The 41,678-nt window shown below is 30.5% G+C and carries 41 protein-coding genes, 1 pseudogene and 1 riboswitch; of the genes and pseudogenes, 18 read left to right on the forward strand and 24 right to left on the reverse strand.

Going from position 1 to position 41,678, the window contains the following annotated elements; translation table 11 throughout:
- Window positions 1–226: 226 nt before the first annotated feature.
- Window positions 227–289 (forward strand): annotated as a pseudogene (locus tag ACJDT4_RS22265) (helix-turn-helix domain-containing protein); the annotation flags it as partial.
- Between the two features lie 90 nt (window positions 290–379).
- A complete protein-coding gene (locus tag ACJDT4_RS22270) occupies window positions 380–808 on the forward strand; it encodes a hypothetical protein (protein ID WP_406789813.1) in 429 nt (142 codons plus the stop codon).
- Between the two features lie 262 nt (window positions 809–1,070).
- Here ACJDT4_RS22270 and pepV read toward each other — a convergent pair whose 3' ends face one another.
- The 4 genes from pepV to ACJDT4_RS22290 all read right to left on the reverse strand — a co-directional run bounded on the left by pepV (window position 1,071) and on the right by ACJDT4_RS22290 (window position 5,093).
- Window positions 1,071–2,462: a dipeptidase PepV gene (pepV, locus tag ACJDT4_RS22275; protein ID WP_406789814.1), complete on the reverse strand. Its 1,392-nt coding sequence runs from the start codon at window positions 2,460–2,462 to the stop codon at window positions 1,071–1,073.
- A 316-nt stretch (window positions 2,463–2,778) separates the two neighbouring features.
- The gene (locus ACJDT4_RS22280) at window positions 2,779–3,255 is read right to left on the reverse strand and encodes a hypothetical protein (protein WP_406789815.1); all 477 of its coding nucleotides are present in this window, start codon (window positions 3,253–3,255) and stop codon (window positions 2,779–2,781) included.
- An 11-nt stretch (window positions 3,256–3,266) separates the two neighbouring features.
- The gene (locus ACJDT4_RS22285) at window positions 3,267–4,262 is read right to left on the reverse strand and encodes an alpha/beta hydrolase (RefSeq protein WP_406789816.1); all 996 of its coding nucleotides are present in this window, start codon (window positions 4,260–4,262) and stop codon (window positions 3,267–3,269) included.
- A 63-nt stretch (window positions 4,263–4,325) separates the two neighbouring features.
- A complete protein-coding gene (locus tag ACJDT4_RS22290) occupies window positions 4,326–5,093 on the reverse strand; it encodes a histidinol phosphate phosphatase (protein WP_406789817.1) in 768 nt (255 codons plus the stop codon).
- Between the two features lie 145 nt (window positions 5,094–5,238).
- Between ACJDT4_RS22290 and ACJDT4_RS22295 the strand changes: the two genes are divergently transcribed.
- Complete coding sequence (locus tag ACJDT4_RS22295) at window positions 5,239–5,661, forward strand: hypothetical protein (RefSeq protein WP_406789818.1); 423 nt, start codon at window positions 5,239–5,241, stop codon at window positions 5,659–5,661.
- Between the two features lie 382 nt (window positions 5,662–6,043).
- Here the strand turns inward: ACJDT4_RS22295 and ACJDT4_RS22300 are convergent, their stop codons facing one another.
- A complete protein-coding gene (locus tag ACJDT4_RS22300) occupies window positions 6,044–6,577 on the reverse strand; it encodes an ECF transporter S component (protein WP_406789819.1) in 534 nt (177 codons plus the stop codon).
- Between the two features lie 213 nt (window positions 6,578–6,790).
- Here ACJDT4_RS22300 and ACJDT4_RS22305 point away from each other — a divergent pair, with 213 nt between their 5' ends.
- Window positions 6,791–7,936: an SH3 domain-containing protein gene (locus tag ACJDT4_RS22305; RefSeq protein WP_406789820.1), complete on the forward strand. Its 1,146-nt coding sequence runs from the start codon at window positions 6,791–6,793 to the stop codon at window positions 7,934–7,936.
- A gap of 271 nt (window positions 7,937–8,207) precedes the next feature.
- On the opposite strand, the gene ACJDT4_RS22310 is transcribed toward ACJDT4_RS22305, so the two are convergent.
- From ACJDT4_RS22310 to ACJDT4_RS22340, 7 genes are all read right to left on the reverse strand, one after another.
- Window positions 8,208–8,879, reverse strand: coding sequence for a YczE/YyaS/YitT family protein (locus ACJDT4_RS22310; RefSeq protein ID WP_406789821.1), 672 nt, complete (start codon window positions 8,877–8,879; stop codon window positions 8,208–8,210).
- Window positions 8,880–9,505: 626 nt separating this feature from the next.
- On the reverse strand, window positions 9,506–10,336 hold the full coding sequence (locus ACJDT4_RS22315; RefSeq protein WP_406789822.1) for a MetQ/NlpA family ABC transporter substrate-binding protein: 831 nt from the start codon (window positions 10,334–10,336) through the stop codon (window positions 9,506–9,508).
- Between the two features lie 22 nt (window positions 10,337–10,358).
- On the reverse strand, window positions 10,359–11,039 hold the full coding sequence (locus tag ACJDT4_RS22320; RefSeq protein WP_406789823.1) for a methionine ABC transporter permease: 681 nt from the start codon (window positions 11,037–11,039) through the stop codon (window positions 10,359–10,361).
- The gene (locus ACJDT4_RS22325; protein ID WP_406789824.1) at window positions 11,008–12,066 is read right to left on the reverse strand and encodes a methionine ABC transporter ATP-binding protein; all 1,059 of its coding nucleotides are present in this window, start codon (window positions 12,064–12,066) and stop codon (window positions 11,008–11,010) included. Before ACJDT4_RS22325 ends, ACJDT4_RS22320 begins: the two co-directional genes overlap by 32 nt.
- Window positions 12,067–12,169: 103 nt before the next feature.
- Window positions 12,170–12,278: riboswitch (SAM riboswitch) on the reverse strand.
- Between the two features lie 188 nt (window positions 12,279–12,466).
- Entirely contained in the window at window positions 12,467–12,889 is a 423-nt protein-coding gene (locus ACJDT4_RS22330; RefSeq protein ID WP_406789825.1) for an EamA family transporter, read from the reverse strand.
- Between the two features lie 21 nt (window positions 12,890–12,910).
- A complete protein-coding gene (locus ACJDT4_RS22335; RefSeq protein WP_406789826.1) occupies window positions 12,911–14,356 on the reverse strand; it encodes an aminotransferase-like domain-containing protein in 1,446 nt (481 codons plus the stop codon).
- Entirely contained in the window at window positions 14,353–14,973 is a 621-nt protein-coding gene (locus tag ACJDT4_RS22340; RefSeq protein WP_406789827.1) for a LysE/ArgO family amino acid transporter, read from the reverse strand. The genes ACJDT4_RS22335 and ACJDT4_RS22340 overlap by 4 nt, the downstream gene beginning before the upstream one ends.
- Window positions 14,974–15,322: 349 nt before the next feature.
- On the opposite strand from ACJDT4_RS22340, the gene ACJDT4_RS22345 reads away from it, so the two are divergent.
- Window positions 15,323–15,745 carry a putative ABC transporter permease gene (locus ACJDT4_RS22345; RefSeq protein ID WP_406789828.1) on the forward strand — a complete coding sequence of 141 codons (423 nt, stop codon included), beginning with the start codon at window positions 15,323–15,325 and terminating at the stop codon, window positions 15,743–15,745.
- Between the two features lie 86 nt (window positions 15,746–15,831).
- Here the strand turns inward: ACJDT4_RS22345 and ACJDT4_RS22350 are convergent, their stop codons facing one another.
- From ACJDT4_RS22350 to ACJDT4_RS22360, 3 genes are all read right to left on the reverse strand, one after another.
- Window positions 15,832–17,127 (reverse strand): glycoside hydrolase family 18 protein, encoded by a 1,296-nt coding sequence (locus tag ACJDT4_RS22350; RefSeq protein WP_406789829.1) that lies wholly within the window; start codon window positions 17,125–17,127, stop codon window positions 15,832–15,834.
- Between the two features lie 48 nt (window positions 17,128–17,175).
- Window positions 17,176–18,615, reverse strand: a complete 1,440-nt coding sequence (locus tag ACJDT4_RS22355; RefSeq protein ID WP_406789830.1) for a DEAD/DEAH box helicase — start codon at window positions 18,613–18,615, stop codon at window positions 17,176–17,178.
- Window positions 18,616–18,877: 262 nt separating this feature from the next.
- Window positions 18,878–19,222 carry a hypothetical protein gene (locus tag ACJDT4_RS22360; RefSeq protein ID WP_406789831.1) on the reverse strand — a complete coding sequence of 115 codons (345 nt, stop codon included), beginning with the start codon at window positions 19,220–19,222 and terminating at the stop codon, window positions 18,878–18,880.
- Window positions 19,223–19,336: 114 nt separating this feature from the next.
- On the opposite strand from ACJDT4_RS22360, the gene ACJDT4_RS22365 reads away from it, so the two are divergent.
- Together ACJDT4_RS22365 and yfcE are read left to right on the forward strand one after the other, a co-directional pair.
- Window positions 19,337–20,008, forward strand: a complete 672-nt coding sequence (locus ACJDT4_RS22365; protein WP_406789833.1) for a class I SAM-dependent methyltransferase — start codon at window positions 19,337–19,339, stop codon at window positions 20,006–20,008.
- A 23-nt stretch (window positions 20,009–20,031) separates the two neighbouring features.
- A complete protein-coding gene (yfcE, locus tag ACJDT4_RS22370) occupies window positions 20,032–20,574 on the forward strand; it encodes a phosphodiesterase (RefSeq protein ID WP_406789834.1) in 543 nt (180 codons plus the stop codon).
- A 55-nt stretch (window positions 20,575–20,629) separates the two neighbouring features.
- Here the strand turns inward: yfcE and ACJDT4_RS22375 are convergent, their stop codons facing one another.
- Window positions 20,630–21,463: an AraC family transcriptional regulator gene (locus ACJDT4_RS22375; protein ID WP_406789835.1), complete on the reverse strand. Its 834-nt coding sequence runs from the start codon at window positions 21,461–21,463 to the stop codon at window positions 20,630–20,632.
- A 384-nt stretch (window positions 21,464–21,847) separates the two neighbouring features.
- Here ACJDT4_RS22375 and ACJDT4_RS22380 point away from each other — a divergent pair, with 384 nt between their 5' ends.
- The 5 genes from ACJDT4_RS22380 (at window position 21,848) to ACJDT4_RS22400 (ending at window position 26,576) form a co-directional block, all read left to right on the forward strand.
- Window positions 21,848–23,128: a sugar ABC transporter substrate-binding protein gene (locus ACJDT4_RS22380; protein WP_406789836.1), complete on the forward strand. Its 1,281-nt coding sequence runs from the start codon at window positions 21,848–21,850 to the stop codon at window positions 23,126–23,128.
- Between the two features lie 140 nt (window positions 23,129–23,268).
- Entirely contained in the window at window positions 23,269–24,180 is a 912-nt protein-coding gene (locus tag ACJDT4_RS22385; RefSeq protein WP_406789837.1) for a carbohydrate ABC transporter permease, read from the forward strand.
- Window positions 24,181–24,205: 25 nt separating this feature from the next.
- Window positions 24,206–25,057: a sugar ABC transporter permease gene (locus ACJDT4_RS22390; protein ID WP_406789838.1), complete on the forward strand. Its 852-nt coding sequence runs from the start codon at window positions 24,206–24,208 to the stop codon at window positions 25,055–25,057.
- A 35-nt stretch (window positions 25,058–25,092) separates the two neighbouring features.
- Entirely contained in the window at window positions 25,093–25,854 is a 762-nt protein-coding gene (locus tag ACJDT4_RS22395; protein WP_406789839.1) for a PHP domain-containing protein, read from the forward strand.
- A gap of 26 nt (window positions 25,855–25,880) precedes the next feature.
- Window positions 25,881–26,576: an MgtC/SapB family protein gene (locus ACJDT4_RS22400; RefSeq protein ID WP_406789840.1), complete on the forward strand. Its 696-nt coding sequence runs from the start codon at window positions 25,881–25,883 to the stop codon at window positions 26,574–26,576.
- Between the two features lie 170 nt (window positions 26,577–26,746).
- Here the strand turns inward: ACJDT4_RS22400 and galU are convergent, their stop codons facing one another.
- From galU to ACJDT4_RS22435, 7 genes are all read right to left on the reverse strand, one after another.
- Window positions 26,747–27,679, reverse strand: coding sequence for a UTP--glucose-1-phosphate uridylyltransferase GalU (gene galU, locus ACJDT4_RS22405; RefSeq protein WP_406789841.1), 933 nt, complete (start codon window positions 27,677–27,679; stop codon window positions 26,747–26,749).
- A 326-nt stretch (window positions 27,680–28,005) separates the two neighbouring features.
- A complete protein-coding gene (gene hcp, locus ACJDT4_RS22410; protein ID WP_406789842.1) occupies window positions 28,006–29,706 on the reverse strand; it encodes a hydroxylamine reductase in 1,701 nt (566 codons plus the stop codon).
- A 104-nt stretch (window positions 29,707–29,810) separates the two neighbouring features.
- Complete coding sequence (locus tag ACJDT4_RS22415; protein ID WP_406789843.1) at window positions 29,811–30,629, reverse strand: pentapeptide repeat-containing protein; 819 nt, start codon at window positions 30,627–30,629, stop codon at window positions 29,811–29,813.
- 357 nt (window positions 30,630–30,986) lie between these two features.
- A complete protein-coding gene (locus tag ACJDT4_RS22420) occupies window positions 30,987–31,424 on the reverse strand; it encodes a hypothetical protein (RefSeq protein WP_406789844.1) in 438 nt (145 codons plus the stop codon).
- A gap of 2 nt (window positions 31,425–31,426) precedes the next feature.
- On the reverse strand, window positions 31,427–31,789 hold the full coding sequence (locus ACJDT4_RS22425) for a zinc ribbon domain-containing protein (RefSeq protein ID WP_406789845.1): 363 nt from the start codon (window positions 31,787–31,789) through the stop codon (window positions 31,427–31,429).
- Entirely contained in the window at window positions 31,786–32,085 is a 300-nt protein-coding gene (locus ACJDT4_RS22430) for a hypothetical protein (RefSeq protein WP_406789846.1), read from the reverse strand. The genes ACJDT4_RS22425 and ACJDT4_RS22430 overlap by 4 nt, the downstream gene beginning before the upstream one ends.
- Before the next feature lie 14 nt (window positions 32,086–32,099).
- Complete coding sequence (locus ACJDT4_RS22435; RefSeq protein WP_406789847.1) at window positions 32,100–32,627, reverse strand: sigma-70 family RNA polymerase sigma factor; 528 nt, start codon at window positions 32,625–32,627, stop codon at window positions 32,100–32,102.
- A 157-nt stretch (window positions 32,628–32,784) separates the two neighbouring features.
- Between ACJDT4_RS22435 and ACJDT4_RS22440 the strand changes: the two genes are divergently transcribed.
- The 4 genes from ACJDT4_RS22440 (at window position 32,785) to ACJDT4_RS22455 (ending at window position 39,726) form a co-directional block, all read left to right on the forward strand.
- Window positions 32,785–35,868, forward strand: a complete 3,084-nt coding sequence (locus ACJDT4_RS22440; RefSeq protein ID WP_406789848.1) for a DEAD/DEAH box helicase — start codon at window positions 32,785–32,787, stop codon at window positions 35,866–35,868.
- A gap of 259 nt (window positions 35,869–36,127) precedes the next feature.
- Entirely contained in the window at window positions 36,128–37,228 is a 1,101-nt protein-coding gene (locus ACJDT4_RS22445) for an FIST signal transduction protein (protein WP_406789849.1), read from the forward strand.
- Window positions 37,229–37,251: 23 nt separating this feature from the next.
- Window positions 37,252–38,238: a methyl-accepting chemotaxis protein gene (locus ACJDT4_RS22450; RefSeq protein ID WP_406789850.1), complete on the forward strand. Its 987-nt coding sequence runs from the start codon at window positions 37,252–37,254 to the stop codon at window positions 38,236–38,238.
- Window positions 38,239–38,517: 279 nt separating this feature from the next.
- Complete coding sequence (locus ACJDT4_RS22455) at window positions 38,518–39,726, forward strand: M20 metallopeptidase family protein (RefSeq protein ID WP_406789851.1); 1,209 nt, start codon at window positions 38,518–38,520, stop codon at window positions 39,724–39,726.
- Window positions 39,727–39,780: 54 nt separating this feature from the next.
- On the opposite strand, the gene ACJDT4_RS22460 is transcribed toward ACJDT4_RS22455, so the two are convergent.
- The gene (locus ACJDT4_RS22460; RefSeq protein WP_406789852.1) at window positions 39,781–40,101 is read right to left on the reverse strand and encodes a LiaF transmembrane domain-containing protein; all 321 of its coding nucleotides are present in this window, start codon (window positions 40,099–40,101) and stop codon (window positions 39,781–39,783) included.
- 186 nt (window positions 40,102–40,287) lie between these two features.
- Between ACJDT4_RS22460 and gpmA the strand changes: the two genes are divergently transcribed.
- Window positions 40,288–41,019: a 2,3-diphosphoglycerate-dependent phosphoglycerate mutase gene (gene gpmA / locus ACJDT4_RS22465; protein WP_406789853.1), complete on the forward strand. Its 732-nt coding sequence runs from the start codon at window positions 40,288–40,290 to the stop codon at window positions 41,017–41,019.
- A 549-nt stretch (window positions 41,020–41,568) separates the two neighbouring features.
- Window positions 41,569–41,678, forward strand: a 110-nt coding sequence (locus tag ACJDT4_RS22470) for a transaldolase family protein (RefSeq protein ID WP_406789854.1), incomplete at its 3' end; no start/stop codon positions are given.

A 41,678-nucleotide genomic window follows, 5' to 3' on the forward strand; every position in this document is an offset into this window, starting at 1 on the left:
ACATATAAACACATCCTTATCTTATCTATATTTTAATGTGTTCGGTCTTTCGTGTCTACAATATTATACTAGCATCAGTACAGGCTATTACAAAAGCATGAACTGGTTGCGGGAACTGTATTGAAGATGTGAAAAATGTGGTAAACGAATTATTAGAACACCAAAATCAAAATGATAGGAAGTGAATTTATGATACTTGCAGAAAAAATCAAATTACTAAGAAAATGGATATTCTCAAGAAATGCTGGCCGAAAAATGTGGCGTTAGTAGACAGGCGATTTCAAAATAGGAAGCAGATATAGCTTTACCAGAAACAGATAAGCTGCCAATACTCAGTAGACTATTCCAAGTTTCTATAGATTTTTTGCTGATAGATTCAATGAAATTTGACACTATAAAAACTGTACACTCCTGTCATTCAAATTATAATAGCAATAAAACATACTCAAATCTAATTAAATATGATGGAGTAATTATTAAAGAAAGTATTAAAGATGAATTGATTTTAGATTATGTTACAATTCATAAAGTAGAACTTTGGAAAACAGGTGAAACTTCCAAATACTGGACTACATTATTTTTTTCTTCTCAGGAAGAAGATTTTCCAAAAAAACTATCACAAGCACTATCTTCCGAAGAAGATAATTTAAACTGGTTCGTAAACATGAAATTTGATAATACAAAAATAATTGTATTAAAAAACAAAGTTTTAAGTTATGAAATTGGAAACCTACTAGAAAAAGAAAAAGTTTGCGATGAATGCCGCAAAATGGGTATTTCAGATGATGAAATGAACCGGGACGAATAATAATTTTTTTAATAGTACATTTTAAGCTTCACGCGCAAAATTCCGTAGGAACGGAGGATTTTTTTCCTTGCACCACCGTGGGAGCGAAATAGCATTGATGAAGAGACAGTTTAAATAAAGCTTTATAAATCTTAGATGATAAATTAAAAAAGTCTAAGAACTTCCAATCTGTCTGAGCCAAAGACGAGTTATTGAAAGTTCTTAGACTTTTATGATTTATCATCTTAGATTTATTGGCTTTATTTAATGTCTCAAATCAATGTTATTTCGCTAGTTCATATATAGCGTGTGCATATATTTTAGCATTTAAAATCAAATGATCTATTTTTATATATTCGTCTACCTTATGATCAACATCTGGTTCTCCTTCAAATATAGGTCCAAAAGCAACTATATTTGGCATCTCCTTTGCATAAGTTCCTCCACCGATTGCAAGAAGTCTTGGTTCCTTTCCTGTTTGCTCCTTATAAACCTTTTGAAGTGACTTTACAATAAAATGATCCTCTGGAAAATAAAGAGGCTTTTGATGAGACACATTTTCCACATTAATTTCTGCCTTTTTACTTATTTCTTTTATAGGATTTATTACTTCTTCAAATTTGCATGTTACAGGATATCTTATATCCACAGTGGCACTTACTTTGTTTTCATCTAAATCTATTACTCCAAGATTAAAGGAAAGCTTTCTTGAAATCCTATCCTCTAAGCCTACTCCAAAAGACTCACCATCTGTTTCCATACCCACATGCTTATTTAAAAATTCTATGTAGTTTACTACATCACAGCTTTCAAGATTTAATTCACCTACAAAGGCTAGAAGCTGCATTATAGCATTTTTACCCATATGAGGTACACTTCCATGAGCTGCAACTCCATAGGATTTTATTACAACTAAATCTCCATTTTCTTCTGCTTTAAGATCATATCCTGTTCTATTTGAAAAATCTTCACACTTATCGATTAGGCTGCCTTTAAGAGAAGTTTTAAGTCCTGCTTCGCAATAATTTGGAACTATATTATGAGCATTTCCTCCCTTAATGTAAGCTATAGTTACTTCTCCATAAGATTTTTCTTTTAGTTCCTTTATCAAATCAAAAACCAATACGCCCTTTTCTCCATTTATAATTGGGTATTCGGCATCAGGAGTAAATCCAGCTACAGGAGCCTTTTCTTTTTTTAGATAATATGCAATTTCATTACTTCCAGTTTCTTCGTTTGTTCCAAATATTATTCTTACCTTTTTAGACAATGGAAGTCCAGAGTTTACAACTGCTTTTAACCCATATAAACATGACATTATAGGTCCCTTATCGTCAGTAGCACCTCTGGCAAATATTTTATCATCATGTATTTCTGCTGCATATGGTGGGTATTTCCATCCATCATTTTCTGGAACTACATCTAAATGTCCAAGTGCTCCAACATATTCTTCTCCGTCACCATACTCTGCATATCCAACTTGATTGTCAATATTTACTGTTTTAAATCCTAAAGATTTCGCTATATCAAGTGCACATGCCAAAGCCTTTGCTGGACCCTCTCCATAAGGCATACCAGGTTTCGCCTCTTCCTGAACACTCTTAATTTGTAAAACCTTCTGAGTTGATTTTACAAGTTCATCTTTTAATAAATCCACCTGTTTATTTATTTCCATATCTAAGCCTCCATTTAATTTATTTATATATTTAATATATTATAATAACTTATATAATAGATTGCACAAGTTTCCACCTAAAATTCCGTAGAAACGGAGGAATTTTTTCCTTATACCACCGTGGCGCGAAGTAACAGTATTGAAGAGATGATTTAAATGAAAGCTAATAAATCTTAGGTAATGATTGTTAAAAGGCTTAGAAGTTTCAATCTGTTTGAACCACAGGTGAGTTATTGAAACTTCTTAGGATTTTAACAATCATTACCTTAGATTTATAGTTTTCATTTAACATCTCAAGATACTGTTACTTCGCACTTTATTTATAATAGAAAAGATTCTTTTTTCTACTATCTTCAATTTCATTAAATCTTTTGATGTTAGTAGCTCTGTAATTATCTATTTTATAGATTATATTTCTAAGAAAATCTTCATTAAACTTAAATTGTGCATCTAAATACACCTCTGATATAACTGAATATTCTATATGCTCCGGTTCATTACCTACAACATATAGTGGAAAAAGCTCTTGAAAATTTTTATTAAGAAGTGCATGCCCATATATGGCTGCATCTATAACTTGCCCTTTATAAATATTAAAAGAATGAGCATAATTCCTTCTACGATTTTTAATTTGAACATACAGAATTCCTCTTATAAAAGGCACATCAATTCCCTTTAACCTTGAAACCTGACTAATAAGTGCGCTTACAAGGTCAGAACTATTTAATACCTGGTAATCAGAAACACATATTTCACATAAGTTTTGAAAAAATTTTTTTTCTTCACTGTTCATTGCTAACCTCTTTAATACATTTTTACTGGCTTGCTTTCATCAGTTTTGTCGTCTATAATCTTATTTCTTATCAAAAATTCCCTTACCTTTGCCTTGTATTCATCTTTATTTTTTAAGTAAGATTGAGCATGCCCTGCATTAGGAGCAATATATAAATATTTAGGCCCCTTCTTTTCAATATACAATTCCAAGGACATATATGGTGGAATAAAATCATCATCTGCACCATGAATAAACATTATAGGTACTTCAACTCCATCCAGCGCTTTTTTTGGTGATATGGAGTATAATGAAAATCCAGCTTTATACCAGGCATAAACACTAGAATAAAATACTACAGCATTTGCTATTAATTTACCATGATTTTTCATTTCCTCTGTAAGTTTATCACTAAACAACTCTGGCAAATCAGAAAATGGACAGTCTACCACATAAAAAGATACATACTTTTCTTCTATATTCATATTAGAATGTAAAAGTGCCGTGGCCGCTCCCATAGATTCTCCATGGATTCCTATTATCCCATTTGGATTTTGCTTTCTAACCCACTTAACGCAGTTATCCAAATCATACTTTTCAAAGTATCCAAGAGAAATATTTTTTCCACCACTAGTACCATGATATCTTGAATCATAAATCAGCACATTATATCCCAAGTCTATATACATATCTGCATATTTCATTGACTCCCATCGACTTCCTGTTATACCATGTACAATTATAATAGTATTTCTGGTTTTTGCAAAATTTCTTATATAGGTTCCAGAAAGTTTATAACCAAAATTAGACTGTATAGTTACATCACTTTTATCAAGCAAATTAAATCTCTCATAATCAAAGGTAGATTTAAAATTACTATATGAAACACTACTACTTTTATTAAACTTTATTTCGCATACTTGATTATATACTATGCTCCCAATATAAAGACCTACAGAGCTAACTATAACAAATATTACAAGTAGTAAAACTAAAATCACTCTTTTTGCATATTTTTTTATTCTCATTTTATATCGCCACCATCTTGGCTAATTAAAATGTAACTATTCAAATAATAAGCTTAAACACCATTAAATATATTCAGGTTTTCTATTCTTATAATATACTGGTTTTAAGTTACACTCCTCTGCTATTAAAAAAGCCTCTTTCATATTCATTCCTATACTGTTACTATTATGAGCATCCGAGCCTATTGTAACAAGACTGCCACCCATAGCTTTATACCTTTTATAAATTGGAATCAAATTTTTAATTATATAATTTTTATCAAGCCTTCTAGTATTTATTTCAAAAGCTATTTGCCTATCAATTATAAATTTTAATACCTCATCAATTAATTCTGCATACTCATTATAATATATTTCACTGTCTTCATATGCTGCATATCTAGAAATATAATCTATATGTGCCAAAGAATCTACATATTCGTGTGTTTTAAGGCATTTAATCATAGTTTCAAAATATCTGTTATAGGCACTTTTCTTTTCTCTATCCTCATAAAAACTTTTTTCGTAAATATCAATCCCATCAACAAAGTGTATAGAACCTATGACATAATCAAATTCGTAACTTTGATTTATCTTCCTATTTTCATCACTATACTCCTCTGTCATTCCAATTTCAACTCCAATTAGATAACTATTACTCCTATATCTATGATATTTTTTAAAATATTCATCTATGTCAAAAACAAATTTACTTTTTTCAGGGTAATTTAAATCTATATGGTCTGTAGAAATAATTCCCAAATTTAACTTTTTAGAGACTTCTAAGGCATCTTCAATTTTAAGCTGTGAATCCGTAGAAAACTCCGTATGAACATGACTATCAAATATCATATAATATCACCTCACAAAATTCAATGTTCAGATTAATTATAACAGAAAACTTGGTAATATATATAGTAACACTTAATAGATTTTTTACATAATTTATTAAGGTAGGGATAAAACTTATCCATAAATAATTTTCAAGGAGAAACTTATGTATTATAACTACAATGATAATTTTGATCCTATGAGATTCGAAAATGATGAATGTGACTGTGATGAAGCTCCCCCTTTTGTTTGCCCTTTTTTAGCTGAATGTCCTTTTGGTTCTGATATGAGGCAAGAAGAGGATTACGAAACTAGACAGCCTAATGTTCCACCTGGTCCTCCTCCAACTTATACACCTACTAAAAACATGCAATCCTCCTCCGGACCTAGTCTTAAAGCAGTTGATCCAGGAGCTATAAGAATATGCAGATATAAGTATACTTATATTTGGGAAACTAATGGAAGATCCTACTGGGCATTCATTACTTATGTAGGTCCAAGATCCATAGCTGGATATCGATGGATGCGTAGAAGATGGGTTTATTTTGGACTTGATTTAAGAAGAATTGAATCATTTACCTGCAGGTAGAAAACTGCGAAGTAACAATGCTTCGTCGCGTTAAAAAGTTCCTATAAATCTAAGTGGTAATTCTAGGCAAGTGCTTGCTTGAGTTAAAGAAGGATAATGGGACATAATCCCATTATCCTTCTTTAACTTGTATTAGTCATCTATATATTAGCCCAAACCTCGTGCATGTTTACTCGCTGAAAAAAGTGCTCAGACAATTGAAATATCTAAGCATTTTACAATTTTTCAGCCAAGATTTATTAGGACTATTTTAAATCGTTCCTTCAGCATTGTTACTTCCCTCCCACAGTAGTGCGCGGAAGAAAATCATCCTTTATTGTGAACTGTGAATTGATTTAGTTGGCATCCTTTTCACATGTATAAAAATACTATTACAACCCAATTAAATTCTACTGCCAATTGATTTTTTTAAAATTTTCCCAACTGGAACTGCTACAATTACTCCTATAATAGTTGTAATTAACGAACTTGGTACATGCTGAAAAGCAACAATAAAACTTCCATAAAATAATGCATCAACAAAGTAATATCCAATTATATTAAAAACCCCTCCAAGTAAAAATGCTAATATATTATTTAGCATGCTCTCCCCATTATACTGTCCCCTATAAGCGATCATTCCAACAATATACGCCATACCGCCTTTTATGATAAATGTAAAAGGTGCCCATATTGGCGTTACCGAGAACAAATCAAATAAAGAAAGTCCTATTGCCGCTGCAATAGCTCCCCTTCTTTTTCCTACGAGTAAAACTGCAATAAATAGAACTGCTGTACCTAAATGAATCATTGATTTTGACGAACCAATATAATATGGTATATTCAAGTAAGTACCAACAAATATAATAGCGGCCATCATACCTATTTCAGCTAAATCCTTAGTAGTAAATTTAGATACTCTTCCGTCTTTTTCCATAAATGCCTCCTATAGTTATGAATTCAATTTACTATAATATATACCATAATATATTCCATGTAAAATGTATGGATACAATATATTTGATATAACTCCTTAACTTTACATATTCTCCTCAGATTATCCATTGCAGTTATCCTTTTTAGCCTAGTATAATCTTATTAAAGAATTGCAATGTCATATCTCTATTAAAAGGTAAAGAGGTGTAAATGTATGAAAAGATTAAACACAATAATTCTAACCGTAATTTTATCTGTTCTTATTTTAGCACCATACAAAAAAACGTTTGCAGCCACTCAAAGTCCAATTAGCAGATCTGCGGCTGAACAAAGAGCTCTCAATATAATCAACCTTAATTGGACATATTCAAGCGTAAAAAATTCAACTTTGCCATCAACTAACGGTAGCAGTGTAACTCAACCTTCTCAGCTAAAAAATGTATCAACTGCAACAATGACTGGCATTCCATACGATTGGGGTGGATTAGATAGCTTAGACACTTCATCTGACGGTGCTCCATGGACAAGCTTTGTAAATGCAATAAATAGCGGTGCCTTTGCTGGAAATGTTAATACTTCTGCTCCTTACGGATATATTAAAGGAACTGCTGGAATTGATTGTTCTGGCTTTGTACAAGCTGTTTTTGATATTAATGACTATAAACAATCAACTTCTACATTACTTAATAGCTATTTTACAAAAATTAATTTAAGTGATTTAAAACACATGGATATTTTAGACCATCCTGGTGATCACGTTGTTATATTTGATAAGTGGGGAACTTTAAATGGGGTACAAGGTGCTTTCACTTACGAATCTACTCCAGATCAAACTTATGGTGGAATACAAGGTACAAAAAAATACTTTATAACTATGAGTGAAATTAATTCAGGATATATTCCTGGAAGATACGTAAATATAATAGAAGATAGTTCTAATCCTGATCCTATGCCAGTTTCTGATTCATATGGTATAGTTTCCAACGTAGTTTATGCTGCCAACTTTAGATCTGATTCATCTACTAGTTCTGCAATCATAGGAACAATACCTAAAAACACAGTTTTGAAACTTTTAGCTTCAAACTCTGGCTGGTATAATGTAATTTACAATGGGCAGACAGGTTGGATATATAGTAGTTTAATAACTTCTGTTCCTTCTAACTCATATGTAACTGTAAACAATGTATACCAATTAAACATCAGATCAAATCCTTCTTCCACTGCTTCAATCCTTGGAGTATTAACTGAAGGACAATATGCAAAAGTAACTGGAATATCAACTGATGGAAATTGGTATAAAATAAATATAAACGGTGTAGAAGGATTCTCAGCAGTAAAATATCTAAAATATATAAACTAGAGTTTATAGGGATGAAATAATAATATTTTTTAGATACTCCATTATAAAATTCTTTGTTCCTATAAAACTTCTCTCCCAAAATTCCGTAAGCACTGAGGAATTTTTTCCTTGCACCACCGTGGGAGCTAAGGAACAATGCTGAAGGAACGATTTAAAAAAATCCTAATAAATCTTGGTAAAAAAATCATAAAATACTTAGATATTTCAATCTGTCTGAGCTATAGCGAGTTATTGAAATATCTTAGTATTTTATGATTTTTGAGCCTTAGATTTATAGGATTTTTTTAACGCGACGAAGTATTGTTCCTTGGCAATATTTTATGTCATCATTTATAAATCTATGCTTTACTTTATTAACGTCAAATTTAAATATCTTGAATACCATTTGAATAAAATAACCTACTAGGGAAACCATTATTATAGTTCCTATTCCAACAGAACCACCCATTATATACCCTATAACAAGCACAAATAATTCTATAACCGTTCTAACAATAAATACAGATTTTTTTGTTTTTTTAGTAAGTGCAACCATGAGCCCGTCTCTAGGTCCAGAGCCCAAACCAGCTCCTATGTACATATAACTACCAATGGACATGGACAGCATTCCAATAATAATCGAAACTATTCTAAGTATTTCATTATTAAAAACTGGCAATAAGTGATTTAGCATCAAAATGTCCATAAAGGTTCCAATAACAAGCATGTTAAAAATAGTGCCCCAACCTATTTTCTCTCCTGCTATATAATCTATTATAATTACAATTGCACTTACTATTATGCTTGCTTGTCCCATAGTTATATTCAGCATAATAGATATTCCTTGATGAAATACATCCCACGGTTGAAATCCCAAATTTCCATTTATAGTCATAACCGTACCGATAGAACACAGTATAAGACCTATAAATAATCTTAAAATAATTAATGCTTTTCTTTTCATATTAGCCCCCCTTTTATAGATAAACAACTTGAAAATTGGAAATGACTAATACAAAATTTTTCCTAACAAACTGAAAGTCAACTTAGAGTACAGAGTATAATTAAAAGAAGACAGTGCTTGTAAAATTATAACATTAGTTATTTTAATCTTTTAGGTTGCCTATCTATATATCATAGCATTAATTATATGATACTTTTTAATTTTTTCAAACACTTTTCTAATAAATCATCAATTTTTGTCTCAAATTTAATGTTTTTTGTAATTGAAGAAGGTACTGCAGTGATAATTATTCAATGTAAAATTCACTACAAACACAGTTAATTAATAAAAATCAATGGCAATATATTATATAAAATTTTAGCTAACCCTAAAGATTCACGCCTACAATTCCGTAGGCACGGAGGAATTTTTTCCTTGCACTACGGTGAGAATGAAGTAACAATGCTGAAGGAACGGTTTAAAAAAATCCTAATAAATCTCGATTCAAAAATTGTAAAATACTTAGATATTTCAATCTGTTTGAGCCAAAGGCGAGTTATTGAAATATCTTAGTATTTTATGATTTTTTAACTTTAGATTTATAGGATTTTTTTAATGTTACGAAGCATTGTTACTTCACTCTTTTTTTAAAAAGCTGGAACTTGTGCTCCCTTATACAAATCCTTCAAAAGTTTTTTTACCTTCTCTGTTTGGTAAACTTCAACTAATTTCTTTAAGGTTTTATTGTTCTTATCTTTGCTTCTAACTGCAATAATATTAAAATAATTTTTAACAGAAGACTTTTTTGTACTTTCTATATAAATTGAATCCTTTAGAGGATTAAAGCCTGCATCCACCGCAACTCCACTGTTTATAGCAGCTGCATCTACATCTTTTAAAGATCTTGGAATTTGTGTTGCTGCTAACTGAACTATCTTTATGTTTTTAGTATTTTTAGCTATATCTTTTTCTGTAGGTAATAATCCTACACCCTCTTTTAATTTTATTATACCTGCATCCTGAAGCAGTATAAGCGCTCTACCGCCATTTGTAGGATCATTAGGTATTGCTATTTTAGCACCATTTTTTAAATCCTTAATCTTTTTTATGCTGCTTGAATATATGCCCATAGGTGCTAAAACCGTATTTCCAAGGGATACGATATTTAGCTTATGATCCTCTTTAAACTTGTTAAAGTACGCAATAGTTTGAAATGAGTTTGCATCTATGTCGCCATCATTTAAAGCCATATTAGGTCTTACATAATCGGAAAAGCTTACAATTTTAAGGTCAATATTATCTTTTTTGAGATCCTCTTTTAAAGCATCCCATATTTTATGATCTTCACCTGTAACTCCTAATTTAATAACCTGTTTTTTGCTACTTGTGTTTGCTGCTGTGCTTGATTTACATCCTGATAGTAAACTAACACCTAAGGATAAAGTTAAAAATAATGCTGCGATTCTTCGTATTTTCATTTTTGTTCCCCCTATTTTTTATTTAATGACTTAATTTTTTTAATAAAAACTCACCTAAACCTTGTATTAAGCTTACAAGAACTAATAAAATAATAATTGTAACCACCATAATATCGGTTTTAAAATACTGGTATCCATATCTTATGGCAAAATCACCAAGTCCTCCACCTCCTACAGTACCTGCAACTGCAGAAAAGCTAATTAAGCTTACAGTAGTGATTGTAAGAGCATAAACAATTTGTGGGAGACCCTCTTTTAGTAAAACTCTATATATTATTTCAAAAGGGCTAGAGCCCATAGCTTCCGCTGCTTCAATAACTCCCTTATCTATGTCAAGAAGTGCAGATTCTATTTGCCTTGCAACAAAGGGTGCTGTTCCAAAAACAAGAGGCACTACAGCACCCTTTACTCCTATTGTTGTTCCAACTAAAAGTCTTGTTAATGGTATAATTGCTGCAATCAATATTACAAATGGAATTGAACGAAATGCATTTATTATTTTGCCAACTATACTGTAAATTACCTTATTCTCCAATATACCTTTAGGACGTGTCACTACAAGAATTACCCCAACAGGTATTCCAATAACTGCAGAAATAATTCCTGATATAGCTACCATTATTAATGTTTCCTTAAGTGCTGCTATCATATCTGGAAAAAGTTCTACTACATTAGGCATAATCGTGTTCAAAAGACTCTCCATGCTTTATCACCTCCACATATATGTTGTTTTCACCTAAATATTCAATAGCTCTATTAACTCCTTCACTAAAACCACTAAATTTAAGAATAAGATTTCCTACAGGTATACCTTGTATTATTTCAATATTTCCAGAGATTATATTTGCATCCACCTTGAATTTTTTTGAAATTTGTGAAATAAAAGCTTTTTCAGCATTTGAACCCACAAAAGATAACCTTGCTACTATATCATTTTCTGAAAATTGACTATCAAATTCTTTACTTTCAATAAGCTCATATACCTTATCATAATGAAATACTGTAGCCATAAATTTTTTAGTCATCTTTGCTTTAGGATTAGTAAATATTTGCACTATATCTCCCTTCTCAACGATCTCCCCTTCTTCCATTACAATCACTCTCTCGCAAATATCTTTAACAACATCCATTTGGTGCGTAATAATAACTATTGTAAGCCCAAGCTTTTCATTAATTTCCTTGATTAGCTTTAATATAGATTGAGTAGTTTCAGGGTCTAAAGCAGAAGTAGCTTCATCACATAAAAGAACCTGTGGATCATTAGCAAGCGCTCTAGCAATAGCAACTCTTTGCTTTTGACCGCCGCTAAGCTGTGATGGATAAGTTAAAGCCTTTTCCTTCAAGCCCACTAATTCTAAAAGACTATTTACCTTTTCAGCTATATCATTTTTGCTTAACCCCTTACCTTTAAGTGGATAGGCTACATTCTCAAATACATTTCTTCTAGCCATTAAATTAAAATGTTGAAAAATCATTCCTATTTTTTCTCTTATTTTCCTTAAATCCTTTGGTGATAACCTTGTCAAATCCTTATTATCAACTATAACCTCTCCACTGGTAGGCTTTTCAAGCAAATTTATACACCTTACAAGGGTACTTTTGCCAGCACCACTGTATCCAATAATACCTAAAACCTCTCCATTTTTTACTTCTAAACTTATATCTTTAAGAGCATGTACCTTTTTATCTCCATCCTCATAAACCTTTGTTATATTTTTTAGTTCTATCACAATAATCCCCCTTCCTAAAATTTATAATAAAAAAATCCCCTTCGCAAAAGAAGAGGATAATAGTAATAAAAAAACCCATGGAAGGGTCTATTATTAATACCTTCCCTCATCTTTCAGAATTAATCTGCAGGATTTAGCACCTTGCATGCAAATGAAACATGCTGGTTGCTGAAACGTCATCGGGCCAGCCCCTCAGTTTCTCTCGATAAGGATTTTATTCAATTTTGTTATACACACTATACAAAAAAAGATTTTCAGTGTCAAATACAATAAATTTAAATTTCTGATTTTTTGTTATATATTTTTATCAATACATAATTATTGTACGTTTACACAAACATATATTTACTAAATCAAACACTATTTTTTAATAATTATGCATAATTCCTACTAATATAATCTATTTTCTATTTATTAATATTAAACCAATAATGCAGAAAGCTGCTCCTATTATTTTATTAATTCCAAATCCCTCTTTATAAAATATAATTCCTATTGGTATAAGTACAATTGCAAGAATTATATTCGCCACTAAAGAACCTACGCTAATATCCCACCCAGCTCTATATGCCATTAAAAATCCAAATTCCAATCCAACTATTGAAATTCCCAAAACTACACTTGTCCAATTTAAATCTTTAAAGGAACCAAAAATTCCTTTGCCATGTTTATCAAAAATTAATGCTATTAATGAAAAAATAGCCGAAGTAAAATATGTTATAACTAATGCAGAAAAAGGATTGGCCTTCTCTGGTATTAGCTTTTGACATATGTGATAAAACACGTTTGATAACACTATAAGTACAATTGAAAAAACATACATAAAATTTCCTCCTTAAAATAATCAAATTAGCTTTCTAACAATTTCTGAAAGTTTCTTTATTCCTATATGCATTTCACTATATGATGCATAGGAATAAGATATTCTTATATTACTATTTTTATGAAAATCATATATGTAGCCTGGGTTAATAAGAATGCCCTGCTTCCAGGACAAATTGAAAAGCTTGTTTACATCTATTTTGACCTTCAGCTTTAACCATATATAAAATCCACCCTTAGGCACATTCCATTCTGCTAGATCATAAAAATACTCATGAAGTAGATTTATAGTAAAGTCCCTTCTACTTTTAAGTTCATATCTAAGCTTCTCAATATATTTTTCATATAGTCCACTTGAAATCCATTCAGCCGCAGCATATTGAGAAAGTGAACTGGCTCCATAATCCGTTTGCATTTTAACATCTCCGAGTCTATCTATAACTGCTTCAGGTCCAATGACCCACCCAACCCTCATACCTGCAGAAAGACATTTTGACATTGTTCCTATATAAAGCACAATTCCATTTCTATCCTTAGATTTTAAAGTTTGTGGAGGCTTTTTATCAAACCACAACTCCCTATAAGCATCATCTTCAATTATTGGAAGCCTTTCTTTTGTGCATATTTTAATAAGTTCATTTCTTCTATTTTCACTCATTACTATACCCGTAGGATTTTGAAAAGTTGGTATAGTATATAAAATTGGTGTTTCTTTATTTATGTTTTTTAATATTTCTCTTATCTCTATACCATGCATATCCATAGATATTCCTTTTAGCTTCATACCTGCAGATTCAAAAACATTAATTGACTTGATGTATGATGGTTTTTCTACTAATACATCATCTCCAGGCTTAAGTATGCTCATGGAAATAAGCTGAAGTGCTTGAAGTGATCCTGAAACAATTAAAATAGAGGATGGTGAAGCATTAATTCCAAACTTTTTCACATAATTACTTATTATTTTTCTGAGCTCAAGTGAACCTTTAGTTCTTTCGTATCCCAGCGAACTTATATCATCTGCTACCTTTGAAAGTACAGTTTTCATTGCATTTTTAGGAAAAAGCTCTGGTGAAAGTTCACCTGTACTGAGCCTAATAATATTATCTTCATACTCAAGTTTATTTATCATTTGAATAGTAGATAAATTGGGTTCATATACACCACTTTTTATATACTTTTCCCAATTTGGAGCTTTACCTGAAGCTAATACAGACCATGTATTATTGACTATCACTGTTCCTCCCTTGCTCCTGCCATCTATTAAACCATATGATTTTAATTCATCAATGGCCTCTATTAAGGTACTTCTATTAACCTCAAAAATATCTGCCAGCTTTCTTTGGGAAGGCAACTTTGCTCCTACTATCCACTCCCATCCTGATATTTTTTCTTTTATATAATCCACTATCTGTCTATATAAAGGCATATTAGAATTTTTATCAGGCTTCCAATCAATATTTATCATAAAACACCCAATCCTTTAATAAAATTAATTCCAAGCTTCAAACCATAATAAATTATTATAACACCACATATTTTATTAATTATACCAACCAATTTTACACTAAAATTCTTTTTAAAATAGTTTATAATTAGTGCAAGACATGTAAACCATACAAATGAAGCGCTGCAAACTCCTAATATAAACAATTTAGAATATGTATCTGGAATAGAAGCTTTAAATCCCCCAAGCATCAATGAACCATCAATAATCGCTTGCGGATTTAGCCATGTAACAGTAAAACAAGCCAAAACTAACTTAAAAAAACTCTTATCACCGTTAACTTTTCCAAGAGAATTAGGCGTATCTTTTATAAGCTGACATCCCATATAAATTACAACAACTGCTCCTGCCATTAGTATAATTTCTTTTAAAATTTGAGATTTACTCAAAACAATACCAATACCATAATAACATGTAATTGCAAGCGAAACATCAAAAAATACTGTCACCAAAGCAGTCCTAAGTGCCATAATTCTTTTATTAGATATAGCAGAATTAATAACATATAAATTTTGAACACCAATAGGCGCAACATATGTAAAACCTAAAACAAGTCCTTCAATATAATACTTTATCATGACATCACCTCCAAACCTTATATAGCTGAACAACTCGGAAAATTAAAATTGCTAATATTAAATTCATCCTGTTAAACTAGAAGTTGACTTAGAGTACAATTCAAAGTTTGCCAGGATAAACTTTAAATTTGTAATTTTCAAACTTAGCGCTGTCCACCTATAATTATATCCCCTCCTTCCTCTTCTGTCCTCAACCATATTTTTAAATTTTATACCAACCAAATAACAGTTTATAGCTAGAGATTAATGGTTAAAAAGTTGCTTAGTTTACTATAGTAAAAACTAAAGCAATTCTAAATTTAATAATAAAATTATGAATAGTTATTATAAATAATGGCAAACTAATTATATGAAAATTTTACGATTTATATTATATGGTTTAGCTGGATGGTGTATGGAAATATTATGGACTGGATTTGGTTCCCTTTTAAGTGGAGACATTACAATGCATGCTTGGACCAGTATGTGGATGTTTCTAATATATGGTTTAGCAATTTTTATGGAACCAATACATGATGTTATAAGACGTTGGCCAATTTTAATCCGAGGGGGGATATATGCTGTACTTATATTAATAGTGGAATTTTGCACAGGCTCAATTTTACGTCTTACAATAGGCTCATGTCCTTGGTATTATGACAGAGGAATTACAATACAAGGTATAACAAGGCTTGACTATGCACCATATTGGTTCATCGCTGGGCTTCTCTTTGAAAAATTTCATGATGAACTAATAAAAATACATAATATTTCAAAGGAATCTACAATATAATTAACAAAAAGCAGCTGGAAGGGGGACTTACCAACTGCTCAAATTTTTTATACAATTATTAGCTTTTTTATATCTTAGCTTAGTTATTATTCTATCACCTTTTCTATGTTAAACATATTATCTAAAACTTTAAAATTTTGTGGGAAAGGTTGTGCAAGTACCCAATAACTAACTCCCCTAAGTCCAAGTTCACTAGCAAGCTTATATTTTTCTTCTACACTTCTTGCGTCTTCAAACCATACAACATGCTGTCTGCCTGCTCTATCTGTATAATTATAGTAAGGCGATTGAGATTTTTCGTCATATTGTATTCGTGCTCCAAACCTACCTGCCCTATTTATTGCCTCTTGATTTCCTATACTTTCCGCAAATTCTCCCCCAGGCATATATGGAAGAGTCCAATCATATCCATAAAGCGGCATTCCCATCATTATTTTTTTAGGCGGTATTACACTTACCGCATAGTTTAATACCTTTCTCACTTCATTTATAGGGGCGACTGCCATTGGTGGGCCTCCAGACCAACCCCATTCATAAGTCATTATAATTACAAAATCGACAATTTCTCCATGCGCCTTATAATCGTGTGCTCCGTGCCATGCCCCCGTAGTAACATCGTAAGTTTTTGGTGCAAGTGCTGTGGCTACAATATAATTTGGATGAAGTGCTGCAACAAGCTTTCTCAAAAAATTATTGTATTTTTCCCTATCCTCAGGTGGAATTCTTTCAAAATCAACAACTACACCATAATACCCTTTACTTCTTATCATATTTAAAATGTTATTTATTAAAGTTTGTTGCAGTGAATTGCTATTAAGTATATTGCCTATAAGCTCACTGTTAAAGTTTGCCCCTGTCGTACCTGATATATTTGTAACCGAAAGCATTGGTGCAACTTTATTTTCCCTTGCTATTCTTATTATATTTTCATCATTAAGTGGTGTAAGACCAGCATCAGCGGTTACATGATGGCTAAAAGGAGTTACATAGGTTAAATATTGTATAGCCTCACCTAAAACAGCATTTTCCCTTTGCGTGGTAGATGGCTGTATAAACGCATTAACCTCAATATATCCATAATTTTTTGCGTTTTCAGGTATTCTTATCATAAGTCCTGGATAAATTGCTGAAGGATTAGTAATGTTATTTAAGTTTGCAATGCTGTCTACTGAAACTCCAAATTTTCTTGCAATAGACCATAATGTATCACCGGGTCTCACTCTATAGGATATCTCTGTACTTGGAATAACAAGGGTTTGCCCAACTACTAAACTGCTGTCTTGTGAAAGACCATTCGCATTTATAATACTTTCTGGTGTTACTCCAAAACTTCTAGCTATAGCCCAAACAGTATCACCAGGTTTAACTACATATATTCTCACTGAATTCTCCACAAAAATTTCTATCAATAACTATTATATTCAGCTAAACTATTTTTGTGCCTTTTCTGCTCTTATAGTTTTGCCTTTTATAGTTTTATTTTTAAGTCCTTCTAGTACCAATTTGCCTTTTCCAGAAAGAATCTCTACATAAGAAAAGTTATCCTGTATATCTATTATTCCAACATCTTCCGGGTTAACTCCTGAAATACTTGACACAGTACCAGCTATATCTCCTGGTCTTATTTTTTTCTTTCTTCCAGCACTAATATATATCTTTGTTATCTCTTTATTTATCTCTTTATTTTTCACCTTTTTTGGTTTTGCAGTATTTTTAAGCGTCTTATTATATATTTCTCTGCCCTCTTCAACCTGTTCTGCTGATGGGATCTCTCCTTTTATGATGCTTAATTCAAATGTCTCTTCTATTTCCTGTAAAAATCTATGCTCCCTTGGAGTTACAAAAGTTATTGCAGTTCCTCTATTTCCTGCACGACCAGTTCTCCCCATTCTATGAACATAGCTTTCCTTCTCCATAGGTATATCATAGTTTATAACATGTGTAATATTTTCTACATCAATTCCTCTGGCAGCTATATCCGTAGCCACAAGAAAAATAAATTCTCCCATTTTAAAACTGTTCATTATGTTAGTCCTGTCAGCTTGAAGCATTCCACCATGCAGCGCATTACATGAATATCCTTTAGCTTTCATCCTAGAAGTTAGCTTTTCTACGTTTTCCTTAGTTCTGCAAAATATCATTGCACTTTCTGGTCTTTCCACATATATTAATTTATTTAACAAATCAAATTTCTTATCATTTTCTACCTCATAGTAAATTTGATTAACTCTATCTGTAACAGAACTTTTAGCTTTAATTTCTATATTAATAGGTTCTTTCATATATTTTTTACTAAGCTCCAATATTTCTTCTGGCAAAGTTGCCGAAAAAAGAAGTGTTAGTTTTTTCTTTGGAAGCTTTTTTATTATATCCTTAACCTGATCAATAAAACCCATATTCAGCATTTCATCAGCTTCATCTATTACAAGATAATTTATTTTAGAAACATCTAAGGCTCCCCTTTCTATAAGATCAAAGGTTCTTCCTGGTGTGCCTACCACAACATGCACTCTTTGTTTTAGTGAATTAAGTTGAACACTCACTGACTGTTTCCCAAAAATTGCAGCACATCTTAATCTTTTAAATCTTCCTATATTGGTAAAGTCCTCTTTTATCTGATAGGCAAGTTCCCTTGTTGGTGCTAAAACTAATACCTGCGGCTTCTTTTCTTCAAGTTCTATTTTTTCTGAAATAGGTATTGCAAAAGCAGCGGTTTTACCACTTCCAGTTTGTGATTTTGCCATAACATCTTTATTTTTTAAAATTAAAGGTATAACTTTCTCCTGAACCTCTGACGGATTCTTATACCCTAATTTTTCTATTGCTCCTAAAATTTCTTTACTTAATCCTAAATCTTTAAATTCACTCATTTTCTTACCTCATACTTTACTGATTTTATATATATAGATAAACCGCTTCAACTATTGAAATTCATGTGCACCATAATGCCTAGAAGACGTCATTTTGGTACAAATAAATTTCAAGTTTCAAGATGGTTTATCTTTACACATGGTAGTATACCACGAATAAGGTTAAATTAATATTTACAATAAAAAAGTTAAGCAGCAGTTTCTAAAAAAATGAAACCATCACTTAACTTGAATTCTTCATATATAAAAATAGTGAATGTATTTATTTTACAGCCTTTAATTTTGCAATATCCGACCAATTACTTGCAGTTATCATTTCTACATTACTTAAATCTTTTCTTATACCTTTAACTTCTCCCTTAACTTCAGCTAATTCATGCTTTAAATTTTCCTGTTCAGCTGAAATAACCTCTGTTCTATGTTCCAATGCTCTTAATAGGTGTGTGTGCTCATCTTGAACAGCTTTTATTGATTTTATATCTTCTTTAACTGTTCCAAGTTCTTGCTTTACAGATTTTACATCTTCTTTTACAGAATTCACATCTTCTTTAAGTGACTTCATATCTTGCTGCATTGATTTTAAAATCTCCAGTATCTCTTTCTCCATACATATCACCACCTAAGGAAATTATATCAAATTTTTAATTTTTAAGCTAGAAGAAAAACATGGAAATAATATATAATTAATTTATAAAAAACTTGCCTTGGAAGTGATTATATTTTGAATAGCAAATTTAAAATTGACAGTGTATGGGAAAATTACAAACTCCATATAACAAAAGAATATGGTTTTATTGATCTCTCTATTTCGCCATTTGTTATAAAAGCAAATGATACTTTACTAAAACATAACTGCAAAAAAGCAATCGATTTAGGCTGTGGGAACGGAAGGCACAGTTTATATCTAAATTCGCTTGGCTTTGATGTTTATGCCTCAGATATTGATTGCAGCAAAATAATAAAAAATACAAAAAAACTTAATTTATCAAATTTAACAATCCGGGAACATAGTTTCACAGCTATCCCATATGATGATGATTTTTTTGACGTTGTACTTTGTACTTCAACCTTACATCATGCAATTCTTAGTGATATTAAACAAGGAATTAATGAAGTATACAGAACATTAAAACCCAAAAGCTATTTTGTATTCGATTTTCTTTCCACATTAGATACTTCTTATGGAATTGGTACTGAAATTGAAAAAAACACTTTTATAGGGTCAAGAACTGGTGAAGAAAACATTCCACATCATTATGCGGATGAAAATGAATTAAAGGCATTGCTAAATAATTTTTCATTTGCTAATATAAATAAAAGCATTTATAGTTTTTACGATTCAAAAAATAACCAATACTCATCAAGGGTATTTGATGTAATAGCTGTTAAATAAAACAAAAAAGGTTGGTGATATAGATGAAAATATTTTTCATATCTGACATTCACGGTTCACTCTACTATTTAGAAAAAGCAATTGAAAACTATAAAAAGGAAGCAGCTGATTTTATAGCTATTCTTGGAGATGAACTATACCATGGAGCAAGAAACGATTTGCCAAAAGGCTATAATCCTAAAGGCGTAACTGAACTTTTAAATAAATACAGTGATAAGATAATTGCAGTAAGAGGAAACTGCGACAGTGAAGTTGATGAAATGGTTTTGGACTTTCCAATAATGTCAACCTATTCCTCAATACTTTATAATGGCAAAAGGTTATTTTTAACACATGGTCATATATATGGAGAGGATAATATACCAAAACTTATGGACGGTGATGTACTAATTTACGGTCATACTCACATTCCTGTTGCAAAGAAAGAAAATGGTATTTTTATTATTAATCCAGGCTCTATTTCTATTCCAAAGGAAAGCAATCCTAATTCTTATGGAATTTTAGAAAATAATATTTTTAAAATAAAAGATTTAAATATGAACACATTTAAGGAATTACATATCTAACCGTTTTTGCACAAGCTATATATTATATAAATAAAGAGCTATAGCCCTTCTAGGGTTAATCTAAACTAGATGGGGTATAGCCCTTTATTTTTTTGAAGACACGATTAAAAGTACGTACGCTATTAAAGCCACATTCAAAAGCAATTTCTGCAATCGTTTTAGAAGTTGTTTTAATTAAAAACTCTGCATTTTCAACTCTCACTTCACTAAGATAAGTTGCAAAATTTGTTCCAGTAAATTTCTTAAACATTCTAGAAAAATAGCATGCACTAAAATGTACTCTTTGAGAAATATCATTTAAAGTTATATTATTTGCATAGTTATCTTCTATAAATTTCATAGCATTCTTAATTCTATTAATATCAGGAAGTCTATTACCTTTTTTAGTTTTATCAATACTACTAATAGGCAAATATCTTAAAGCAAAAGCACATAGTTCAATTAGTTTCCCTTTTATACATAAGTCATAGGCAGTTTCTTTCTCCTTCATTTCATTTACAATTGAATGGAATATGTCTGCTATCTTTTTATAATTTTCTAGCTTTATCTTATTAATAACATGCTCATTTATAAAAGGAGTATTGAGTTTAAAGGTTTCAGGCCAACCAAAAGAATTGCTCACAATATCAGGACGAAAAATAATCATATTAATTTTTGAACTCATATTGGTACTATCAAGATAATGTATATCTGTGCTTCCAAATATAGCCATATCACCTTTATTTAATATTCTAGAATCGTCATTTATACCTACTTTTATACTTCCTTCAGTCACCAAAATAATCTCTACATCTATGTGCCAATGAGGCATATTACTACAATTTTCCAAACAATATAATTTGACAGCAAGCTCTGATGAATACAATTTAGTTTGAAGATATGGATTCATAATTTTCACCTCGGTGGCATCATTTGTAAATAAGCGTATAAATTATTTAATACAAATAAATATTTACGTATTTATTATATATAAAAGGACAAAATTTGTCTACTAATAAGATAATATTGACGAGATATACAGGAATATTAAAGTTATAATATACACATAGCAACAAACAAATTCAATTGATTCATATTATCAGGTTTTCAATTAAATTATAGTTGCACTAAAAAAATAAAAGCGAGGTGTAAAAACCTAAGTTTTAGGTAAAATAATAAACAATAATTGGGGATTATAATGTTAAACTAAGCACTTATTATTATTTTACCACTTTATTTAGTCAATAAAGGAAAACGTATTCATAATTATTACGTTTAAAAAACTAGGGAGATCATGAATAATCATTTAAAAAAACTTCTAACTTGTATAACTGCAGTTACTTTGATATCAAGCGTGTTAGTAGGTTGTGGCAGCAGTTCTAATACATCTAAAAACCAAGATGCTTCCATCAATAAAAAGGTTTCTTTGAAATTGTGGATAGCAGAAAATAGTGCTACACAAAAAGCAATTAATGATTTAAATGCTAAATTCCACCAAAAGTATCCTTTGGTTAATGTTACAGTATCACAATTTAACCTAGAGGATATGAGAAAAAACTTTGTAAGTACTTCTGTTTCAGGCAGTGGACCAGACATTATTCTCGGTCCCGGAGATAATATTGGAGTTTTTCAAACCGGTAATCTTATTCAACCCATCGAGGATGTAGTTGGAAAAGACTTTCTAAATAGGTTCACCAAAGAATCTGTAAATGCCGCAACGTATAAGGGAAAGGTTTGGGAAACACCAGACAGAGTAAGTAGTGGATTATTTCTAATATACAACAAAAAAATTGTTGATAAAGCGCCTGGTACTTTTGAAGATGTACAAGCATTGGGCAAAAAATTGCAAGATGAAAAGAAAGTTCAATATGGGCTAGTTTTTGATGAAGTAGAACCTTACTATTCTTCAATGTTTATGAGCTGCTTTGATGCAAGTTTCTTTGATAATATAAATGCAGCTAAACCTAAACCAACTCTTAACTCTAGCGCAATGAAGCAATGGTCATCATATTTAAACAAATTACATAATAGTGGTTTAATTCCTAAAGAAGCAGATGCAAATATGGCAGATAACTTATTTGAAGAAGGAAAATCAGCTTTTATAATTAGTGGACCGTGGTCCTTCAACACTTATAAAAAAGCAGGTGTTGACTTTGGAATAGCAACTCTTCCAACAGCCAGCGGCAAGCTTATGAAACCTTTATCTTCAATTAGTGGTTTTGCAGTTTCTGCCAATGTAAAGGATGCCACTAAAAAAGCAGCAGTTGCTAAATTCCTAGATTTTATGTCATCAAAAAGTTCTCAGCTAGTGTTATCTGATGCACATGGTAAATTGCCTACTAATATTGAAACACTAAAAACTGATAAATATAAAACAGATCCTATGTATTCAATACAAACTGAACAATATAAAAACTGTTTACCAATGCCTATTATTCCACAAATGAGAGCAATATGGGATGCTATAAGACCTGTACAACAAGATATGTTTAGTGGAAAAGTAGCTCCAAATGAGGCACCAGCTCAAATGCAACAAAAAGCAGAAGAAGAAATTAAAAATTTAGGAGTAAACTAATACATTTGAAATAAAGGGCTGTTATATTAATAATTATTAATAAATTCAGTAAATTTCCTTCAACAAGAAAAATTTACATTATCATTTTTCAATTATTATACATCAGCCCTTTAAAATAAATATAAAAAGGAGAAAAAACAATGGAATACTCTAAGAATAAAAAACATTTAACTATTAAAGCTCAAAAAAAATTAGTAACAATTTGTTTTTTACTTCCTGCATTTTTAGTTATGTGTGCTGTTATCTTATATCCATTACTATATGAATTTAATCTTTCCTTTAGAAACGTAACACTTATGAATTTGAAATCTAATATTTATCCATTTATTGGATTTGATAATTATTTAAGTATTTTAAAAGATAGTACATTTTATAACACATTATTAAGGACATTAATTTGGACATTCGTAAATGTAGGACTTACTGTTTGCATAGGTCTATTTTTAGCAATGCTACTAAATGCTAAATTTCCAGGAAAAAAAATTTATAGAACGCTGTTAATACTTCCATGGGCTGTACCAAGCTATATTTCAGTACTAACTTGGAAAGGTATGTTTAATTCTCAGTATGGAGCAGTAAATATAATTCTATCAAAAATATTTCCATGGGCACATTCTATTCCGTGGCTCACTAATCCAAGCTATACATTTTTAGCATGTATATTTATTAATGTATGGGTAGGAATACCATTCATGATGATGATATCCATTGGTGGTTTACAAAGTATATCAAACGAATTGTATGAAGCAGCCGATGTTGACGGTGCAACTAGATGGCAAAAAACAAAAAGTATAACCTTACCACTTATGAAATCTGTTTTAACACCTTCTATAGTTTTAAGTTGTGTTTGGACCTTTAATGTAGTTAATACAATATTAATAATGACAAGTGGTGTCCAATCTGAGAAATCTCAAATACTGGTTACATTAATGTACAAAGATGCATTTGAATATTATAAATATGGACATGCAGCAGCTTTCTCAGTAATAATATTCTTAATATTATTATGCTTTAGTTCATTGTTTTTAAAAGCTCAAAAACTAGATGATTAATTTTTAAAATATGGAGGAAAAAATAATGAAAAAGGAAAAGTTCGGCATTAGAGATACTAAGTTTATGATAATATTTAGATATATAGTATTAACCTTTGCTGCAATTCTTACCGTATACCCTATATTAAACGTACTAGCGGTAGCTCTAAGGCCATCAAATAGCTTGTATTCAACCTCTCTCGCCATAATAACTAAAAATTCAACACTTAACAATTTCAAATTAGCTTTCACACAATACCATATTCAAGACTGGCTTCTGCATAGTTTAATTATAGCAGGTTCTGCAACTGCTATCAGTGTAACAATCTCAATGTTTGCTGCATATGCTTTCTCCAGATTTGAATTTAGAGGAAAAAGAGCAGGAATGGTTTCGCTGCTAATTACGCAGATGTTTCCTGCAACAATGATGTTACTTCCTCTATTTATGCTTATGTTCAAAATAAATCTTACAAACAAATTTCAAGGCCTAATTATAGTATATATTTCTACAGCAGTACCTTTTAACATATGGATGATGAAGGGATACTTTGATACAATTCCTAAATCACTTGAAGAAAGTGCTTATGTAGATGGATCTAGTATACCCTATGCTTTTTGCAAAATAATATTACCTTTAGCTAAACCTGCTATCGCCCTAACAACATTATTTTCATTTATGAACAGCTGGTCTGAGTATGTAATTGCTAGAGTTATAATTACAGATCCAACAAAAACAACACTTCCTGTAGGTCTTGTTAATATGCAAAGTCAGTTTTCAACCGATTGGGGCGTATATTCGGCTGCTGCATTAATTACTTCTGTACCAGTTATAATTTTATTTGTATGTCTCTCAAAATATCTTGTAGGAGGACTTACAATAGGAGGTGTAAAAGGTTAATTTAAATATAATTTTTATAGGATGGAAGTGTATATATGAAAATAGATTTACATGTTCACGACAAAGAGCGTTCAGCTTGCAGTAAATCAAGTGAAGATGAACAAATTAGAGCCGCAATAAAATTTGGATTGGATAGTATAATTTTTACAGATCATAACATCTTGACACCATTAGAACGTTTAAATGAACTTAATAATAAATACAAACCATTTAAAATTTACGGTGGCATTGAAATTGAAATGCAAGATACTCACGAGCATATTCTTGTTCTTGGGTTACATGATAAAATACTTCAGGATAAAAAATGGGTGTATGAGGAATTACATTCTTATGTCAGAGAAAACAATGGATATATTGCATTTGCACACCCTTTTAGGTATAGAGGTTTTATAAAAGAGAATCTAGAAAAGTTTGTTCCTGATGCAATAGAAATACATTCTACCAACATAGGAATAGACGACACGGAAAAAATCAAACAGTTAGCCCAAAAACTAAACACAAATTTAATTGCTAATTCAGATGCACATCATTACACCAAGGTTGGAATTTATTGTAATGATTTAATAGTTCCACCAAACAGCGAAAAAGAACTAATTGATATGCTAAAAAAGGGGGCTTATAAGCTTTCTTCAGATCAAGAAAGAATAAAAAAACACAATGATGAAGTAAATAAAAAAGAACTTCTAATAAAAAAATTAATCAAAGAAGGTAAGAGCAAAGATTATTACCACAATATTACTGGAAACTGGGAAGGTGAATTCGAAAGAGTTGCACAAGGAAAAACTTATAAAATTTAATTTGCTTAGTTATGGAGGTGATTTTTATGACGCTTTTTTCTTCCTTACAATTTGAATATTTGATTAGAATTTTAATCGCTGGGCTTTGCGGTGGAATTATAGGATACGAAAGAGAAAATAGAATGAAAGAAGCTGGAATCAGGACTCATTTTATAGTATGTTTAAGTGCTGCACTTATGATGATTGTATCTAAATATGGTTTTCAAGATCAAATAGGTACAAATGATATATCTCTAGATCCTTCACGTATTGCTGCTCAAGTAGTAAGTGGAGTTGGCTTTCTTGGGGCTGGAATGATATTTATGAAAAGACAATCTATAAAAGGCCTTACAACTGCTGCTGGAATTTGGGCAACTGCTGGCATAGGGCTTGCTTTTGGAGCTGGGCTTTATATTATTGGATTAATATCATCAGCTATAATTGTAATCGCGCAAACTATTTTGCATAGAAATTTTTCATGGCTCTCTATACCTCGTATCGAGGGAATAACTTTGAAAATCTCAAATGAACCCGAAGTTTTAGAATACATTGAAGAAATGCTAAAAAAGGAAAGCATTAAAATAATGAATTTCAAAGCAAAAAGAGGAAAACCTGATAATGCTACTAATAATTCTAAGTCAATAGAACTTGAACTAACATTAAAAGTTCCTCAAACTTATGATGCACCAAAATTGTTATCGCTAATGGAGAAAAATTCTAATATAAGATATTTAGAAATCTAAACATATAGATATATTGAATTTACTAATATATTATGTCAATTAATAAACTGGACAAAAAGTATGATTTTAAACAAATTTAAAATCATACTTTTTTCCCCATTAAAGATTACTGTAATAAAATCTATATATTATGCATAAATTTTATTACAATAATCCTACATTAAAAGTTGTCACTTGACTTTTATCAAACTTTCCATTGTATCCCTTTCATTGTTAAAAAATAAATCTTTAAATTCATCACTTTTCCGTAAACTCTTAAGATAAGCTGCAAATTGACTATTTATCTCTTTTCTTTTTAAAGCATATTCAACAGTAGCTTCTAAAAATCCAAGCTTATCTCCAACATCATATCTTCTACCTTCAAATGCACATGCATACATAGCTTCTGACTGCATTAAACTTCTAAGTGCATCTGTTAGCTGAATTTCTCCTCCCTTTCCCGGCCTTGTACTAGCTAATATCTCAAATATTTCTGGTGTTATTATATATCTTCCAAGTATAGCTATATCTGAGGGTGCTTCTTGAACCTTAGGTTTTTCTACTAAATCTTTCACCTTATAAACATTGTCTTCTATATGCATTCCATCTATAATTCCATATTTATAAACATCACTGTGATTTACCTTTTGGACGCCGACAATAGTTGTCTTATACTGATTATAACAATCCATGAGCTGCTTTAAGCATGGTTTTTTTGAATCTACCACATCATCTCCGAGCATAACAGCAAATGGCTCATTTCCAACAAAAGTTCTAGCACAACTAATTGCATGTCCAAGTCCATTAGGTTCCTTCTGCCTTATATAATATATATTGGCTAAATTAGATATATCCCTTGCTATTTTAAGTAGATCTTTCTTGCCCTTGCTTTCAAGTTCATTTTCAAGCTCTACAGATTTATCAAAATGATCCTCTATAGCTCTTTTATTCTTTCCAGTAATTATAAGTATTTCTTCTATTCCAGAAGCCACTGCTTCTTCTACAATATATTGTATAGTTGGTTTATCAACTATCGGAAGCATCTCCTTAGGTTGAGCTTTTGTTGCTGGTAAAAATCTAGTTCCAAGTCCTGCTGCTGGTATAACAGCCTTTTTAACTTTCATAATAATTACCTCCTTCTAGCAATAAATATACTTTATATGTTATATAATTATAATAAAACATAAATATTAAAATACTATTACGAGAATGCGGCAAAAATAAGGCAGTTGTGAAGTAACAATGCTTCGTCGCGTTAAAAAAATCCTCCGTACCTACGGAATTTTGGTGTAAATTCTTATAATTCATTGTTTAAACGATTTATCATTATTTTTATGGTGAAACCTCGCTAACTTCCAGTTTGTAGTGATAAATTTTGCACTTTCTATAAAAACTAAAGCGAAGTAACATTAATGCTGTTACTTCGCTTAATTCAAAACTAAGAAATATCTTATAGGCTTTCGAACATCTTTATATCATCATCTACATTAGTAATTCCACCGATTCCAAAGTTGTCTACAAGAACCTTAGCAACATTTGGAGATAAGAATGCTGGAAGTGTTGGTCCAAGGTGAATGTTTTTAACACCAAGGTGTAATAATGCAAGTAATACTATTACAGCTTTTTGTTCATACCATGCTATGTTGTAGGATATAGGGAGTTCATTTATATCTGAAAGTCCAAATACCTCTTTGAGCTTAAGTGCTATAACAACCAATGAATATGAATCATTACATTGTCCTGCATCTAGTACTCTTGGAATTCCACCTATATCTCCAAGATTTAACTTATTGTATTTATACTTAGCGCAACCTGCTGTAAGTATAACTGCATCCTTTGGAAGCTTTTCTGCAAATTCTGTGTAGTAATTTCTACTCTTTGCTCTTCCATCGCAGCCTGCCATTACGTAGAATCTCTTTATTGCTCCAGATTTAACAGCTTCAACAACTTTATCAGCTAAAGCGATAACCTGATTATGTGCAAATCCTCCGATTATTTCTCCCTTTTCTATTTCAGTTGGTGGTGCACATTTTTTTGCATGCTCAATTATTACAGAGAAATCCTTTGGCTCACCATCTTCAATGTGCTTTACTCCTGGATATCCTGTTACCCCTGTTGTATACATTCTATCTATATAAGATGCTTTTGGAGGAACTATGCAGTTTGTAGTCATAAGTATTGGTCCATTGAAGCTTTCAAATTCTTCATTTTGCTTCCACCATGCGTTTCCGTAGTTTCCAACAAAATGACTGTATTTCTTAAATGCAGGATAATAGTTTGCAGGAAGCATTTCACTATGAGTATAAACATCTACTCCAGTTCCTTCTGTCTGCTTTAATAATTCTTCTATATCCTTCAAATCATGTCCACTTATTAAAATTCCTGGGTTATTTCTAGTTCCTATATTAACCTTTGTTATTTCTGGATTTCCGTAAGTAGAAGTATTAGCTTTATCTAAAAGTGCCATTGCATCAACGCCGTATTTACCACACTCTAAAGCTAATGATACTAATTCCTCTGCTCCTAATGTATCATCTAAAGTTGCTGCTAGTGCTTTTTGCATAAAGCCATGTATGTTCTCATCATTATAATTTAGGTTAATTGCATGCTTCATGTATGCAGCCATACCCTTAATTCCATATGTTAAAAGTTCTCTTAGGGATCTTATATCTTCATTTTCAGTTGCAAGAACTCCCACTGTTTCTGCCTTCTTATCAAATTCTTCTACATTATTGGCAAGCCAAACAGCTGCATCCGGAAGCTTTGCTTCTTCTCCTTTTTTTAGTCCTACTATGCTAAGCATTTTTTCTACCCATGTAGAATTCTGAGGTAATTTTCCACCTGCATTCACATACTGATTTTTAATTTCTTCTCTCAATAAAAGACCTGTTTTAATTTTATCTATAAAAATATTTCTATCAAAATTAGCATTAGTTATAGTAGAAAATAAACTTTCCATTATAAACTTATCAACATCTTTATTTACAATGTTAATTTCTCTTGCCTTAGTGCTGTATATTGAAATTCCCTTTAAAATATATATTAATAAATCCTGTGATTTAGCTAAATCTTCTGTCTTTCCACAGACTCCTCTAACTGTACATCCTTTGCAGCCAGCTGCTTCCTGACATTGATAACAAAACATACTCATATTTGTAACCTCCATATAAACTAATTTTTTATTTGCTATGTTTAAATTATATGTTTATATAGATTTTTAATCGGTAACCTATGTTACAAATTTTAAAAATATATTTATTTTAACCAATAAGTCGGTTTAACAAGTAATCTTGGTAACCTTGTGCCACTATCACCCTTAGCTGCATTAATCTGCGCTTGAGTTAGATAAATACTTTTAGAAAGATTTGCTCCACTTATATCAGCATCCCTCATATCTGCACCAATAAGATCTGCAAAGCTTAAATCTACTCCCCTTAAATTAGCTGCAATGAGATAAGCACCGCTTAAATTCACACCCCTAAGATTTTTCCTTCTAAGGTCTGCTCCCATAAGATTAAGTCCTCCACCAATAGTTTTTTTACCTTTTAAAGAGCTTTTCTCATTATCCCCAGCCTTTTTTCGAATAAACTCGCTTGTCTTAAAAAGTAGTGCATTAACCCCTACTCGTATTGTTACCAAATCTAGTTTTACAATTGCTTCTCCACTTAAATGAGTTAACTTTTCTATTTCATCTATTTTTTCTTTTATATCATTATCAGATTTCAATGAAAATGCCTCTGTCAAATACCAAAGCATTTCATGAAGCTGTCTCATAATTATAAATACCTCAAACATTTCATTCGCAGTTTCTGGTTCTTCTCTCCAACTATGTCCACCATAAGTACCCATAGAAACCTTCTGACCTGCTCCAAGACATTCATAGGAAGTGCAGCCTTTAAGTCCCTTTTTATTTAAACTTTCATGCACCTTACACCTAAAATCTTCTTTTAGATTGATACAAGGCTTTCCTGCTACTTTATCTTGGGGAAATCCTTCAGCATGTGAAAAATACAACGCAACGCAGCAAAGTCCAAAACATTTTTCACAAGCTGGTTTTAAATCATGGCTATTCATATTACTTCATCTCTCATTCGTAAATTATACATTATTAATTTTCTAATTATATCATAGATAACAGTTTATTTAATAGGTATTTTGTTATAAGGATTTATATATAATGGATTGTATAAGTTTATACCTAAAATTCCGTAGAGTACGGAGGAATTTTTTCCTTGAACTACCGTAGGAGCGAAGTAACAATGCTGAAGGAGCAATTTAAAAAAATTCTAATAAATCTTGGTAAAAAAATCACAAAATACTTAGATATTTCAATTGTTTGAGCAATTTCTCAGCGAGTTATTGAAATATCTTAGAATTTTGTGATTTTTTTACCTTAGATTTATAGAATTTTTTTAATGCGACGAAGCATTGTTACTTCGCTTTCCAATCTAAATTAAATTGACCTTCTGTCTTATCTCCTACTATTTTCAAATAATATTTCCCTGATTTATCTGCAGTGTATTTAAATTTTCCACTATTATCCTCAAGAAGATTTTTTATTTTATGCTTTTCAGTATCTAAAAATAAAATTTGAAGAGAACCTTTTTTTACCACTGACGAATAATTTACTGTAAGTTCATCACCAGAATTAAGTTTTATAGTTCTATGCTGTGTACCATTTAAGTATCCATATTTAATATTCCAACTATTAAAGGTTGAATTTTCAATAGACATATTTGTAACGCAGCTATCCATCATAAATCCATTTTTTGAAATCACACTTAGCACAATACCAATAATAATTGCTACAAAAAGCACAACTCCAATAAATATCATCCATACGATTTTATACCTTCTAAATATATCCATCCTTAATTATCTCCCTTTTCATATTTTGTAGAACAATGAGGACAATATTCCCAATCCTCTTCCATAAAAGCTCCACAACTTTTACATGCTTTGCCTAAGCTATATCCACAATGAGGGCATATCACCATATTTCTTTCTACAGCCTTTTTGCAATTTGGACATTTTTTTTCATTTCCTCTTGTTACAATTAAATAAACAATAAGAGGAATAGGACAATTGAACAATCCAAGTATACCCCATAAGATTGCAAAACGATTGTTTTTATTTCTAGCATCAAGATATATCCAAAGTGACTGCCCCAACCAAAAAACTAAGACTATAAACACAATTATCACACCTAATATTGAAAAAAAGTCCAATTTCATTTTACATCCTCACCCTTTCTATACATTTTTGTTGATTTAACTAAAATTAAAATTGGTGCTGGCAAAACTAAAAAGAAATTAAAAAGTATACATATACCTATTCCAAATTTTTTTGCAATAATTGCTTGAAACATAACTACAATTACTACTGCAAAAGCATAAATAAAATTCTGAATCTTTAGTTCTCTTTTTCTATTACTTTTTTCAACCTTTTCTATCAAAGATAAAGTATCTATTTCCTTAATCAGCCCTATTTTTTCAAGGTTATCATCGCAAAGCCTTTCTTCCTTTTTCATACTTTTCACCTCTTCTAAGCTTTTAAAATATTCTTTAACCTTTTTACTGTATTATGAAGTCTTGACTTTACAGTTCCATCTGAACACTTCATTATTGAACTTATTTCTTCCAAGCTATACCCATAATAATGCTTTAAAATAAAGGTAACTCTTTTTTCATAGCTCATATTTTGAAGCTCTAAAAGTGCCCTTTCAACTTGAAGTTTAACTTGCAGAGTATTTTCAATATCGTCTTTACTTTTTAAATTGAAATTTTCATCAATGTTAATCACTTCAAATTTTTTATTTCTCTTAAGTTCATTTCTATATAAATTAAGTGCTATTTGAATAATCCAACTTGAAAACTTGCTCTCACCTTTAAAGCTTTTTATGTGTATCATAGCCTTCATTAAAGTTTCCTGAACCAAATCTTCAGAAAAATTTGCATCACCAGTTAGCTTAATTAAAAATCCATAGAGGGTTTTATAATTTTGTTGGAATAATATATTTAGCGCATTTTTACTTCCATTTTGAGCCATCCGTACAAATTCTTTTTCTTCCAAAAACATCCCCCCTATGCCAAAGTAATTACTTCACTATGTAGGACAATTAAATCAAAAAAAAGTTCATTATTTTTATAATATCATATAAAATAAGTTTAAATGGCATTAAAGTTAAGCTATAATATAAAGATATTTTTCTTTAGAAAGTGGTGAAAAAGTGAATTTAGAAGAATTAGAGAAGATAATTTTCTGCTCTTCTTCAATCGTCATTAGAAAATATGGCAAGGAACTTTTCCTTAATGGAGCAGTTTCAAATATTAAGGGTAGAAAAATAGATAATATATATCACATATATGGTGATGTAATAAACAGCACCAATTTTACACATTATAAAACTCACATAAAAATAGATTTATCAAATCAAAAACTAATAGGCACAAATTGCAGCTGTGATGACTTTGCTGAAAATTCTATACACGGCTATAATTTTATGTGTCCTCATTTAAGTGCAACAACATACAAATTTTTAGATTCAATATATAAAAAAAGCAATATGAAAAAAGTTTCAGTCACTAAAAACAAAAAAACTCACTTAAACATTGATATAAAAATAATTTCTATTTTAAATAAAGATATTCTTAATTTTAAAGCTGAATTTAAATTAGAAGAAAAGCATAAATATTTGATTACAAACTTAAAAGATTTTATTTTAAATTTCAAATTAGAAAAGCCATTTTCAGTAAGTAATCAATTTATATACAATCCTTTAAAATTTGATATTGCACCTAGTGATATAAAAGTACTGGATTTCATAAAAGAACATGTTCACGAAAATACAGCAGATTCAGGAAGGTCGCTTACAATTAAAGCTGAAAAGCTAAGAGAATTTTTGAAATGTGCTGAAAATAAAAAAATACAATTCAAATATAATGGTCTAGAGTACAAAGTTACCGTAGTTAGAGAAAATTTGCCTGTTACCTTTACCTTAAAAACCGAAAATGATTTTTTAGTATTAACTACACATAAAAAATTGCCTATTCCACTAACTGAAGATAAATCAGTGTATTTTTTTAATAACAAACTATACTTGCCTTCAAAGGAGCAACTTTTAAAATACAATCCCTTATATGACAAATTTAAATCAAAAGGAAAAATTGTGTACAACAAAACATTAAAAAATTACAACGCTTTAATATTTTTACTAAACAAAATATCAAACAACATTACTATTACCGAAGCTGTTAAAAGTTTTGCCTCAAGTACACTAAATTTTAAGTTTTTAATCTACAAAATTGAAGAAAATATTTACTGCAAGGTTTATGGAAATTATAATGGTGTCAATATAAATATATTAGATAAAAGTGATAGCAAAATAAATTCCATAAGAAATTTTAATGAAGAAACCAAACTTCTTATGAAACTTGAATACTATAATTTTATAAAGCATGGAGAAGAACTCATTTTTAATGGAAGCTATGAAGATTTTTTAAGTATTTTAGCTAAGAAAGACCAAGGCATATACAAACTTGGAAGTATAAATCTAGGTACTGGACTTAGTAATTTACAAATATATAGCAGTGCAGATATTAGTATAAATTTATACGAAGAAAACGGGGAATTTAATTTAGATTATGGCATTGGTGATATTGAGACCTCTGAATTTTCAAATATACTTAAAGCTTATAAGGCTAATGAAAAATTTTATTTAAATAAAGATAAAAAATTAATTGATCTTGAAACCCCTCAAATAAAAGAATTCATTACGCTTATCGATTTTTTAAGTACAGATAATAACCTAAGTATAGAAAAAGATAAAACAATGTTTGCAGCGGAAGCTTTTGAAAAACTAAACATACGAAATTTTAAAGGCAAAGAACTTTTAAAAAGTATAGAAAACAAATTAAATAATTTTAATCATGATAAAATTTCCCTTCCAAAAGATTTAAAGGCTTCACTTAGGGATTATCAAATTAGCGGCTTTAACTGGTTTAAAAATTTAAGCAAACTTGGTCTTGGTGGTATCCTAGCTGATGAAATGGGACTTGGGAAAACAGTGCAAACTATAGCCTTTATTGTATCTGAGCCAGAAAAAATATTCCTGATAATTCTTCCCACCTCTCTTCTTTATAATTGGAAAGCAGAAATAAGTAAATTTGCACCAATATTAAAAGTTGGAATTGCACATGGTACTAGTTTCAAGTATGAAAAATTGCACGAATGTGATGTGATTTTAACTACTTATGGTACTCTGAGAAATAATATTGAAAAATTTAAAGATATAAAATTTGACTATTGTATTATTGATGAGGCTCAAAATATAAAAAGCCCCTCTGCTCAAATAACAAATTCCGTCAAAAGAATTAATGCAAAAATAAAATTTGCACTTACAGGAACACCTATTGAAAATAATTTATCCGAGCTTTGGTCCATATTTGATTTTATAATGCCTGGCTATTTATATTCTAAAGATACTTTTGACAAAAAGTTAGGTTCTGATTTTGAAAGAAACTTTGAAAGTTTAAAGCTTCTAATTAAACCTTTTATTTTAAGAAGGACTAAAAAAGAAGTTATAAAGGAGCTGCCTGATAAAATAGAAGAAAAAATTCTTGTAGAAATGACACCAATGCAAAAATTAATATATAATTCTTATATTAAAACTGTTAGAGATAAATTAAAAAATAGTGCTAATAAAAATACAGAAATTTTCTCCTACTTAACAAAGCTTAGGCAAATATGCTTAGATCCATCACTCGTACTTACAGAGTACACAGGTGGTAGTGGTAAATTTAAAATAGTAATTGAACTATTAGAAGAACAAATAGCTTCTAATAATAAGGTACTATTATTTTCCCAGTTTACCTCCGTGTTAAAAAAAATAAGTGAATTATTTAAGGAAAAAGGCATTGAATATCTTTATTTAGATGGTTCTGTTCCCTCAAAAGAAAGAATTAACTTAACACAAAAATTCAATACTTTGAGTAAACCAATTGTTTTTCTAATATCATTAAAAGCTGGCGGCACAGGTCTAAATTTAACTGCTGCAAGTTCAGTTATTCACTTTGACCCCTGGTGGAACCCAGCTGTAGAAAATCAAGCAACTGATAGGGCACATAGAATCGGTCAAAAAAATGTAGTTCATGTAATTAAATTAGTAGCAAGAGAAACTATAGAAGAAAAAATTGTCTTGCTTCAAGAAAACAAAAAAGAATTAATAAATAATGTTATAAGTGGAAACTTAAAGGACAGTAATGCACTAAGCAAACTCTCAAAAGAGGAACTGCTTGAGCTTTTCAATAGATAATTTATAAAAAACTGCAGGACGATTTAAGTAAAGATTAATGAACATAAACCACTCTGAAACTTGAAATTTATTTGCACTAAAATGCCGTCCTTTTAGCATTTTAGTGCAAATGAATTTTAATAATTGAAAATGCTTATCCATGAATTTACCTTCTATTTCTACATTAATATGCAAAATACTTCCTATTTACTTTACATTGTTTACAAAAAGCAGTAAAATTATCATATAAACTTACTTAAACATAAGGGAGGAATGGTCAATGTTAAAACCTAAGATAGGAAGAGGAATTTCCAAAGATTTTGAAACTGCATTAAATGAAGCAACAAAGGAATTTATTAATCCTAAATTAATAATTTATTACACCTCCAAGAGTAATTTTGAAACTTTTTCGAGGCTTTTAATGAAAAGGTTTTCAAAGAGTATTATAATAGGCTGCTCTGCCTACAAGGAAATTTGCAAAGACGGGCTTACTAACGGAGCACTGCTTGTTGCAGGTTTTGAAGATGGTATTGAGTGTTCAGCTGGTGTAATTGGAGATATTGATAAATATCCTGTAAAATACATACAAAATATACAGGATAGTATAGCTTCATTAAGCGATCCAGATAATGCAATGTGCCTTGAGTTTTGCGTTGGAACTACAAATAGTGAAGAAAAAGTACTATCTACAATTAATTCTTTATTAAACGTATATGGAATACCATTATTTGGTGGCACATCTGCGGATGATGGAGAATTTAAAACAACCTATGTAGGACTTAATGGTAAGGTTTACACAAATCACTGTGTATTTGTACTTATTAAAAATTTAAATGGAAAAATTAAACTTTATAAAGAAAATATATTTAAGCCTACAAAAAATAATTTTATAGCTACAAAAGTTAATTTAAGACAGCGTATAGTATACGAACTTGATGGAAAACCTTGTGCTGAAGTAATGGCAAATAACTTAAATGTCCCTTTAAATAACCTTCCAGATTTATTTGGCGCTCATCCCCTTGGACGAGTTGTTGGTAACGATATATTTATATCTGCCAATAAAAATTTAATAGATAATAAAGCTATTTCTTGCTACAGTAGAATATATAAAAATTCGCAAATAACACTTCTTGAACCAGATGATTATAGACAAGTATTAAAAACAACCATTGCAAAAATACTCAGTGATTTTAATCACATATCATTTTCACTGGTAATAAATTGTGTTGCAAGAACGATGCTGTTTGAATCTGAAAATTTTGCAGATACCTTTGCAAAAGAACTTGGTAAACTCGGAAATTATATAGGTTTTGCAAGCCATGGTGAACAGATGTACGATTATCATTTTAATCAAACTATGATAATAGCAGTATTCGAATAAAAATCCAAGGAGTGATAATATTAATGTTTGAGTTATTTATAAAAGAAAAAAATAAAAATAAAATAGCAGAAGCCAAAAGTACTTCAATTAATTCTGAATTATTATTAAATGATAATGATGATAGCTATAAATGTATAAACTTTTCTTCAAATTATATTCAAGAAAGACTTTCAGCTTTAATGGACAGCGAACTCGAAATATCAAATTCTGTTAAAGATGTATCAACTGCCTTCGACGTAGTATCAAATGATATATCAAATATTAAAGATGTATTAAATAACTTTAATGATAACTTTAATTTTGTAGAAAATAATTCTAGCAAAATAAATTCAAATATAGATGAATCTATAACTTCCATCGGTAATGCCAATGATATGCTTACTAAACTTAAAACTAAAATTTCAGATATACAAACAAGTATTGGTGATTTTACTAAAGTTTTTGCAAAATTAAAAGGCTCCTTCAACGATATTAATACCTTATCAGAAAACATTGCAGATGTAGCTAATGAAACAAATTTGTTATCATTGAATGCTGCTATTGAAGCTGCAAGGGCTGGTGAACACGGTAAAGGTTTTGCAGTCGTTGCTGATGAAGTAAAAAAACTTTCTGAATCCACAAAACAGCTTGTTGATGGTATTAATAAAAAAATGAACACAATGCATGCAAGTGTAGATAGTTTAAATTCTTCTATAGAAGCTTCAACAAATCTTTTAAGTGAAGGTTTAACCTTTGCCAAAGAAACTCAGTCAGCTTTTGACAATTTATTATCAAAATCTAAAGGAGTTAAAAGTCTAACCAATGAAATGAATGATTCCGTAAGCAGTTCCAAAAAGGAACTAAAAAATATGTCTAATGAAATTAATGAAATTGTAAATTCAGCTACTAGTGTTGATACCCAAATTACTAAATTAAACGCACAAGCATCTAATAAATCAGTTCTTTATTCAGACATAACTAACTTCTTAGAACAGATAGAGCAAATTTCTCTAGAAAAAATTACGAAGTAACAATGCTTCGTCACATAAACATACACAGGGTTTGAGCGTAAGCTCAAGCCCTGTGTATGTTTACTCGCATACGCTTAGACAGATTAAAACATCTAAGTATTTTGCGATTTTTCTATCGAGATTTATTGGATTCTTTTTAAATCCTTCCTTTATCATTGTTACTTCACTCCCGCGGTAGTACAATGAAATGTATTTTGAAGAATTTCAATTTCTCACTATCATATTTCTAAAAAATATGATATAATTTTATCAATTTGTTAACCAAGGAGGATTTTACTAATGAATAAATTATTAGAAGAAGCTAAAGCACTTCAAAATACGTTAATTAAACATAGAAGGTATATACACGAAAATGCAGAAATTGAAATGGAACTCCCTTGCACCACAAAGTATGTAATGGATAAGCTAGTTGAAATGTCATACGAGCCAAAGGAAATATGTAAATCAGGAGTAGTAGCTATTGCTGGTGGCAAAAATCCAGGAAAAACATTTTTATTAAGAGCGGATATGGATGCCCTTCCAATTATAGAGGAAACAGACGAACCATTTAAATCAAAAACAAATTATATGCATGCATGTGGTCATGATTTACATACTGCAATGCTTTTAGGAGCAGCAAAGATATTAAAAGAACACGAAGATGAAATTGAAGGTACAGTAAAATTAATGTTTCAACCAGCAGAGGAGCCTATAAAAGGTGCCCAAGCAATGCTTAAAGCTGGTGTTCTTGAAAATCCAAAAGTAGATGCTGCTATGATGATTCATGTCGCTACAGGAACTCAATTTCCTTCAGGTCTTTTAGTGGTACGTCATCCTGGCATTATATCATCTGCTTCAGACTGGTTTACAATAAAAGTAAAGGGAAAAGGCGGTCATAGTTCCTCCCCTAATCTAACCATTGACCCTTTAAACGTCATTTCTCATATATTTATAGCACTCGAAAGCATAAATGCTAGGGAACTTGCACCCGCAGATAATGCTGCAATAACAGTTGGACAAATGCATGGTGGAAATACTTCTAATGTTATTCCTGACACTGCATTCTTAAGTGGAACTATAAGAACTTTCAACAATGAAACAAGATTATTTATAAAAAAACGTCTTGAAGAAATCTCCCTTTCTGTAGCTAAAACTTTCAGAGCAGAGGCTGTAATTGAATATTCGTGCAGTTGTCCTTCTCTCATAAATGATGCAGAGCTTGTTAAGGATTTTAAGTCTTATACTTCTTCTCTTGTTGGAGATGATAAGGTAGTGGATGCAGACAAAGCTCAAAATGGAGCATATGCTACCATGACAGGTTCTGAAGATTTTGGCTATGTAACAGAGCTTGTTCCAAGCATAATGATAGGCTTAACTACTGGTTCAACAGCGGATGGATATGTTTATCCTCATCATCATCCAAAAACAAAATTTGATGAAAGTCCATTATATATAGGTGCCGCAGCTTATGCAAACATGGCAATAGAATGGTTAAAAAATAATAAATAAAAAAGGACTTCCCTAAAACAAAATTTAAAATTTTATTTTAGGGAAGTCCTTTTTTCAATCATTTATTGTTTTCTTCATTCTAGACAATCTAGAAGCACCAATAATTATAAGCATACCAGGTGCAATAAACTCATAAATATTATTTGATAAAATGTGAAATGCTTCTACTTCAAATAAGATTCCAAATAAAATCATTATTGCCGCCCCAATATTAAAGTTATTCTTTTTATATAAACGTTGTGCTCCTGTACATATTAACACTAATGGCCAAATAATTGAACTTAAATCACTTGTCTTCATGATTCCAAATTCCGTACAAAACATTGCAATACCAAGTACTATAAACATAATTCCTAAAGTTAATTTTATTTTCATAAAAATCACTCCTCAACATATTTCATGACCTTATTATACAATTGGAAAAGGATTCTTTTAAGTGAATTTAGTAATATATTATATATGACATAAGTCATTAAAATTTTATTTTATGAATAATTATCTTTGCCATTCTAATAATATTATTATAATATAATAAGTTCAATGGAAGGATAAGTGATATAAATGACAAAAATTGTGTTGGTTCGACATGGTCAAAGCGAATGGAATAAAGAAAACAAATTCACAGGATGGACAGACGTAGATTTATCTGTAGATGGAGCCACAGAAGCATATCAAGCCGGCAAAATATTAAAAAGCAATAACTTCACTTTTGATGTTGCTTATACTTCTGTATTAAAGAGAGCTATAAGAACACTGCAAATTATACTCTATGAAATGGATCTTCTATGGATCCCCGTTTACAAGTCATGGAAGTTAAATGAAAGACACTATGGTGCTCTTCAAGGACTAAACAAAGATGAAACCAGACAAAAGTATGGAGAAGATCAAGTTTATAAATGGAGAAGATTTGTGGATGTTAGACCACCTGCACTAGATATAAATGATAAAAGGTACCCAGGTAACGAATACAAATATCGTGATCTAAAAAAAGAAGAACTTCCACTTACAGAAAATTTAGATGACACACAAAAAAGGGTTCTTAATTATTGGGATGAGTATATTGTACCTCAAATAAAATGTAATAAAAAAATTATAATATCAGCTCATGGAAACACTTTAAGAGCACTAGTAAGGTATTTAGACAATATACCAGGAGATGGAATAGCAAATCTTAATATACCAACTGGAATTCCACTTGTATATGAACTTGATACTAATTTAAAACCAATTACACATTATTATCTTGGGATGGATGGAAAGTTGGACGGTAGTAAAATTCCAAAAAACATTTAAAGTTCTGTCAAAAGTGCTGCATTTTGCAGGAGATATCACTAAGTTATCTATGCTGATGCTCATAATTCTATTTATTAAGGCAGCACCTGCTAAAATTACTATCGGAATTGCAATTTTTATAAATATTATTTTATTTCTTTCACTCATTTTTTATCTCCTTTAAATAGTTATCATGATTTAATTTTAAAGTAAATAAATTAATATGTAAATATATGAATGTATCTAATATTTATTTAAATTGTAATAAAAATGTAACATTCTTTGAAAATAAAAAACTCAGCCATACTGAGTTTTTATACTATTATTGTTTCTTTACAATTTCCGTAATTCTGATTAAGATTCTTTTAAAACATAGCCTTTTATCTAATTTTATCAATAAGGCAAACTTTAGTAAACAAAAATATATTCCATCTTTTTAAATAAAGTTTATAAAGTTCTTTTAATTAGTCATTTTATGTGTTAAAATAAAATTGTTATTAAATTTATAAATTATATAAAATTTATTTCTATAATTTATTGAAACTACATGTATATGAGGAGGAGTTAATTATGAAGTTTTTTCTAGATACAGCCAATGTAAACGAAATCAAAGAAGCTAATGATATGGGCGTAATTTGTGGTGTTACAACCAACCCATCATTAATTGCAAAAGAAGGAAG

Source organism: Clostridium neuense, from assembly GCF_045310695.1.
Classification (GTDB): Bacteria; Bacillota; Clostridia; order Clostridiales; family Clostridiaceae; genus Clostridium_S; species Clostridium_S neuense.

Bases quoted from the DNA above. Each gene is read 5' to 3' on its own strand.
- ACJDT4_RS22295 (WP_406789818.1), top strand. From the start codon at position 5,239: ATGTATTATAACTACAATGATAATTTTGATCCTATGAGATTCGAAAAT.
- ACJDT4_RS22455 (WP_406789851.1), top strand. From the start codon at position 38,518: ATGAATAAATTATTAGAAGAAGCTAAAGCACTTCAAAATACGTTAATT.
- ACJDT4_RS22450 (WP_406789850.1), top strand. From the start codon at position 37,252: ATGTTTGAGTTATTTATAAAAGAAAAAAATAAAAATAAAATAGCAGAA.
- ACJDT4_RS22290 (WP_406789817.1), bottom strand. From the start codon at position 5,093: ATGATATTTGATAGTCATGTTCATACGGAGTTTTCTACGGATTCACAG.
- gpmA (WP_406789853.1), top strand. From the start codon at position 40,288: ATGACAAAAATTGTGTTGGTTCGACATGGTCAAAGCGAATGGAATAAA.
- ACJDT4_RS22345 (WP_406789828.1), top strand. From the start codon at position 15,323: ATGAAAATTTTACGATTTATATTATATGGTTTAGCTGGATGGTGTATG.
- ACJDT4_RS22420 (WP_406789844.1), bottom strand. From the start codon at position 31,424: ATGGATATATTTAGAAGGTATAAAATCGTATGGATGATATTTATTGGA.
- ACJDT4_RS22315 (WP_406789822.1), bottom strand. From the start codon at position 10,336: ATGAAAATACGAAGAATCGCAGCATTATTTTTAACTTTATCCTTAGGT.
- ACJDT4_RS22430 (WP_406789846.1), bottom strand. From the start codon at position 32,085: ATGAAAAAGGAAGAAAGGCTTTGCGATGATAACCTTGAAAAAATAGGG.
- ACJDT4_RS22270 (WP_406789813.1), top strand. From the start codon at position 380: ATGAAATTTGACACTATAAAAACTGTACACTCCTGTCATTCAAATTAT.
- ACJDT4_RS22285 (WP_406789816.1), bottom strand. From the start codon at position 4,262: ATGAGAATAAAAAAATATGCAAAAAGAGTGATTTTAGTTTTACTACTT.
- ACJDT4_RS22390 (WP_406789838.1), top strand. From the start codon at position 24,206: ATGAAAAAGGAAAAGTTCGGCATTAGAGATACTAAGTTTATGATAATA.
- ACJDT4_RS22400 (WP_406789840.1), top strand. From the start codon at position 25,881: ATGACGCTTTTTTCTTCCTTACAATTTGAATATTTGATTAGAATTTTA.
- hcp (WP_406789842.1), bottom strand. From the start codon at position 29,706: ATGAGTATGTTTTGTTATCAATGTCAGGAAGCAGCTGGCTGCAAAGGA.
- ACJDT4_RS22305 (WP_406789820.1), top strand. From the start codon at position 6,791: ATGAAAAGATTAAACACAATAATTCTAACCGTAATTTTATCTGTTCTT.
- ACJDT4_RS22445 (WP_406789849.1), top strand. From the start codon at position 36,128: ATGTTAAAACCTAAGATAGGAAGAGGAATTTCCAAAGATTTTGAAACT.
- pepV (WP_406789814.1), bottom strand. From the start codon at position 2,462: ATGGAAATAAATAAACAGGTGGATTTATTAAAAGATGAACTTGTAAAA.
- ACJDT4_RS22380 (WP_406789836.1), top strand. From the start codon at position 21,848: ATGAATAATCATTTAAAAAAACTTCTAACTTGTATAACTGCAGTTACT.
- ACJDT4_RS22335 (WP_406789826.1), bottom strand. From the start codon at position 14,356: ATGATAAATATTGATTGGAAGCCTGATAAAAATTCTAATATGCCTTTA.
- ACJDT4_RS22330 (WP_406789825.1), bottom strand. From the start codon at position 12,889: ATGTATGTTTTTTCAATTGTACTTATAGTGTTATCAAACGTGTTTTAT.
- ACJDT4_RS22375 (WP_406789835.1), bottom strand. From the start codon at position 21,463: ATGAATCCATATCTTCAAACTAAATTGTATTCATCAGAGCTTGCTGTC.
- ACJDT4_RS22415 (WP_406789843.1), bottom strand. From the start codon at position 30,629: ATGAATAGCCATGATTTAAAACCAGCTTGTGAAAAATGTTTTGGACTT.
- ACJDT4_RS22360 (WP_406789831.1), bottom strand. From the start codon at position 19,222: ATGGAGAAAGAGATACTGGAGATTTTAAAATCAATGCAGCAAGATATG.
- ACJDT4_RS22340 (WP_406789827.1), bottom strand. From the start codon at position 14,973: ATGATAAAGTATTATATTGAAGGACTTGTTTTAGGTTTTACATATGTT.
- ACJDT4_RS22300 (WP_406789819.1), bottom strand. From the start codon at position 6,577: ATGGAAAAAGACGGAAGAGTATCTAAATTTACTACTAAGGATTTAGCT.
- ACJDT4_RS22280 (WP_406789815.1), bottom strand. From the start codon at position 3,255: ATGAACAGTGAAGAAAAAAAATTTTTTCAAAACTTATGTGAAATATGT.
- ACJDT4_RS22425 (WP_406789845.1), bottom strand. From the start codon at position 31,789: ATGAAATTGGACTTTTTTTCAATATTAGGTGTGATAATTGTGTTTATA.
- ACJDT4_RS22385 (WP_406789837.1), top strand. From the start codon at position 23,269: ATGGAATACTCTAAGAATAAAAAACATTTAACTATTAAAGCTCAAAAA.
- ACJDT4_RS22395 (WP_406789839.1), top strand. From the start codon at position 25,093: ATGAAAATAGATTTACATGTTCACGACAAAGAGCGTTCAGCTTGCAGT.
- ACJDT4_RS22460 (WP_406789852.1), bottom strand. From the start codon at position 40,101: ATGAAAATAAAATTAACTTTAGGAATTATGTTTATAGTACTTGGTATT.
- ACJDT4_RS22320 (WP_406789823.1), bottom strand. From the start codon at position 11,039: ATGGAGAGTCTTTTGAACACGATTATGCCTAATGTAGTAGAACTTTTT.
- ACJDT4_RS22310 (WP_406789821.1), bottom strand. From the start codon at position 8,879: ATGAAAAGAAAAGCATTAATTATTTTAAGATTATTTATAGGTCTTATA.
- galU (WP_406789841.1), bottom strand. From the start codon at position 27,679: ATGAAAGTTAAAAAGGCTGTTATACCAGCAGCAGGACTTGGAACTAGA.
- yfcE (WP_406789834.1), top strand. From the start codon at position 20,032: ATGAAAATATTTTTCATATCTGACATTCACGGTTCACTCTACTATTTA.
- ACJDT4_RS22355 (WP_406789830.1), bottom strand. From the start codon at position 18,615: ATGAGTGAATTTAAAGATTTAGGATTAAGTAAAGAAATTTTAGGAGCA.